This is a genomic window from Holdemania massiliensis AP2 (assembly GCF_000327285.1).
Lineage (GTDB): Bacteria > Bacillota_I > Bacilli_A > Erysipelotrichales > Erysipelotrichaceae > Holdemania > Holdemania massiliensis.
The window spans coordinates 1572856-1630526 of the sequence record NZ_HE998567.1; the positions used below are offsets into that span (position 1 = coordinate 1572856).

Annotated in this window: 58 protein-coding genes and 1 tRNA gene (1 of these 59 running past the window's edge); 18 read left to right on the plus strand and 41 right to left on the minus strand. The window is 47.8% G+C overall.

All coding sequences use genetic code 11. The features are described from left to right. Positions 1–92: 92 nt before the first annotated feature. Genes pflA through pflB form a run of 4 tightly spaced genes read right to left on the minus strand, consistent with a single transcriptional unit; the run spans position 93 to position 3436 of the window. Positions 93–872: a pyruvate formate-lyase-activating protein gene (pflA, locus tag BN162_RS07385; protein ID WP_020224436.1), complete on the minus strand. Its 780-nt coding sequence runs from the start codon at positions 870–872 to the stop codon at positions 93–95. A 6-nt stretch (positions 873–878) separates the two neighbouring features. Next, positions 879–1121 (minus strand): autonomous glycyl radical cofactor GrcA3, encoded by a 243-nt coding sequence (grcA3, locus tag BN162_RS07390; protein WP_020224437.1) that lies wholly within the window; start codon positions 1119–1121, stop codon positions 879–881. A gap of 14 nt (positions 1122–1135) precedes the next feature. Further along, a complete protein-coding gene (locus tag BN162_RS07395) occupies positions 1136–1375 on the minus strand; it encodes a hypothetical protein (protein ID WP_020224438.1) in 240 nt (79 codons plus the stop codon). Positions 1376–1378: 3 nt separating this feature from the next. Next, positions 1379–3436: a formate C-acetyltransferase gene (gene pflB, locus BN162_RS07400; RefSeq protein WP_020224439.1), complete on the minus strand. Its 2058-nt coding sequence runs from the start codon at positions 3434–3436 to the stop codon at positions 1379–1381. A 392-nt stretch (positions 3437–3828) separates the two neighbouring features. Between pflB and BN162_RS07410 the strand changes: the two genes are divergently transcribed. The 5 genes from BN162_RS07410 to BN162_RS07435 all read left to right on the plus strand — a co-directional run bounded on the left by BN162_RS07410 (position 3829) and on the right by BN162_RS07435 (position 10611). Further along, positions 3829–4812: a LacI family DNA-binding transcriptional regulator gene (locus BN162_RS07410; protein ID WP_040451648.1), complete on the plus strand. Its 984-nt coding sequence runs from the start codon at positions 3829–3831 to the stop codon at positions 4810–4812. 265 nt (positions 4813–5077) lie between these two features. Then, positions 5078–6967: a sucrose-specific PTS transporter subunit IIBC gene (locus BN162_RS07420; RefSeq protein WP_020224443.1), complete on the plus strand. Its 1890-nt coding sequence runs from the start codon at positions 5078–5080 to the stop codon at positions 6965–6967. Then, complete coding sequence (locus BN162_RS07425) at positions 6964–8274, plus strand: glycoside hydrolase family 32 protein (protein ID WP_020224444.1); 1311 nt, start codon at positions 6964–6966, stop codon at positions 8272–8274. Before BN162_RS07420 ends, BN162_RS07425 begins: the two co-directional genes overlap by 4 nt. Continuing rightward, positions 8271–9215 (plus strand): carbohydrate kinase family protein, encoded by a 945-nt coding sequence (locus BN162_RS07430; RefSeq protein ID WP_020224445.1) that lies wholly within the window; start codon positions 8271–8273, stop codon positions 9213–9215. Before BN162_RS07425 ends, BN162_RS07430 begins: the two co-directional genes overlap by 4 nt. Before the next feature lie 223 nt (positions 9216–9438). Continuing rightward, the gene (locus BN162_RS07435; protein ID WP_020224446.1) at positions 9439–10611 is read left to right on the plus strand and encodes an FMN-binding protein; all 1173 of its coding nucleotides are present in this window, start codon (positions 9439–9441) and stop codon (positions 10609–10611) included. 128 nt (positions 10612–10739) lie between these two features. Here the strand turns inward: BN162_RS07435 and BN162_RS07440 are convergent, their stop codons facing one another. From BN162_RS07440 to BN162_RS07465, 6 genes are all read right to left on the minus strand, one after another. Then, on the minus strand, positions 10740–11654 hold the full coding sequence (locus BN162_RS07440) for a sensor histidine kinase (protein ID WP_020224447.1): 915 nt from the start codon (positions 11652–11654) through the stop codon (positions 10740–10742). Between the two features lie 58 nt (positions 11655–11712). Further along, on the minus strand, positions 11713–12555 hold the full coding sequence (locus BN162_RS07445) for an ABC transporter permease (RefSeq protein ID WP_020224448.1): 843 nt from the start codon (positions 12553–12555) through the stop codon (positions 11713–11715). After that, the gene (locus tag BN162_RS07450) at positions 12548–13462 is read right to left on the minus strand and encodes an ABC transporter ATP-binding protein (RefSeq protein ID WP_020224449.1); all 915 of its coding nucleotides are present in this window, start codon (positions 13460–13462) and stop codon (positions 12548–12550) included. Before BN162_RS07450 ends, BN162_RS07445 begins: the two co-directional genes overlap by 8 nt. Before the next feature lie 78 nt (positions 13463–13540). Beyond that, on the minus strand, positions 13541–14206 hold the full coding sequence (locus tag BN162_RS07455) for a response regulator transcription factor (RefSeq protein WP_020224450.1): 666 nt from the start codon (positions 14204–14206) through the stop codon (positions 13541–13543). Between the two features lie 34 nt (positions 14207–14240). Beyond that, on the minus strand, positions 14241–15026 hold the full coding sequence (locus tag BN162_RS07460; RefSeq protein WP_020224451.1) for an alpha/beta fold hydrolase: 786 nt from the start codon (positions 15024–15026) through the stop codon (positions 14241–14243). Between the two features lie 82 nt (positions 15027–15108). Further along, positions 15109–15540, minus strand: coding sequence for a GNAT family N-acetyltransferase (locus BN162_RS07465; RefSeq protein ID WP_020224452.1), 432 nt, complete (start codon positions 15538–15540; stop codon positions 15109–15111). Positions 15541–15675: 135 nt separating this feature from the next. Here BN162_RS07465 and BN162_RS17820 point away from each other — a divergent pair, with 135 nt between their 5' ends. Then, complete coding sequence (locus tag BN162_RS17820; protein ID WP_020224453.1) at positions 15676–16434, plus strand: HAD family hydrolase; 759 nt, start codon at positions 15676–15678, stop codon at positions 16432–16434. Between the two features lie 142 nt (positions 16435–16576). On the opposite strand, the gene BN162_RS07475 is transcribed toward BN162_RS17820, so the two are convergent. Next, positions 16577–17260 carry a hypothetical protein gene (locus BN162_RS07475; protein ID WP_020224454.1) on the minus strand — a complete coding sequence of 228 codons (684 nt, stop codon included), beginning with the start codon at positions 17258–17260 and terminating at the stop codon, positions 16577–16579. Between the two features lie 362 nt (positions 17261–17622). Continuing rightward, a complete protein-coding gene (locus BN162_RS17825) occupies positions 17623–18342 on the minus strand; it encodes a bactofilin family protein (protein WP_020224455.1) in 720 nt (239 codons plus the stop codon). 305 nt (positions 18343–18647) lie between these two features. Between BN162_RS17825 and BN162_RS07485 the strand changes: the two genes are divergently transcribed. Then, entirely contained in the window at positions 18648–19346 is a 699-nt protein-coding gene (locus tag BN162_RS07485) for a LytR/AlgR family response regulator transcription factor (protein ID WP_020224456.1), read from the plus strand. A 12-nt stretch (positions 19347–19358) separates the two neighbouring features. After that, the gene (locus BN162_RS07490) at positions 19359–20675 is read left to right on the plus strand and encodes a sensor histidine kinase (RefSeq protein WP_020224457.1); all 1317 of its coding nucleotides are present in this window, start codon (positions 19359–19361) and stop codon (positions 20673–20675) included. A gap of 96 nt (positions 20676–20771) precedes the next feature. Here the strand turns inward: BN162_RS07490 and BN162_RS07495 are convergent, their stop codons facing one another. Then, positions 20772–21440 carry a hypothetical protein gene (locus BN162_RS07495; RefSeq protein ID WP_020224458.1) on the minus strand — a complete coding sequence of 223 codons (669 nt, stop codon included), beginning with the start codon at positions 21438–21440 and terminating at the stop codon, positions 20772–20774. 178 nt (positions 21441–21618) lie between these two features. Here BN162_RS07495 and BN162_RS17830 point away from each other — a divergent pair, with 178 nt between their 5' ends. After that, positions 21619–22170: a TetR/AcrR family transcriptional regulator gene (locus BN162_RS17830; protein WP_020224459.1), complete on the plus strand. Its 552-nt coding sequence runs from the start codon at positions 21619–21621 to the stop codon at positions 22168–22170. A gap of 29 nt (positions 22171–22199) precedes the next feature. Beyond that, positions 22200–22595, plus strand: a complete 396-nt coding sequence (locus BN162_RS07505; protein WP_020224460.1) for a DUF2871 domain-containing protein — start codon at positions 22200–22202, stop codon at positions 22593–22595. A 136-nt stretch (positions 22596–22731) separates the two neighbouring features. Here BN162_RS07505 and BN162_RS07510 read toward each other — a convergent pair whose 3' ends face one another. Next, entirely contained in the window at positions 22732–23103 is a 372-nt protein-coding gene (locus tag BN162_RS07510; protein WP_020224461.1) for a helix-turn-helix domain-containing protein, read from the minus strand. A gap of 138 nt (positions 23104–23241) precedes the next feature. Between BN162_RS07510 and BN162_RS07515 the strand changes: the two genes are divergently transcribed. Then, positions 23242–23550: a hypothetical protein gene (locus BN162_RS07515; protein WP_020224462.1), complete on the plus strand. Its 309-nt coding sequence runs from the start codon at positions 23242–23244 to the stop codon at positions 23548–23550. Between the two features lie 160 nt (positions 23551–23710). Here BN162_RS07515 and BN162_RS07520 read toward each other — a convergent pair whose 3' ends face one another. The 3 genes from BN162_RS07520 to BN162_RS07530 all read right to left on the minus strand — a co-directional run bounded on the left by BN162_RS07520 (position 23711) and on the right by BN162_RS07530 (position 26870). Further along, on the minus strand, positions 23711–24928 hold the full coding sequence (locus tag BN162_RS07520; RefSeq protein ID WP_020224463.1) for a helix-turn-helix transcriptional regulator: 1218 nt from the start codon (positions 24926–24928) through the stop codon (positions 23711–23713). Between the two features lie 143 nt (positions 24929–25071). Continuing rightward, positions 25072–26499 (minus strand): FAD-dependent oxidoreductase, encoded by a 1428-nt coding sequence (locus BN162_RS07525; protein ID WP_020224464.1) that lies wholly within the window; start codon positions 26497–26499, stop codon positions 25072–25074. Between the two features lie 295 nt (positions 26500–26794). Then, positions 26795–26870, minus strand: a tRNA-Val gene (locus BN162_RS07530). Between the two features lie 212 nt (positions 26871–27082). On the opposite strand from BN162_RS07530, the gene BN162_RS07535 reads away from it, so the two are divergent. The 3 genes from BN162_RS07535 to BN162_RS07545 are packed head-to-tail and all read left to right on the plus strand — an operon-like array spanning position 27083 to position 30305. Next, complete coding sequence (locus tag BN162_RS07535; RefSeq protein WP_020224465.1) at positions 27083–28318, plus strand: peptidoglycan bridge formation glycyltransferase FemA/FemB family protein; 1236 nt, start codon at positions 27083–27085, stop codon at positions 28316–28318. Beyond that, on the plus strand, positions 28318–29547 hold the full coding sequence (locus BN162_RS07540; protein ID WP_020224466.1) for a lipid II:glycine glycyltransferase FemX: 1230 nt from the start codon (positions 28318–28320) through the stop codon (positions 29545–29547). Before BN162_RS07535 ends, BN162_RS07540 begins: the two co-directional genes overlap by 1 nt. Continuing rightward, complete coding sequence (locus tag BN162_RS07545) at positions 29544–30305, plus strand: sugar phosphate isomerase/epimerase family protein (RefSeq protein ID WP_020224467.1); 762 nt, start codon at positions 29544–29546, stop codon at positions 30303–30305. The genes BN162_RS07540 and BN162_RS07545 overlap by 4 nt, the downstream gene beginning before the upstream one ends. A 77-nt stretch (positions 30306–30382) precedes the next feature. On the opposite strand, the gene BN162_RS07550 is transcribed toward BN162_RS07545, so the two are convergent. The 10 genes from BN162_RS07550 to BN162_RS07590 form a co-directional block, all read right to left on the minus strand. Next, positions 30383–30913, minus strand: coding sequence for a LemA family protein (locus tag BN162_RS07550; RefSeq protein WP_020224468.1), 531 nt, complete (start codon positions 30911–30913; stop codon positions 30383–30385). A 54-nt stretch (positions 30914–30967) separates the two neighbouring features. Continuing rightward, positions 30968–31822, minus strand: coding sequence for a DUF3137 domain-containing protein (locus tag BN162_RS07555; RefSeq protein WP_167540003.1), 855 nt, complete (start codon positions 31820–31822; stop codon positions 30968–30970). 174 nt (positions 31823–31996) lie between these two features. Then, entirely contained in the window at positions 31997–33214 is a 1218-nt protein-coding gene (locus BN162_RS07560; RefSeq protein WP_020224470.1) for an ABC transporter permease, read from the minus strand. Positions 33215–33226: 12 nt separating this feature from the next. Continuing rightward, positions 33227–34936 carry an efflux RND transporter periplasmic adaptor subunit gene (locus tag BN162_RS07565; RefSeq protein ID WP_020224471.1) on the minus strand — a complete coding sequence of 570 codons (1710 nt, stop codon included), beginning with the start codon at positions 34934–34936 and terminating at the stop codon, positions 33227–33229. Between the two features lie 2 nt (positions 34937–34938). Then, positions 34939–35637: an ABC transporter ATP-binding protein gene (locus BN162_RS07570; RefSeq protein WP_020224472.1), complete on the minus strand. Its 699-nt coding sequence runs from the start codon at positions 35635–35637 to the stop codon at positions 34939–34941. 403 nt (positions 35638–36040) lie between these two features. Beyond that, entirely contained in the window at positions 36041–36172 is a 132-nt protein-coding gene (locus BN162_RS19155) for a hypothetical protein (protein WP_020224473.1), read from the minus strand. A gap of 302 nt (positions 36173–36474) precedes the next feature. Then, entirely contained in the window at positions 36475–37872 is a 1398-nt protein-coding gene (locus BN162_RS07575; RefSeq protein WP_020224474.1) for an FAD-binding oxidoreductase, read from the minus strand. Further along, positions 37857–39056 (minus strand): FAD-binding protein, encoded by a 1200-nt coding sequence (locus tag BN162_RS07580; protein WP_020224475.1) that lies wholly within the window; start codon positions 39054–39056, stop codon positions 37857–37859. The genes BN162_RS07575 and BN162_RS07580 overlap by 16 nt, the downstream gene beginning before the upstream one ends. Next, entirely contained in the window at positions 39053–39856 is an 804-nt protein-coding gene (locus tag BN162_RS07585) for an electron transfer flavoprotein subunit beta/FixA family protein (protein WP_020224476.1), read from the minus strand. Before BN162_RS07585 ends, BN162_RS07580 begins: the two co-directional genes overlap by 4 nt. Then, entirely contained in the window at positions 39853–40530 is a 678-nt protein-coding gene (locus BN162_RS07590; RefSeq protein ID WP_020224477.1) for a FadR/GntR family transcriptional regulator, read from the minus strand. The genes BN162_RS07585 and BN162_RS07590 overlap by 4 nt, the downstream gene beginning before the upstream one ends. 351 nt (positions 40531–40881) lie before the next feature. Here BN162_RS07590 and BN162_RS07595 point away from each other — a divergent pair, with 351 nt between their 5' ends. Then, the gene (locus tag BN162_RS07595) at positions 40882–41688 is read left to right on the plus strand and encodes a Cof-type HAD-IIB family hydrolase (RefSeq protein WP_020224478.1); all 807 of its coding nucleotides are present in this window, start codon (positions 40882–40884) and stop codon (positions 41686–41688) included. A 361-nt stretch (positions 41689–42049) separates the two neighbouring features. Here the strand turns inward: BN162_RS07595 and BN162_RS07600 are convergent, their stop codons facing one another. The 5 genes from BN162_RS07600 to BN162_RS07615 form a co-directional block, all read right to left on the minus strand. After that, complete coding sequence (locus BN162_RS07600) at positions 42050–42565, minus strand: hypothetical protein (protein ID WP_208854741.1); 516 nt, start codon at positions 42563–42565, stop codon at positions 42050–42052. After that, positions 42562–42828, minus strand: coding sequence for a hypothetical protein (locus BN162_RS18880; RefSeq protein ID WP_208854742.1), 267 nt, complete (start codon positions 42826–42828; stop codon positions 42562–42564). The genes BN162_RS07600 and BN162_RS18880 overlap by 4 nt, the downstream gene beginning before the upstream one ends. Before the next feature lie 210 nt (positions 42829–43038). Then, complete coding sequence (locus BN162_RS07605; protein ID WP_020224479.1) at positions 43039–43278, minus strand: hypothetical protein; 240 nt, start codon at positions 43276–43278, stop codon at positions 43039–43041. 63 nt (positions 43279–43341) lie between these two features. Further along, entirely contained in the window at positions 43342–43551 is a 210-nt protein-coding gene (locus tag BN162_RS07610; RefSeq protein WP_020224480.1) for a hypothetical protein, read from the minus strand. Continuing rightward, positions 43551–43901 (minus strand): hypothetical protein, encoded by a 351-nt coding sequence (locus tag BN162_RS07615; RefSeq protein WP_020224481.1) that lies wholly within the window; start codon positions 43899–43901, stop codon positions 43551–43553. The genes BN162_RS07610 and BN162_RS07615 overlap by 1 nt, the downstream gene beginning before the upstream one ends. A gap of 584 nt (positions 43902–44485) precedes the next feature. Here BN162_RS07615 and BN162_RS07620 point away from each other — a divergent pair. Beyond that, positions 44486–45496: an SPFH domain-containing protein gene (locus BN162_RS07620; protein WP_020224482.1), complete on the plus strand. Its 1011-nt coding sequence runs from the start codon at positions 44486–44488 to the stop codon at positions 45494–45496. Further along, positions 45496–45696: a type II toxin-antitoxin system antitoxin gene (locus tag BN162_RS07625; RefSeq protein WP_020224483.1), complete on the plus strand. Its 201-nt coding sequence runs from the start codon at positions 45496–45498 to the stop codon at positions 45694–45696. Before BN162_RS07620 ends, BN162_RS07625 begins: the two co-directional genes overlap by 1 nt. A 77-nt stretch (positions 45697–45773) precedes the next feature. On the opposite strand, the gene BN162_RS07630 is transcribed toward BN162_RS07625, so the two are convergent. From BN162_RS07630 to BN162_RS07660, 7 genes are all read right to left on the minus strand, one after another. Continuing rightward, on the minus strand, positions 45774–47513 hold the full coding sequence (locus BN162_RS07630) for a recombinase family protein (RefSeq protein ID WP_020224484.1): 1740 nt from the start codon (positions 47511–47513) through the stop codon (positions 45774–45776). 125 nt (positions 47514–47638) lie between these two features. After that, complete coding sequence (locus BN162_RS07635; RefSeq protein ID WP_020224485.1) at positions 47639–47902, minus strand: hypothetical protein; 264 nt, start codon at positions 47900–47902, stop codon at positions 47639–47641. A gap of 20 nt (positions 47903–47922) precedes the next feature. Beyond that, positions 47923–49047 (minus strand): hypothetical protein, encoded by a 1125-nt coding sequence (locus tag BN162_RS07640; protein WP_020224486.1) that lies wholly within the window; start codon positions 49045–49047, stop codon positions 47923–47925. Between the two features lie 333 nt (positions 49048–49380). Continuing rightward, positions 49381–49737: a plasmid mobilization protein gene (locus BN162_RS07645; protein ID WP_020224487.1), complete on the minus strand. Its 357-nt coding sequence runs from the start codon at positions 49735–49737 to the stop codon at positions 49381–49383. Continuing rightward, positions 49727–51919, minus strand: a complete 2193-nt coding sequence (locus tag BN162_RS17835; protein WP_020224488.1) for a hypothetical protein — start codon at positions 51917–51919, stop codon at positions 49727–49729. Before BN162_RS17835 ends, BN162_RS07645 begins: the two co-directional genes overlap by 11 nt. Before the next feature lie 196 nt (positions 51920–52115). Next, positions 52116–52361 (minus strand): DUF6061 family protein, encoded by a 246-nt coding sequence (locus tag BN162_RS07655; protein ID WP_020224489.1) that lies wholly within the window; start codon positions 52359–52361, stop codon positions 52116–52118. Positions 52362–52570: 209 nt separating this feature from the next. Continuing rightward, entirely contained in the window at positions 52571–54556 is a 1986-nt protein-coding gene (locus BN162_RS07660) for an FAD-binding protein (RefSeq protein WP_020224490.1), read from the minus strand. Between the two features lie 120 nt (positions 54557–54676). On the opposite strand from BN162_RS07660, the gene BN162_RS07665 reads away from it, so the two are divergent. Next, positions 54677–55552: a LysR family transcriptional regulator gene (locus BN162_RS07665; RefSeq protein ID WP_020224491.1), complete on the plus strand. Its 876-nt coding sequence runs from the start codon at positions 54677–54679 to the stop codon at positions 55550–55552. A gap of 224 nt (positions 55553–55776) precedes the next feature. Here BN162_RS07665 and BN162_RS07670 read toward each other — a convergent pair whose 3' ends face one another. Beyond that, on the minus strand, positions 55777–56955 hold the full coding sequence (locus BN162_RS07670; protein ID WP_020224492.1) for a metal-dependent hydrolase family protein: 1179 nt from the start codon (positions 56953–56955) through the stop codon (positions 55777–55779). Between the two features lie 364 nt (positions 56956–57319). Next, positions 57320–57671, minus strand: the final stretch of a protein-coding gene (locus BN162_RS07675; protein ID WP_020224493.1) for an ABC transporter ATP-binding protein. 740 nt of this gene lie beyond the right edge of the window; the window shows 352 of its 1092 coding nt (coding positions 741–1092); its start codon lies beyond the right edge, outside the window; its stop codon occupies positions 57320–57322.

The following is a 57671-nucleotide window of genomic DNA, read 5'->3' on the forward strand; positions in this document are numbered from 1 at the left end:
ATAAAAAAGAGGAAGAACCGGGTTCAGCTTGACGCTGTATCCCCTGTCCTTCCTCTTTATTGAATCAACATCAAATACCGCGATGGGAATTTTCAGCATCCCTCGCTGGATTTCGTGGAATTTGTTGCTTTCTCTTTGCGGCGGACTTCGCGCATCCCTTTCAGAATTTCACTTCTTGCCTGACGGGCCTGCTCCATCGTGGCTTGAGGAATCCCGGCCAAAGGATAAGCCAGCCCCAGCTGTTCATATTTACTTATGCCCATTGTATGGTAGGCCAGAACATCAACTGCTTTTACGTTATGCAGCGAACCGAGGAATTCTCCCAGCGCAAACAGCTGCGCCGGCGGATTGATTTCCTCATTGATATAAACATGCCGAATCCAGACCGGAATTTGCTTAACATCCAAATAGCGGGCAAAAGCAAGAATGCGGGCATTGTCCTGTCCTGTCAGCCAGCGATGACACTCGGGATCGATCTGCTTGAGATCCAGAAGGACAAGATCCGTGACAGACAAGAGAGCATCCACCCCTTCCGGATGCTCAGGATCAAACAAAATTCCTGATGTATCCAGACACGTATGAATGCCGGCCTGCTTGGCCGCCGCAAACAATTCCCTGACAAACGCAGTCTGCCCTAACGGTTCGCCGCCGGTCACGGTAATGCCGCCGCCGCGGTAAAACGCTTCGTTGCGCTTGTACGTCTGAAGAATTTCTTCCGGGCTCATCCATTGGCCGCCCTCAGCCCGCCAGGTATCCGGATTATGGCAATACCGGCAGCGCATCGGACAGCCCTGAACAAACACAACCAGCCGAACGCCCGGTCCATCAACGGTGCCGAAGCTTTCCAGCGAATGAATCCGTCCTTCGCTCATAGACCGTTAAATCTGTTGATGGAAGGTTCGCGAAATGACTTCATCCTGCTGCGCCTTCGTCAGCTTATTGAAGTTAACCGCATAACCGCTGACCCGCACCGTCAGCTGCGGATATTTTTCCGGATGCGCTTGGGCATCCAGCAGCGTTTCCCGGTTGAAAACGTTCACGTTTAAATGATGGCCGCCTTTTTCTGTATATCCGTCCAAAAGCGCTACCAGGTTGTCAATCTGTTGATCCATCGTGCTCATATTCGTTTCCTCCTTTATTCCTCGTCCCGATCCAGCCCTGACATCAGGGTCGGCGTTTTACAGGCGAGATTTTGTTTTTCACAATCCAGACAGCCCAGCGTTTCCACTTCTTTCACCAGGCCCTCATCACTTTTATCAATCTTCTCCAGCCGGACGTTCTGATCATCAACGCTGACGTTGACATGGCCGACTCCTGCGGCAAAAGAACGATCCAGCTGAGCGATCAAATCATCGATCAGCTGTTCCTGTTTCATGACTTATTCGTTGCTTTCGATTTCATCCAGTTCCAGCTCCACTTCCAAATCGCCGGTCGTGATGATTTCTTTGCCTAACGCATTCGGAATGATCGAGAAGGTATTGGAAATTCCGTCCTGGGCATCCGCAAACGGCAGTTTGGAAACCGAAGCCAGTGAAGCGACGGCGCCATGACTGTCGCGCTTGTGCATTGGATTGGCGCCCGGGGCAAACGGTTCGCCCTTCTTGCGGCCATCCGGAGTGGAACCGGTGTTTTTGCCATAGACGACATTGGAAGTAATCGTTAAGATCGATGTGGTCGGAATGCCGCCGCGATAGGTATGATTGCCCTTGATATAAGTCATGAAAGTGTGGACAATTTCGCTGGCAATCGCATCGACGCGGTCATCATCATTGCCGTATTTCGGGAAATCGCCCTCCACTTCATAATCGACGACAATTCCCTGTTCATTGCGGATTGCCTTGACTTTGGCGTATTTGATCGCAGAAAGGGAATCCGCGACCACAGACAAACCGGCGATGCCCGTCGCGAACCAGCGCTTGACGTCCTTATCATGCAAAGCCATCTGCAGCTTTTCGTAGCAATATTTATCATGCATATAATGAATGATGTTCAGCGCGTTGACATAAACCTGCGCCAGCCATTTCATCATCTGCTTGTATTTGTGCATCACCTCATCGTAATCAAGATACTCGGAAGTAATCGGACGGTATTCCGGACCAACCTGCTTGCCGGAAATCTCATCGACGCCGCCGTTGATCGCATAAAGCAGACACTTGGCCAAGTTGGCGCGGGCGCCGAAGAACTGCATCTCCTTGCCGATGCGCATCGACGAAACGCAGCAGGCAATTGTATAGTCGTCGCCATGGGTCACGCGCATCAGATCGTCGTTCTCATATTGAATCGACGAGGACTCAATCGAGGTCTTAGCGCAGAATCGCTTGAAGTTCTGCGGCAGACGAGTTGACCACAGCACCGTCAGATTCGGTTCCGGCGCCGTGCCCAGATTCTTTAATGTATGGAGGTAACGGAAGGAAGACTTGGTGACCAGATGGCGGCCGTCGATGCCGACCCCGCCGATCGATTCAGTAACCCAGGTTGGATCCCCGGAGAACAGTTCGTTGTATTCCGGAGTCCGGGCAAATTTTACCAGCCGCAGCTTCATGATGAAATGGTCGATGAATTCCTGAATTTCTGCTTCGGTGTACACACCGTTGTCCAAATCCCGCTGGGCATAGATATCAATGAACGTCGAAGTCCGGCCCAGTGACATCGCCGCTCCGTTTTGTTCCTTGACAGCTGCCAGATAGCCGAAATACAGCCACTGAATCGCTTCCTTTGTATCCTTAGCCGGACGGGAAATATCATAGCCATAGATTTCGCCAAGCTTTTTCAGCTCTTGCAAAGCGCGGATCTGTTCTGAGAGTTCTTCGCGTTCACGGATGACGTTGGAATACATGATGACCCGCGTGGAATCCTTCTGATGCTGCTTATCCTGAATCAGACGGTCAACCCCATACAGGGCAATCCGGCGGTAGTCGCCGACAATCCGTCCGCGGCCGTAAGCATCCGGCAGACCGGTGATGACATGGCTGGAACGGCAGGCCCGCATTTCCGGTGTATAAGCGTCGAATACTCCGGCATTATGTGTTTTGCGGTGCACGGTGAAGAAATCCACAACTTCCGGATCGACTTCATACCCGTTGTCTTTGCAGGCTTTCTCGGCCATTCGGATGCCGCCGTAAGGCTGCAGGGAACGTTTAAACGGTTTGTCAGTCTGAAAACCGACGATCTTTTCAAGATCGGAATTCAGATAACCGGGACCATGTGAGGTGATCGTCGAGATGATCTTGGTGTCCATATCAAGCACGCCGCCGGCTTCACGTTCTTGACGGCTCAGCTCCATCACCTGATCCCACAGTTTCAGCGTCGCCTCACTCGGCCCTGCCAAAAATGAATCATCGCCGTCGTATGGGGTGTAGTTCTTCTGAATGAAGTCTCGGACATTGATCTCGCGGGACCAGACGCCCTCGACAAATCCCTTGTAGCACTCTTCCATAGTTTCCTCCTATAACTTTTAGTGGGTAAGCTTTCCTGTCAAGACTGACAGGACCGTTTTATTTTACCTTGTTTGAGAATAAAAAAATAGAGGTCAGAAACATCATTTTCCATTGTAATCGGTTACAAGTTTGAAAATGTTGTTAGATCATTCTAACACTAATAGATTATCGAAATAGATCATCCCTGTCAAGCCAGACACTTCCGAATTCAAACATCATTTTCAGCTTTTTCCCGGCGTTTGGCTGGCAGAGCAAAACCTCAGAAAAGCAACGCTTCAATTCTGCCGTATCCATCTTTTTCCCTTGCTGAAACCGCAGATTGCCGAAGCGGCCTGCCTTGAATCTCAAGCAGCAGTTATGCTATGATGAAACGCAGAAGGAAGACGACAGTATGACGAAAATAACGATGAAGGAAATCGCTGAATTTGCCGGAGTGGGAAAAAGCACGGTATCCCGCTACTTTAACGGCGGTTATGTTAAAGAAGAAACACGCTTGCGGATCGAGGCTATCTGCCGTGAATATCACTATCAGCCCAATTCCGTAGCCAAGACACTGAAAGCCCGCCATTCCTATCAGATCGGAGTCATCACCCCCTCGATTGATTCCCGCACCAGCGCGCGGGTGCTGACAGCGCTGGATGAACAGCTGCGATTGTCCGGCTATACCCCGCTTCTGATCAATACCAATCATAATCAAATCCGGGAGCTGACCAGTCTGGAAAGCTTCAGCCGGATGAATGTCGAAGGCATTATTCTTTTAGCCACGCAGATCACCCCGGAGCATGAGCGGATCATTCATAAGCTGCGGCTGCCGGTCATCGTACTGGCTCAGGAAATGGCCGGAGCGGTGACCATCACGCTCGATGACTATACGGCAGGCTATGACATCGGCCGGAAGATCGGAACAGCACGGCATCGTGCCGTCTGTCTGCTGGGCGTCAGTGAAAACGATAAAGCGGTCGGAAGGACGCGGAAACAGGGAATCCTTGACGGTCTGAAGGAAACCGGCATCACCCAGGTTGATTTTCTGGAAACGGATTTCAGCTTTGCAGCTTCCCGCCAGGTTGTGCGGGCCTATCTTAAGGATCATCGTCCGGATTGTATGATCTGTGCAACCGATAATCTAGCTATGGCGGCCTTTAAAGAACTGCACACGGCTGGTTATCGTATACCGCAGGATGTGTCGCTGACCGGCTTTGGCGGTTATGATGTATGTGAAGTGCTGACGCCTTCGTTAACCACCATCCGGTTTGATTACGAACGAGAAGGCCGAACGGCGGCCGAGCTGATTCTGGAGATGATCGCCGGCAATCCGGTTGAATCCGTAAAAATCGGCTATACTTTTATTGATGGGGAAAGCGTTATCGAACGATGATATCGCTTTTTTATTTCTCTTTCTTTAGTTGCAGATAAGGGCAGCAAACGCTGACGGCTTCTTCAGCTTGCCCTGCGCTGTTGTTCTGACAAGGAGCTCCAGCTCTTCTGACTTTTTAAGCTTTATGCAGATATTATTTTTCAAAAAAGAAGCGGCAATGCAGAAAAAATCAAAAAATATGGAATCGATCCCACATTTTGTGTTGACATTTTCCAGAATGAAGCTTATATTAAATGTGGGAACGGTACCACAAGGAGGAAGAACCATGAATTATCCATCTATTGCCGCTCAGATTGTCGCCGCTGTCGGCGGACGGGAAAACCTGAGCCACGTCATGCATTGTGCAACACGCCTGCGTCTGACCTGTCTGGACGAATCCAAAATCAACGCCGATGCGATCGCGGACATCGAAGGTGTCAAAGGCGTTTTCAGCGCCAAGGGACAGTTTCAGATCATCTTCGGTTCCGGCACCGTCAATCAGGTCTGCGACGAAGTGCTGAAGCTGACCGGAAATCAGCCGGTTGTGCAGCCGCCGAAAGAAGCACAGGGCAACGTCGTCAATTGCTTCATCAAGATGCTCAGCGACATCTTCGTACCAATCATTCCGGCGATTGTGGCCGGCGGCTTATTGATGGGAATCAATAATATCTTTACGGCGGAGGGGTTGTTTGTCAGCGGCAAAACGCTGATTGACCTCTATCCGCAGTTTGCTGACTTAGCCGGCATGATCAATCTGTTTTCCAATGCTGCCTTCACTTTCCTGCCGGTCTTAATCGGTTTCAGTGCAACCAAGAAGTTTGGCGGCAATCCTTATCTGGGCGCGGTTTTAGGGATGATCATGGTTCATCCGGATCTGATGAACGCGTACAGCTATGGTACCGGCGCGGTTGTTCCAACGTGGAACTTATTCGGACTGTCCATCGAAGCCGTCGGCTATCAGGGAACGGTGCTGCCGGTACTGGTCATGTCGTTTTTCCTGGCCAAACTGGAAACCCAGCTGCATAAAATCACACCGAGCTGGCTGGACAATCTGACGACGCCGTTAATTTCGATTCTGGTCTGCGGCTTCATCACCTTCCTGGCCGTAGGGCCGATGCTGCGCACAGCCGGCAATCTGTTGGCCTTCGGCATCTCCTGGCTGTATCATTCACTCGGCTTCATCGGCGGCGGTTTATTCGGTCTATTCTATGCCCCGATCGTTTTGACCGGCATGCATCACAGCTTCATTGCGATTGAAACACAGCTGTTAGCGGAAGCGGCGGTTACCGGCGGAAGCTTTATCTTCGTCACCGCTTCGATGAACAACGTTGCCCAGGGCGCCGCCGTACTCGCAGTTTTGGCAACGACCAAGGACACTAAGTTAAAAAGCTTATGCTCCGCCTCTGGAATCAGCGCCCTGCTTGGAATTACGGAACCGGCGATGTTCGGCGTCAACCTGAAATTGAAGACTCCGTTCTATGCGGCGATCATCGGTTCAGCTGTAGGCTCAGCCTATGTTGCCTTCCATCATGTCTTAGCCGTTGCTTTGGGAGCTGCCGGATTACCGGGCTTCATCTCCATCCGTCCAGCAGATTGGCCGCACTTTGCGATTGGTTTGGCTTTAAGCATGATCACCGCCTTTGTTTTAACCTGGATCCTGGCTAAGAAGCCGCAGTCTTCACAAGCTGGAAAGATCAAGGCCAAGGCTGAACTGAACAACATCGATGACCAAACCTGCGTGGCTCCGGCTGAAGGGACAGTCAAACCCATCGAAGAATCCACCGACAGGACATTCCGTGAAAAATTAATGGGCGATGGCTTTGTCCTGTTCCCAGAGAACGGACAAGTCTGTTCACCGATCAACGCTGTTGTCAAGTTCATCTTTCCGACCCGGCATGCGATCGGCCTTGTGCGTGAGGACGGCGTTGAGATGCTGATCCACATGGGGATCAATACGGTTTCTCTAAACGGCGCTCCGTTTGAAATCTTTGTAGAGGAAGGCCAGAACGTCCAGGCTGGTCAGCCGTTAGCCAGAATGGATCTTCAACAGATCCGCCAGGCCGGCTGTTCAGAGGAAATCTGCTGCCTGTTTACTTCCCCGACAGCCTTCAGCTGGACTGTTCAGGGTGCCGTCGCTCAGGCCCAGCCAATCCTTACGTTAGGAGAAAAACAATGAACGATTATCGCTTAACCTCGCACTTGGCGCCAAAACGCGGTTGGCTGAACGATCCCAACGGTCTATGCGTTCATCAGGGAGTCATTCATATCTTCTATCAAGCTGATCCGGACAGCTTAACCGGAAAGCGCAAAGCCTGGGGACATTTTACAACGACGGACTTTGTGCATTACACCGACTGCGGATTAGCCATCGAACCGACTGAAGCTTTTGAACAGCACGGCGCTTATTCCGGCAGCGCGCTCTCCGTGGGGGATCAGCTGCATCTGTTTTACACCGGCAATGTCAAAGAACCGGGAGATCATGATTTCATCCGCTCCGGCCGCCAGCACAATACGATCCATGCGCTCAGCGACGGAAAAACGGTTGATCATAAGCACGTTGTTTTAAGCAATGCGGACTACCCGGATTTCTGTTCCTGTCATGTCCGTGATCCCAAGGTCAACAAAATCGCGGAGGGCTACGAAATGGTCTTAGGCGCCCGAACCTTGGATGATGAGGGCTGTGTCCTGCGTTATACCAGTATGGATCTTGAACATTGGCAGTTAAACGCGGTACTGCGTTCGCAAAACAAGATGGGATATATGTGGGAATGTCCTGATCTGCTTCATTTTGATGACGTTGATGTTTTGCTTTGCTGCCCGCAGGGATTGACCCGGCAGGGATATCACTATGAAAATGTCTATGACAACGGATATTTCCTGATCCAACAGGATCAGGCTAAGACTTACCGCACGCTGGATTATGGATTTGACTTCTATGCCCCGCAAACCTTTGAAGACAGCCGGGGACGGAGGATTCTGATCGGCTGGATGGGACTGCCGGATACCGACTATACGATCCCAACAAAGACCTGGATGCATGCGCTGACCTTGCCGCGGCAGCTGCGTTATGAAGAAGGCCAGCTGAAACAGCGGGTGATCGACGAGCTGCAGCCCACCCATCTATTGACGGCAAAGACTACACAGGCACAGGCTCCGCAGGCCTGCGTGCTGAAAATGCAGCCGCAGAAGTCGCTGACCCTGGCCATCGATACGCTGAAAATTCAGTATGCGGATGGATTGTTTACCCTAGATTGTTCAGCCTGCGGCGAAGGCCGCACCCAACGGCATGTCGAGCTGCCGAACCTGGATACTTTAGAGCTGTACCTGGATGTTTCCAGTGTGGAGATTTTCTTGAACGACGGCCAGTTCAGTCTTACTTCACGCTGCTTCTTTGACACAGCCATCCGTACGATCCAGGCTGATTGTGAATTTGATCTGTATGATGCAGTGGCGATTGAAATAGAAAGCAGGGATATTCAATGAAAAAATTAATTGCGATCGGGGAAGCCTTAATCGACTTCATCCCTTCCCAATCCGGCCGAATTCAGGATATTCCGGCTTTTGAACCGCATGTCGGCGGCGCTCCCTGCAATGTCTGCGGTGCGTTTGCCCGTTTAGGCGGAAGCAGCGCGATGATCACGCAGCTAGGCCAGGATCCCTTCGGCGATAAGATTGTCGATGAACTGCAGGCGGTCGGAGTGGATACGTCGCTGATTGCCCGAACGGCACAAGCCAACACCTCGCTGGCCTTTGTCGCCCTCCAGCCGGACGGCAACCGTCAGTTCTGCTTTTTCCGCAATCCGGGCGCCGATATGCTGATGCAGCCGGAACAGCTTCAGTCCGACTGGTTTGAGGATTGCGGCTTCCTGCATTTCTGCAGCGTCAGCCTCGGCGATTTTCCCATGCGCCAAGCTCACCGTCAGGCGATTGCCCTGGCCCGCAGTCACGGGGCATTGATCAGCTTTGATCCGAATATCCGCCTGCCGCTGTGGTCCAATCCCCAAGCCTGCCAAGATGCCGTCCGGGACTTCCTGCCGTTAGCGGATATTGTAAAAATTTCGGATGAGGAACTGGAATTCATTACCGGAACATCGGATCTGCATCAGGCCAAAGACATCCTGTTCCGAAATCCGCAAACGCAGTTAGTGCTTTATACCTGCGGCAGCCAAGGAGCTCATGTTCTGACCCGGGACATCGAAATCTACGAACCTTCCTTCACTGTTGAAGCTCTGGATACCACCGGAGCCGGTGATGGCTTCATCGGCTCTTTCCTCTATCAATGTGCCCATGATCATATAAAGGATTTTAGTGCCTGTTCCGCTGTTCAGCTGCGTCGTTATCTCAAAGCCAGCACAGCTTTCTGCGCCGCCAGCATCCAGCAAAAAGGCGCAATCTCTTCCTACCCTGATACACTGACCGAATAGCCTCCCGCTTCTCCCTTTCCAACAGGATTCTGACGATCTGTTCAGAGTCCTTTTATCTGGCTTTTCAAAATCAGAATCGTTTCTCATACTGAAAATGTTCTTTTCTTTTAAGCTTTTAAACCAGAAATTTATGATTACATTTCAAAACGCTATGTTCATTCCCTAACAAGTTGTTTTTATTATTCAAATATGATAAAAGTTAAACAAAGGGAGGAATTAAGAAATGAAAAAACTGCTCACCGTCCTGGCCGCTTGTGCCATGGCCATGGGTTTGACGGCCTGTTCTTCAACCCCAAAAGAAAACACGACTACGCCGACGCCGGAGGGATCTACCGCCCCTGTGGTTGAAAGCTTCGCAGCTGAATATGAAATGGTCGGTACGACCTCAGCAGGTCTGCCGAAAAATGATACTTTCGTTTTTGAAGGCGAAACAACCGACGGCATCATCACGAAATTGAATTTTGATATTATCCGCAACAAGGGTCTGGAAGGCGAATATTCCAAAAAGGATATCATGGGCTACCAGATGAATGTATCTGATGCCGCCGTTACCAAAATCGGCGATGGTTTTGAACTGACCAATCTGGGCATCAATGGTTACGAAACCAAGTTCGGACAGTATATGATTACAGCTCAGTGCAAGGAATTAACGGATACCACGACATTTAAAGATCTGACGATCGTGAACTATACCGGCGAACAGCTGAATATGGAAGATTCGTTAATGATTTATCAGTATCTGGCCAATGAAGCCAAGATTCAGCTGACCGAAGAAACTCCGGTTAAAGATCTGCTTGCGATCTTTGATCTGTATAAAGACGGAGCTTTTGTTGAAGGCACAAAACGTGTTTCCTTTGCCGGCTTCAACGGCGGACGCAGCTATGGCGAACAGATTGACGCCATTGCGGATTACATTCTGGCCAACAACATGACGCTGGAACAGGTTTATGAAATGTTCAAGACCGTAAACCAGCAGAGCGAACCAATTGAAGACCGCGATACGGTTACCGGTGCGACAATCGCCTTTGTCGGTGACTTCCAGCGGATGGTCTATGTTGCGATTCATGGTGAATTGTTCGAAGGTGTAACGACGCACAGCACGGCTGAGGGCGTAACCAAAGTGGAAGTCGTAACTCAGGGCTATGCCGGAGAAATCGAAACGCATGTCAGCTTTGACGACAGCACGAAGAAAATCACAGCGATCTCGGTCCGTGATGATCAGGAAACGGATACCGTCGGCGGCCTGCTGACAGCGGAAGGTTCCGAATTCATTCAGAAGCTGATCGACAACCAGGATGCACTGGACAGCGTTGACGTCGTTGCCGGAGCGACAAAAACTTCCAACGGCATGATCAAAGCCGTTCAGTTCGCCGTCGAATACTACAACGGTTTGTAAAAAGAACGGTTGAGAAAGTACGTTCGAAACGTGCTTGATCAACAGCTTAAAAGCTCCCTTGCCGGGAGCTTTTTTATGTTCTGTTTTTTTGTCAGCGTCATCCAGGCTCTTGTGCTGCCTGTTCCAGATCAGTCGTGAAGGTCTTCTTCAGCGGGAAAAGACAGGGTCAGAATCAATCGGCCGTCCTGTAGTTTTCCCTGCAGACTGCCGCCCTGCTGCTCGCTTAGACGACGGGCGATGGCCAGGCCCAGCCCGGTCGCCTGCCTGCCTGTATTGACCGTATAGTACCGGTCAAACATTTTTTCCACTTCGGTCCAGCTCAGCGATCCTGCGGAATTGACAAACACGATTTCACCATTCGTTTTTAAAGTTACAGACAAATCCCGACCGCCGTACTTTGCGGCGTTGTCCAATAAATTCTGCAGAATCCGATCCAAAGCTTTACTTTCCAGGGTCCGGATGACCGGCGTTTCCGGCATTGTTACTTCCGGCTCAATTCCCTGTTTTTCAAACAGAACATACACGGCCGCCAGATTTTTTTCCAGCACACGCCGCAGGTCCACGGCCTGCTTGGTCAACGGAGGTGGATCCAACGCGGCCACGGAATAGCTGAATAGCTGCTCGCTCAGCTGCCTGAGTGTCTGCGCACGTTCTTTTAAAACCGCAAGAATCGATTTCAGCCGCGGACTGGCGGGTTCTTCTTCCGCCAGCTGCAGATAGCCTACAATCGCCGTTAACGGGGTGCGCAGATCATGTGAAAGCTGGGTTAATGACTGCTTGAGCTGCTGATCCCCCTGCTGAAACTGCCGGCGCTGAGCACGCAGCTCACGCAGCTGATCATTGAGGGCTTCGCGTAAAGCGACGAGATCCCGATCCCGGCTGGCCGTATCGATCAAAGTATTGGTTTCCACCTTCAGCCGATCTTCCAGCCCCTGCCGGATTTCCCGCAGACTTTTTTTTATCAAAATCAATTTGACCGAAAGAAAGACGACTGCCCCGATCAAACATCCTGTCAGGATGAAAATTCCACCCGTCATCGTCATTCTCTTTCCTCCCTGCCCGCGCTGCACCAAAAGTCTTTTTTATCATCCAAGCAGCATTCTAACGAATCTCCTTACGCTGAAACAACAACAGCCCTATCCCCTGCACTAGGACGATCCCGATCAAAGAGATCGGCGGCAGGACCGCCCAATGGCCGCAGTTTAACCCGCTGAGCTGCAGGCTCTGGCCGCTGGGCAGACTGTCAATCACGCCCTGCACAAATCTTCTCTGACTAGGATTGAGATAGCTTGGATTGGCCAAAGTATAAACTTGAGAGCTGCCGTCCCGCATTTCCAGCGCCTCAATCCACTCCGGCTCCTGCAGTTTCGTATTCAAAAAGAAGCACAGAAACATCGTAAGCATTACGCCGCACAGACACCCGATCGAGGAAACCGTCCGGGAGCTAGAGAGCAGGCCAACGGCATTGAACAGCGCGCAGTAAGCTGCCAGCGCGAGCACGCCGATCAAGGTTCCCAGCCCGATCAGCGCACCGCTCAGATGAAATCCGCCGAAGACCGGCCAGCCCACGAGAACAACGATCAGGGCATAGACACCTTGATAGATCAAAGCGACGATCAGACTGACCGCATAATGACTCAGATAGATTTCCGTTCGCGTGCGTCCGATGATTAAAGCATTGCGCAGTGTTTGACTGCTGTATTCCGTTCCGACAAAGAAACTGATCACCGCCGCCAGCACCAGTCCCGCCACCGGAATAAAACTGTCCAGTCCATAACCGTAAAAATAGAGCTGATCCAAAGCGATGCTGCGGCCATTGTTTATCATGGCATAAGCAGAAAAAGCCAAAACCGCCAGGGCATAAAGAATCGTGACGGCCAAGCCGCCCCAAAAACCTTTTTCGTGAATCAGCCGATAGCTTTGGGCCGCGATCATTCTACGCATGATCTTCACCTCCGATCAGCGACAGATAATAGCTTTCCAGACTTTCATCGTGTTCTTTCATCGAGGTGACTGTGCAGCCCTTCTGTGCCAGCTTCAAAATCAGCTCACTGAGCGCGGTTTCGCCATAGATTTCAACCGTTCCGCCAGCTTTAATTCGATAATCTGCCCCATACGCTTCCAGCGTTTCAATCAGAATCTCATTCCCTTCGACTGTCAGTTCCACACATTTCCGACATGCGTTTTCCAATTCCTCAGCAGATATTTCCTTCACCCTCTGTCCATGATCAATAAAACCGTAGACCGTTGCCAGCCGGGCCAATTCATCCAGATTGTGACTGGAAATCAGAATCGTCACCTGATTCTGCCGGTTCAGTTTTAAAATCAGTTCACGGACTTCTATCATTCCCTGCGGATCCAAGCCGTTGACCGGCTCATCCAGCACCAGAAAATCCGGACTGCCTGCCAAAGCCAGGGCAATCCCCAGCCGCTGGCGCATACCCAGGGAAAAGTCCTTGACTTTTTTCCGTCCGGTATGGCTCAACCCGACCTCCTTGAGCAGTTCATCGATTTCCCGAGTGTCCTGCAGTCCAAGCGTGCGCATCTGCACCTTAAGATTTTCCTGCGCGCTCAGCTGACCATACAGCGACGGGGTTTCAATCATCGCTCCCATTCTGCGTCGGGACTTGACAATCTGCGGATCGCTGTGTTTGTATCCCATCAACGTATACTCGCCATAAGAGGGCTGCTGCAAACCACAGATCGTGCGAATCAGCGTTGTTTTTCCTGCACCGTTACGCCCGACAAAACCATAAATTGCGCCTTTTTCAACGTTCATTGAAAAATGGTCCAGCGCCTTAAAGCTGCCGTATCGCTTGGTCAAATCCCGGACCGTTAACATCATTTCCATTTTTTCTGCCTCCTGTCTGTGCTTTAAGGATAGCGGAAAACAGTTAAGAAATCCGATAAGGAAAACGATAAGATTTCGTTAAGATTGCGGGTGAATCCGAAACCCGATTCCCCACACGGATTCGATCATTTCCTGTTCGCTGATTGTGCGCAGCTTGGAACGCAGATGACTGATATGTACCTTGAGTGAATTCTCCATTCCATCCGGCGTATCCTCACTGATCTGATCCAGCATCTGAGATTTGGGAATCACCTGTCCCGGATTGAGCATCAACAGCTTCAAAATCGCCGTTTCCGTGCGGGTCAGCTTAACGCTTTGCTTCCCGACAAAAGCCTGGCGCAAAAGCGGCTTTAAAGTCAGCATTCCGCAGGTCAGGACATCCTCCTGCCGCATCCGCGAAGGCCGCAGCTGCACTTCAATCCGTGCCAGCAGTTCGCGGGGTTCAAAGGGTTTGGTGATGTAATCCACTGCGCCGCTGCGCAGCAGCTGAACTTTATCATCGAGATCGCAGCGGGCACTGACCACAATGACTGGAATCTGTTCCGCCAGCGCTAAAACCGCTTCGCCCTGTATTCCAGGAAGCATCAGATCCAGCAGAATCAGATCCGGCTGGCGATGTTGAAGCACCCATTGAGCTTCGGTTCCAGAATAAGCCTGAGTGATCTGATACCCCTGCGAAATTAAAAGCTCGGCGATCAGATTGCTGATCGCCGGATCATCTTCGACGATCAAGATCGTTTTCATAAGCTGCGCTCCTTTCATTACCTGGCCGCTGAATTCACTGCGGCCGTTGAATCTTGGTTATAAAATCAGCCAGAGCCTGCGCCAGCTGATCAGGATCTTCGTAGGCCATATTATGTCCAACTTCATGTAGAATCTGAACTTCAATCCTCTGACGAGACAGTTCTTCCGTATCGGGATCCGGCAATGATTTTTCACCAAACAAAAATCGCTTTGGACATTTCAGCGCATAAAGACGCTGCCGCCATGACGGTTTGCCACCCAATACAGCATCTGCGGAAAGCCGATGCATCGCCTGCGGCAGCCATGTTGCAAGCGAAATTGCCCAAGTCATTCCGGCTTTAGCTGCGGCATCCAGGATCCGCTGATAACCCCACTCACAAAATTCCGCCTCGCTCAGCTGAGCTGTTTTATAACTGGGCTGATCCTGCGAACTGGGGTCCAGATTCGCCTCGCTGAGAAGGATGCCGATCACCGATTCGGGATTTTTTTCAGCCACGCTTAGAGCAATCGGGCCGCCTAAACTATGACCATAAACGACCACTGGGCCACTGCTTCGCTGCTGGATCAGCTCTGTCAGAACTTGAGCATGGGCATCGACTGTGTATGGGAAATCGCGAGGTTTCTCACTCTGTCCCGCGCCAAGCAAGTCAATCAGCCAAAGATGCCGATCTTTCAGTGCCAAGGTCTGTGCCACCTGAGAATAATCCAAAAGTCCGGTGCATCCCAGCCCATGAATCAGGATCAATAAGGGGCCTTCCCCATTATTTTCCTGATAGTGCAGCACGGCCTGAGCTGATTCAGTGAAAAATGCTTTAAGCATGGATACTCCTTCCTTTCTTATAAACTGAATTAACAATTTTCCTTTAATTATCGCTGCCAGCTTAAATGACGTGATCTAACCGCTATTTCAGCGGCAGCGTAAATTTATAGTGCCGGCACGCCATGCCCTGCCGCTTATAAAACTCATGGCTGGCAGTGCGGCGTTGGTTGCAGGCACATTCCAACTGCGGACATCCAGCCTGCGCCGCGATCTTCTTTGCCTGATCAAATAAACATTTCCCCACACCCTGACCGCGGTAACGCACATCAACAACCAGTTCTTCAATCTCCGCAATTGCGGAAGTGTGATGCAGCAGATTTTGTATATGAACACTCAAAAATCCTGCCAGAACCCCATTGATCCACGCGGTTCGATAATCAATTTGGGGATTGGACAAATTCGCCCGATAAACAGCTTCAAAGCGTGCTTTATCAATCGGCATTTCCTCCAGCTGTTCAATCAGCGCGGCTACTTGTCCGCAGTCTTCCCATCGTGCAGCCTTGATTTCAATCATCCGTCACTGCCTCCTGTTTCACTAGTAATTTTCGTTTTATTCATTATATCATGTTTGTCTGCCGGCGCATCCGGCAACCGTTGTTCCCTGACCATTTGAATGTTATACTCTTAACAATAAAGGGGGATTGTTTTCATGAAATACAAATGTGTTGTCGTCGATCTGGATCAAACACTGCTGCACAAGGATAAATCGTTATCGGATCTGACTGCCGCAGCCTTCGCTCAGCTCGAAACGGAGATTGTCGTTGCGACTGGACGGGCTATCGTGCGTACGCAGCGCTATGCCGAGCTGATCCATGCCCGTTCCATGATCTGCACCAATGGTTCGATTGTCTATCATCAAGGTCAGGTCATTTACCGTCAGGAACTCGACAGTCAGAAGCTTACAGACTTGATTGAAGTGCTGCGGAAAATTGAACCCGTTCACATCACACTGTTTTATCCAACAGAAGTGTATACGACGAACGAGTATTTCGTTAAAAAAGGCGAATCGCTGCGGCTGGATCTCGATCATTTTAATCCGCATGAAATTCAGAAAATTTTTGTCGTCACAAGCAATCATGCGGCAATTCAGTCCATCAACTTTTCCGCTTATGGAATGAAAGCTGTCCCGTTGAGTGAAGACGGCGATATCTTCGTTATTACAGCTCAGCATGTCAATAAAGGAAATGCTTTAAAAGCACTGTGCGATCATCTTTCGCTGAATCTGAAAGAAGTCGTTGCATTTGGTGATGACTACAACGACTTGGAAATGATTCAGGAAGCTGGCTGCGGTGTTGCCATGGCGAATGCAGTGCCGGAAATTTTGGCCGCAGCGGATCAGCAGACGCTAAGCAACGACGAAGACGGCGTGGCAGTCTGGCTGCAGAAGCATCGTTCGGATTTTGCGTAAAGCTGATCTTTCTATCATTAATAAAAACAGAAAATTATATCCCGGATCCTGTGAAATTTTCTGACTATGCAAAAGAACCACGAGTCCATACAGTCTGTGGTTCTTTTTAATCTTTGCAGCGAATCACTGCTTAGTTTTTTTCTTAATCGTGAGCCGTTAAAACGGAAATCATCTGATCGGTTTGCTTTTTCTGATTAACGGTAGCCATCTGCCGCTGTAAATCCTCCGGTGTCTGGATCTTATCTAACTGCAAAATAAAATCTTCAAGAGCTTCCGACTCTAAACTGTCAATCTGTTTCGCATCAGCCTCGCTGAGTTTCATCCGCTGACCTAACACTAATTGAATCAAGGCTCGCTGACCTTCCAACTTTCCTTCTAGTTTTCCTTTCACAATTCCTTTCTCGTAGACTCTTTGTTCATCCAGTTCGTCAAACTTTGCCCGCATTCTGGCGATCGCTAAACTCGTGTCCCTTAAATAATCCCTTTTCTTCTCTTCCATCATCGCTACGATTTCCTCCTTTTCAATTAATTTCTGAATGATTTTTTGCTTCTTTTCCGCTTGGCTGAACCGGATCACATAGTGGATTTTCTCTGATATCCGCCATTCTTCTATCGGCTTCTTTTCCAAATTCTCCAGTTTATCCATCTCCACCCATAGAATCCTGCCTTGTTCTTTTAACATCCATTCCCCACTGATTTCGTGAAAAAATCGGTGAGGATGAAGATAACCCTCGTAGCCCTTTTTTGCCTGCGAAATGTGATTGGTAATCATGATCTGAACTACCGGATCAAAATCATACTGATCACCAATCGTCAGCTGATCCACAATGATTCTGGCCAGTGAGGATAGTCGGATATTTCTGCCATATTGAAATCCTCCTATGATTAATATTGCGGAAAATCAGAAAAAGCCCCACAAAAAATGGAAAAATTGAAATAACTTTCTTGAGTACCTTCTTACAAGTTTATATTAACTCATTTGAGAACGTTATTCAATCCCTTCTCTCTCTATCCACAAAATAAAAAGCAGTCATTCACTGCCTTTTATTTGCTATATTCTTACTCACGATTAAAAAGAATTAGGTAAGATTATAAGGAAAGCTGACCTTAATCTTCCTGCTCCTTCTTTACTGCTTCCTATTTAGTTTGGAACTGAAAATGGACTATCGCCCCTGTACAACAAGGCCCTTATTTCTTTTCCATGCTTAGCTTGCCTTCAACCAATGCGCCTTCATAAACGGAGATACTCTCTGTTGTAATATTGCCTTCCACGACACTGTGATCCAATAATGTCAGCATTTGACCGCAATAAAGATCACCGCGGATATGCCCATTGACCGTTACAATCTCAGCCTGAAGGTTGCCGACAATTTCAGAACCAGGCAGAATTTCTATCGTTTTCTCGCACAGAATATCCCCATGAACAACACCGCCGTTTATACGCAGCGCTAATGCCTGGATTGAACCATCAATCTTTCCATCCATGTTCACATAGCCTTCCGTGATAATATTGCCGGTAATTTTACCATGAAACTCCAAATCCGAGCAGCCTTCAAGATCTCCAATTATCTTCATATCCGCTGTAATTGTCGTCTTTTTATCTTCGCCAACCGCCGCCTTGCGCGCTTCTTCCGGTTCAGCTTCCGCAAGCTGGATCTCCGGTGCAATATCCATCTTTTCAGCCTCGTTCTTTTCTGCCATAATGTCGGTAAGTTCCGTTATTTCCTGATTATCCGGCAGCCTTTCTTCCAGTTTTGCTTCAGCTTCCTCCACTTTGGGCACCTCCTGTTCTAAAGGACGATCGACAATTTTAACCTGTTCTTCATCCTTCCCTTTAGTCAACTGTTCCCTTGTGTTTAAAATTGATTTCCATGATTTTTGATTTGCTTTGCCATACTTTTTTGTCATTTTTGCAGCACTCCTTCTCTCTCTGACTAAGGATATAAAAAACATCTCATCGCTTGGCTTTTTTATCCCTGTTTCCCCCTTGCCCCATTCAGGGATTCGATTTGAAATAAGCTTATTTTAACGCTGGCAAAATCATTCGCTATCAGAATGATTGAGTGACGTTATTGGTCGGTTATTATTTTACCACACAGCAAACTTCAATTCCTTCCGCTGGCAAAAACAGCGCATGAAACGACAAAAATTGCGTTGTTTGGAATTTCCTTCTTTCGTATAATTAAATTAACGAATTCAAGGAGGAAGAAGCAATGCAGATTGCGCTCTGTGATGATCAAGCCGAAGATCTAAAACAGCTGACCTATCTGATCGGTACGCAGCATTTTACGACTGCTTTTTCCAGCGGCGAAGCCTTGCTTGTTTCCATGGAAGAATTTCATGAACGTTATGATCTCTATCTTCTGGATATCTTTATGGAAGGGATCAGCGGTTTAGAATTAGCGCGGCAGATCCGCCGTCTTGATCCGGACGCATTGCTTTGCTTTGTATCAACCAGCGATGATTTTTATCGGGAAGCCTATAATTTATACATCTTTCAATATTTAGTCAAGCCGATCAGTCAGACGCAGATCCACGAGCTGCTGCAGCGTGCTCAGATGCAGATTCAGCTGCAGCGCCAGCAGCAGATCGTTCTTGAAACGCGGGGAAAATCCGTTGTTGTGCCGTATCATAAGCTGATCTTTGTGACCAGCCGCGGACACACATTGTTGTTTCAATGTCAGAACAAAGTGATGTATTCGATTCGTGAAAAACTGAGTGTGATCGCAGAACGGCTGGATCCGCAGATTTTCTTCCGCTGTCATCAAAGCTATCTTGTCAACCTGTATTTAGTCGACAGTCTGGATCAGGATGAATTTCTCTGCGGGGAATATCATATTCCCATTTCCCGCAGTTATTTAAGTCAGGCACGCAAATTGTATCACGAAGTTATTTTTAGGAATCTGAAATAAGGAGGCGATCTTGTGGAAAACCTGCGTGATTTTTCAGTGATCTGGTCATTGGTGCACATTCTCCTTATATTTATGCTGCTAAGCCGTTCACGGTATTCGCTGCGGGTCACCGTTTCGCTGACCTTATGCTTTATGGGCTGCCTGATCCTGGCCAACGCCTTCCTGTTGAAAGCCATCAAGATTGACAGTATGGGACGGATATTTGTCCTCACCTGCACAGTGCCGACGCTGTTGTTTTATTATTGGATTTCATACGACCGCGGCTGGAAATTTTGTTTTACCTTCTGTCTGGCAGACACCTGCGCCCTGTGGCTGTGCATTACCACCAATCTGCTCGATCTTCTGCTTCATGGCCAGTTTTACATTTTATTTATTACGCGGATGATCGCTTTCCCTCTCGCTGAATATGTGGCGTTCCGGTATTTGCGCAGACCTTATCAGAATTTGCAAAAGACAGTTTCACGGGGATGGGCAATTTTTACGTTAATGGCCATATTGTACTATGCGTTATTGTGCATTATGCCTAACTGGCCCAATCCGATCATCAACCGGCCGGCCGATATTCCCGCGCTGATCTTGGTTCTGGCTGCGATGCCGGCAACTTATTTAACAATCTTTTCAACGCTGCACAGCCAGCTGCTGCTTTTCGAACGCAGTCAAAAGGCACGGCAGCTGCAAATGCAGAAAGAAGCTGCCGAGCAGCAGTTGGAAAACCAACAGGCCCTTCGCCAGCTTCAGCATGATATGAAAGCTCATCTGATTGTCTTAAACGGACTGCTGAGCGAAGCCCGGGTTGAAGAAGCGCAGGCTTATCTTCAGGAAATCAATGCTTATGCGATGGATGAGCGCAAGAAAGAATTTTGTGCTGATCCATATCTGAATGCAGTTCTGCAGCAGTATTCCGACCGTTTTCTGAAGTTGGGCGCACAATGGGAATATGTCTTAAAGTATCAATCATTCCCTTTAACGCACGCCGAAACTTGTTTGATTTTCTCCAATGCGTTGGAAAATTGCTGCGACGCACTTCAAGCGCTGCCGCCGGCCCTGCGGGAGGTTTCCGTTCAAACAGATATTCAGCAGAATTACGCGCTGATCCGAATTAAGAACCGATGTGGTCAAAAACTCCAGCTGACTCCGCATGAGCTTCCGCCCAGCTGCAAAAAAGACAGCGGGCACGGCTTGGGCTTGACTACCATTCAGGACATTGCCCAGCGGCAGGGCGGCAATATTCACTGCTCGGTGGAAAATGGCTGGTTTATTCTTGACGTGATGTTGAAGCTGGAACCCGTCTGTGATCCTCAAGCGTCAGCCGATACCACCCTAGCATAAACAAATACCGCAGATTCAGGATCCGCGGTATTTTTTCAGATTGAGCTGAAGCTTCCAAACGCTGTTTTCTTGTTTGCTTTCCAATGCAGTTCAGACTTATTTTTGCAGATCATGGCGCATCGCAGCGTAGCCGATCCAGACTGTCCAAACATAGGCGCAGGTCTTCGGAATCATCAGCATTCCGATCAGCGGTACCGTATCCGCCCACAAAACAACTGGAATGTAGAAGCCGAAACTGAGAATGATGGTCAGGCTCATCCAGCGAAAAGCCTGGTCCTGATGCTGTTTAACACTTTGATAAAACAGTACAATAATCAGCAAACCCATCAAAGCAAACGGAATATTGCGGTATATTCCCCAAGCCAGCGGCGCCTCAGCACTGGTCCAGCCATTCTGCGGAAACAGACACAATCCAATTCGTACCAAGGCCAACAGATAGACCGTCCACGTCAGACCTTTTTTTCCTGTAACCTGATAACGCTGGCGCCAGACGTAATATAATAAAACATAGAAAATCGTCATCGTGATCGAAGTGATGAATTTGCCGACGCCTAAAGCTACAGTATAATTCTCCAAGCCGGTCGTACACAACGCGATCGCCCGCGGCACTAAGTGGAAGGCATCTCCCGCCCCCAATGTCACCGCCATAATCCCGAACAGAAAATACTGACGAGATTGACGGCCCTGACGAATCATGAGAATTCCCAGCGTCGTGACCGTACAAAGATAAACAAGATCAAAAACCGTTTCAACAATAGCCTGCATGGTTATTTCCTCCTTTTATGAACATTGTTCATTATAGAGAGAAAAGCTTATTCTGTCAACACCTTTTCCAGTTTTATATTTTCTGTCCGCAGCCTTTTCCCGAGCGAGCATCAGCGTTGACTTCTTGATCGAACTCTCCTATAATGAACGCAGTTCATATCATGAAAGGAGTGAGATCTTGCCTAAACTTCTGCCCAATTTACGTCAGACTTTGATTGAAAAAGCGATTGAGCTGTCGCGGACTGGCGGCTTGAGCGGCTTAAAACTGAGAGATTTAGCCCGGGAATGCGATATCGCCTTAGGCACTTTGTATAACTACTACCCCACCAAGGACAGTCTGGTGCTCGATGTTGTTCAGCAATTCTGGCAAAATTGTTTTCATCAGAAAACATTTCCGGAAGGCAATGTTTTAGTCAAGCTGGATTGGCTTTATGCCATGATGAAACAAAGCATCGATGAGTTCTCCGCTGAATTTCTGCATGCGGCTTCAGGTTTATCCCCGGCTGCTCTGGAGGAGGCAAAGACCCGCGAACTGCGCGCGCAGACTCACCTGACACGTCAGCTGGCGCTGGCCCTTCAAACCAGCTTTCCTGATGAAACGGAAGAACAGCTCAATGAACGGGCAGCTTTTCTGTTCACCAGCTTGTTGGGCTGTCTGGAAAATCGTGGTTATCAATACAGCTCACTGCGCCGCTGGCTGGAAGCGTCACTGTCCCATCCTTCAAAATAAAAAGGTTAAAAAGAAAGGTATTGAACACAATGAAAAAATTCATCAACATAGCTTTTATCTACGCGCTGTCTGCCATGGCTGCCGGCGTCTTCTTTCGGGAAGCAACCCGAATGCTGAATTATACGGACCGGACTTATTTATCTTTGGCCCATGGTCATCTGTTTATGCTTGGCACCTTGTTTTTCCTGGTCGTCGCTTTGTTAAGCAAATTCATCGATTTTGCTGAAACTTCCTCTTTTCGCAAAGCTTTCGTTGTCTATAATATCGGCTTAGTCTGGACTGTCGTCCTGTTTTTGGTTCACGGCTGGATGCAGCTGCAGGGCATGGAAGTCGGCGCGATGATCGCAGGAATTGCCGGGTTAGGACATATTCTGTGGGGCATCGGCTTAGTCTGGATTTTAAATCTGATCCGCTCCCGAGCCTAAGTCCCAGCCGATTTTGCTTCTTCAGGATTGAAAGCGAACTTAAAGAAAGAACTTGATCTGCATGCAGGCCAAGTTCTTTTTCTTATGATCCCTACACTTATTTTTTTGTTGGTTCTGAACTATCGGGCTGAGGTGATCATTGATCTTGTTCATGCGACGAATACCGGCGCAGCAGCATCTTCATATTGGAAAGCATGTCCGTTAAAATCTTATACTCTGCCGGTGTACAGTCTTTCAGATCTTCGCGAAGATCTTGCATATACATCGAAGCCAGTTTCGGTACGCTGTCCAGGATCAGCTCATCCGGCGTAACATTCAGTGCATTGGCAATACTGACAAACAGCTCCAAACTGACTTTATTCGTCCCTGTTTCTATATGGCTGATCGTGGGTATTGACACCCCTACTTTTTCAGCAAGCTTGGCTTGGGTCAGTTTTGCTTTTTTCCGTGCTCTGCGAACTCGCTGACCTAAAAGGGAATAATCCACATAATCTTTCTTCTCGCTCATATCCACCTCACAAAAATTCTTCTAAATGATTTAACCTTATTGTAACTGGATAAGAAAGCGATTATAATAAATCTGAAAGCAATATTTGCTTCACACTTAATTTTATTGAATTTCAGGCTTTAAATAAAGGAGAAAAAAATGTTAGTAACCGCGGCAACCAATGCAGAAGAAGCGTATACACTCTTAAATGAAATTGTCGGGATCGGTGATTTTTCCAGTGCTGATCTTGCGGACTTTCTGATCCTGATCTGCAAACAGGTAGGAAAAAAGGAACGCTCCATTGAAAATCTGACTAACGATTTAAAATATGGAAGCTATGATGAGGAAGACCAGCTGGAATTGATCGAGCTGTTATTTCGTGAGCAGACAATCCTTAAGAATCTGACCGAAGTGATCACAACCACCAAAGAAAAACTGGCGATTTATGAAGCCTTTGAAAACAAATAAGCATGATCATGGCTCCCGATTCCCATCAGCTTTAACCAAAACGCAACGACACAACAGAACCGCAGTGCTTGGCCCGGCTGCGGCTTTGTTCATTTCATCAAGTCAAAGCCAGCAGTGGAATGGGTCAAGAACTTGATCTGTTTTGCTTCCTGATTCAGTGCTACTGACGATAAAAATCGCGGTATTCCTGCGGCCGCATGCCGGTATTTTTTTTAAACAGGACGCTGAAATAATCGCGGTTGACAATTCCCACATTGTCTGCGATTTCCGCAATTTTCATATTGGTTTCCATTAGCAGCAGTTTTGCCCGTTCGATACGCAGACGCGTGATATAGGCGCTCAGTGAAACTTTCAAATCCCGGCTGAAGGTTCGGCTGACATAAGCGGGCGCCAGTCCCAGATGATCCGCCGCTTCCTGCAGACCGATTTCGCGCATATAGTTTTGTTTGATCCAGGCCAGGACCTGTTGGGTAATCGGGCTCATCCGCTGATAATCGGCTGCGGCTTCCTGATGAATACGGCGCAGCAGCTGCAGCACGTTTTTTTCAGTTTCTTCGACACTGAAATAACGCTCCAGCCGAAACAGCAGCTGAGCGGAGGGGAGTTCTAAGTTCAGCTGATCTTTCAGCTTCATCGTCAGCCGGTTCAGATCATTAATCACTGCGTAAGCCAGATCAAAATTATAGCTTAGCTTCACCGCTTTGCTGAAAAGCTCATGCACAGCCAGCTCCAGCTTTCGCACGTTCTTATCGAAGATCAACAATTCAATTTGTTCAAAAAGCTCCCGAATTCGCTTCCAATCCCCTTTTCCTTCAGGAATATCCTGCTGCTGGACAACAATCGGGCGCATATCGAAATACGCCATTCGGCTCAGTTTCCGTACTGTTTCAAACGTGGCAGCCAGCGCTGAATAATCGCAAATCCATGGAGAAAGCACGGTAAAATTAGCCAACGAGGAACGTTGATAGCGTTCATCCTTCTGATACTCAGCTTCTAGGATTTCCATAATCCATCCGGCAAAAGCCAGAATCTCCGCTTCGCTTTTACTGCCCTTTTTAATCAGAAAAGCAATCTGCTTGGAACCGTCATAATTGATGACAGCATGCATCATTTCAATCTCATCCTGCCTGGCCTGATTATGAATTTGGCGAATAAACGCTTCAAAAATCCGTACGAAATCCTTACGGTTCATGTTCAGCTCAGCCGTATAATATTTCTTGGGCAACCCTGTCAAACAAAGATAAAAGTCATGGAAATCAAAGTTCAGTTCGGTTTCCACTTCATTCATCATCATCCGCAGCTGTTTTTCAGTCTGACCAAACAAGGCTTCATTGACGATCATCGTCCGGCAGAAAATTTCTTTGTTGTAGACTTCCATCCAGCATCCCTCCTGCTTCATCATAGCATATCTTCAGTCAGAATGAATCGTTTTGTAAAGCACGAAAGAAGCCTGCGCCTGCCGACTTCTTCGTTGTCTTTTTATGGTCCTAAATTTATCGTCCTCCAACACACCATCAAACCTTACTGATTGATTAAATGCTGAGCAAGCAGACGTCCAAAGGTGATGTCAATGTTGGTCGGTGCCCCGCCGAACAGACCATCATCGGCACATTCGCCAAGCGCATATAAGCCTTCGATCGGCTGGCCTTCGGTATTCATGACCTGCAGCGCATCATTCACCTGGATACCGCCCAGAGTGACCTGGATGCCCGGCTTTACTTTTACAGCATAGTACGGCGCCTGATCAATGCGTGTGTTCATGTTGTTAGTACGGCCGAATTCTTCATCTTTCCCCTGATCGAAATAACCACGGTATTTTTCTACGGTTGCCGTCAGATTCTCTGCCGGTACGCCCATCTGATCCGCTAACTCTTCCAGTGTTTGGCCTTCCAGGAAGAAACCGCGGTCCTTGAAATCAGCCAGTCGGGATGAAGTATCAACAGACTTCTGATCAAAAACGATATAGGTATAATCGCCTTCCTGTTCGATCATCCAACGGGACAGCTGCGTGTAATCCGGATAATAATCATTGCAGAAGCGTTCTCCCTTCAGATTGACAAGAATTCCGCCTTCTGCCCGAGCAACGCTCAGACTGTAGCTGCTTCCGTTCTCATCAGTATAGACTGCTGGATTCATCCGCACCACATCCATATTTGTCAGATTGGCGCCGGCTGCCTTTGCCAGCTGATGACCGTCGCCGGTACTGCCGACAGCGGTGGTAAACGGAGTTCCCGCCCATTGAGAAGCATATTCCTTCACCAGATCCTGATTTGCGGCATAGCCTCCGGTAGCAAGGACAACGTGATCTGCATGAATGATCATTTCACCTTCCGGTCCCTTAGCCTTGACGCCCACGGCTTTGCCCTGATCCATTAAAATTTCCGTAACCTGTGTTTCTGTCCGAAGATCAACACCGGCTTTTTCACATTCAGCGTTCAAAATCTTGACCAGCATGACGCCCAGCGAGCTGCCGTCTTCGATGCCGATCTGATAATTAGACATCGGGCGCGTCAGATTGGCGCCACGCTCATTCAGCCAGTCGATGCTGTCCTGACTGTTTTCCAGCAGGCGCTGTAATTGGTCGGCATTGAAATCCGGATTGGAAGCAACCTGTTTGGCAACATAATCTTCGATGCTCAGCCCCATTCCAGCTTCCTTCTGCATTTCTGTATCCACTGCGACGAAGTACGTGGCGGCCAGCAGCGTCGCTCCTCCCGGCATTGCTTGCTTCTCCAGCAAAATGACTTCCTGACCGTTATTTTGCAGTTCAATGGCCGTCATCATGCCGGCGCCCCCGGCCCCGACGACCACAGTCGTTGTCGTTTCTTCCTTTGTTTCTGCTTCCGGCTGTTGGGATGAGGCTGGTGATTGTGTCTGCGGATTCCCTGCACAGGCGGTTAAACCAAAGCCTAAAAGTAGGGATAATCCAAGGCTGTAAAGTTTTTTCATTTCATTTCCTCCCTGATACCTGCATTGTAGCATTGATAAACTTTACACAAGTTTTGAATTTTTGACTTTTCCCGTGAATTTTTGACTTTCTTTGTCTAATTTTTAACCTGAAATGAGCGGCTGCAGTTTCATAAAGGACAACGGGATTTCTTTTGCAGACTGATGTCAGCCGTACAGGAGAGATATCCGAAGCCACAGCTGCTTTAAGACTTCATTCTGCGTTCACTGTGTTTTTGAATTAGATCAAAATAAACACAAAAAAAACTGCCTTATCAGCAGTTTATCTTTATCATCATGGTGGACGCTAAGGGACTCGAACCCCTGACCCCTTCCACGTCAAGGAAGTGCTCTCCCAACTGAGCTAAGCGTCCGGTGCTTTAATATATTACCATTGATCCCTGAAAACTGCAACCCTTTTTTAGCTAAAAATATCCAAAATCGAACATCCCGCAGCGGCCAATTTCCGGATGTTTTCTGGTTTCTAACCAACAAAATTTCATTCAAATTCCCGCTGGAATTCCAAAACGGGTAAAGAAAGTTAAGGTCGGGTATGCTATAATGAAATATCGGAGGCGAACGCATCATGAATCTGCAGTTTTGTGAGTCAATCACGGGAAAGCAGCTGGACGAATTCACCCGTTCCAGCAGCTGTAATAATATATATCAGACCGAAGGCTGGGCCCAGGTAAAAAAGGAGTGGTCTGCCAAGTATGTCGGCATGCGCCAGGATGGTGAACTATGCGGTGCGGCGATGATTCTGTTCCGCAGTCTGCCGATGGGCATGAAATTAGCTTATATTCCCCGCGGCCCGATCATGGATTACACCAATTTTGAACAGATGGAATTTTTCTTATCGTCCATTCGGAAGTTTTGTGCAAAACAAGGAGCCGTGGAATGTAAATTTGATCCGTATCTAATCATTGGCAGCTATGAGCTGGATCAGAAAGAAGCCGCCTGGAACGCCCGCAGTCCGATTCCTCAGCAGCTGGCGAAAGCCAGAGCTCATTTTGCGGGCTATACAAAGCTGCTGAGTGAAACCGTACAGCCGCGCTTTCAGCTCTGTTTTCCCTACCAGGAAAATTGGGAGGCTGCCTTTCCGAAAAAGACCCGCGAAAAAATCCACAACAGTTTTGCCAAGGGCATCCAGATTGAAGTCTGGGGCATAGAACATGTCCATGAATTAGCGGAAATGATCGAATACACGGAACGGCGCAAGAATATTCATCTGCGCAATGAAGACTATTTCCGTACGATCATGGAAAACTTTGGCGATCAGGCCTGTATTCTCGCGGCTCATCTTCACTGTGATCACGCGCTGGCTCTGGTGGATCAAAAGCAGCAGGGGCTCCGGGATCATCTTCAAGAGCTGGATGAAAAGGCAAACAAAAAACGCAAGCAGCTGGAAAAACAGATTTCGGATCTGGATGAGGAAAAAGCCAAGCTGCGCCAACAGGCAGAAGAAGACGGTTCCGACATTCTGGTCAGCGCCCTGCTTTTAGTGCATGACGGCACAACCTGTGAGCTGTTATATTCCGGTTTAAATGAAAAATACCGCCGTTATCTGGCCGCCTACGCGCTGCGCTTCCGCGGCATTCAATGGGCCTTTGAACAAGGCTGTACACGATTTAATTTCGGCGGCGTGGAAGGAACACTGGACGATGGTTTATTTACCTTTAAATCATCCTTTGTTCCCAAGATCGACGTCTATCTTGGTGAATTCAGTCTGGCCTGCAAGCCGCTTCTGTATCCGATCTGGACCAAGTTATTGCCAAAGGTCAAGGAGTGGCGCCGGCAATGGTTAAGGAGGGAATCCCGTTGATGATCTGTAAATCCATCCCAGCTTCACAGCTGGACAGCTTTGTCCGTATTCATCCTTATGGACATTACATGAAGACCTCGATGTGGGCCAAGCTGCAGAAACAGGATCAGCCGCATTTTTATGGTTTTTATGATCAGGATGAACTGAAGGGAACAGCGATGATCCTGGAGCGGAAGCAGCTGGGGATTCATTACTTTTATGTTCCTTGGGGACCGTGTCTGGATTACAGCGATTCTGATCTGAGTGAACAGTGTCTGCGGGGCTTGATCCAGCTGGCGGAAAATGCCAAAGTGGATTTCCTGCGGATCGATCCAAATGTACTCAGAATGGAACGGGATATCAAAGGCAATCCGATTGAAGGCGGAGAAAATCATGAGGATGTCACGGCCTTGCTGAAATCACTGGGCTTTGTGCATAAAGGCTACGGTTACGCCTATAACGGCAGCTGGGTCAACCGCTATACGTTGATCATCGACCTTTCCCCTTCGCTTGAGGAAATCGTCAAACACTTCTCAAAAGCCCGGCAGAACAGTCTGCGCCGGCATGCGGTGATCGGTGTTTCAACTCGGCTTGGAACGGTCGAAGATATTCCGCAGTTATGTGAATTTGAACGGCAGCTTTCTCAAATTCAGGGCTTTAAGCCGCATACTGAAACTTTCTTTCAAGATCTTCTGGAGGCTTTCGGCGAACATGCCGTTTTGTATGTCACCGAAATTGATCTGGATCAGATGATCAACGGCATCCAGCAGGAAATTGACAGCGGCAAATATCATAAAGATCCCGAAGCGCTGCAGTCCAAGCTCAAAGAAAAAGAAAAAGCCGCGGACTTAAAAGCCCGGTACGGCACAAAACCGGCGATTGCGGCGGGCTTGTTCCTGCGATTGGGCGAACAGTCGTGGGATCTCTATACCTACAATCATAAAGATTTCAATTTTATCAAGGCGGTGGATAACCTGCATCGCTTCGCAGTGGAAGATATGAAAAATCACGGCGTGCTGCACTACGATATGTGCGGTTTCTCCGGGGTCACCGAGAAGTCCGATCCGCATTTCGGCCTTTACGATTACAAGCGTTCCTTCGGTTCGATTTATACCGAACGGATCGGAGAGTTCGATTATCTCCGTCATCCGCAGCGCACCGCCCGCTGGAAAAAAGCGGATCGTTTCCGCCGCCGGGTAAAGCGCAAACTCATCGCTCTGCATTATGGCAAACAGGAGAAGCAAGCATGAGGCCGATTGGACTGACCTCCGTGACCTTTCGCGAATTGACAGCCGCTAAGATCATCGCGCTGGCGGCACAAACGGGATGTGCGGGCATCGAATGGGGCAGCGATGTGCATGTTCCGGCAGGCCAGCTGGATTGTGCAGAATGGATCAAAGATCAGTGCCGCCAACATCAGCTTGAGATTTTCTCCTATGGCAGCTATTACAAGCTGAATCAAGGCTTGAAGCCGGAAGTCGATTTCCAGGCTTATCTGGACAGTGCCGTCAAATTGGGAGCTCCGCTGATCCGGATCTGGGCCGGAAGAACAGCCTCGGCTCAGGCGGACGCCGATTTCTTTGAGCGCGCCGTTGCCGAGACTCAGCAGTGCTGTGATTTGGCGGCGCAGGCCGGGATTGAGGTCGGATTTGAATATCACCGCAAATCGCTGACGGACAACAATGTTTCCGCCGTTCGTCTGCTTAACGCCGTGAATCGAAAAAATTGCCGAACCTACTGGCAGCCTAATCCAGAAAAGAGCGCCGAAGAAAATCTTCAGGAGCTCACCGACATTCTGCCCTGGCTGGCAAGGGTTCATGTGTTCAGCTGGAACAGCGATAACTCACGCCTGCCGTTAGCGGATCAGGAAAAGGCATGGAAGCGCTGGCTGAAAATCATTCCTGAATCGGTTCCGCTGATCCTCGAATTTGTCAAAGACGATCAGCCGGCGCAGTTTCAGCGTGATGTCCAGGCTTTGCGCAGCTGGTGTAATACAACTCAGAAATAAGAAAAGTCGAAACTCTCGGCTTTTTTATTATGCCAATCGTTTCGGCTTCTTTAACAGAACAAGTTAAAATGATGGAATCACAAAGTAATCTTCGGAGTTTCCTGCTGCTTTAGCTCAGCCTGGAAAAAGGCTTTTGCTTCCGCATGGATCAAACCTGCGATCAAACTGGACGGAAACATCTGAAGCTTTTCATTATACCGTGCCACGTTCGCATTGTAAGCGCGGCGGGCGGCCTGCAGATGTTCCTCGACGTCCGCGATCGTTTCCTGAAGCTGCAGAAAATTGGCGGAGGCCTGTAACTGCGGATAGCCTTCCGCTACCATCAATAACTGTTTTTGCACCTGGGTATACTGATCCGCCAGCGCTTCTTTTTCGTTCAGCGTCATTGAAGTGCGCAGCTTCGTCAATTCAGTCAGTACCGCCTGCTCGTGCTTGGTATATCCGCGGACGGCTTCCTGAATGTTCGTCAGCGAGTCATAGCGCTTTGCCAGCGCAACATCAATCCCCGACAGCGCTTCCTCACATTTAATCCGGCTGCGGATCAGTTGGTTATAGAGTCCAATTCCCGTGCCGATTACAACGATGAGAACACCTAATAAAATAATCATAATTTATTCCCCTTTCTCTGTCTGCCCTCCCTGCGGTGAAATTCCTGTTCCTATTCAAGTCAGCTGAAGCAAGTCGATCAATTCACAGATCAGTCGGGCTTCCTTGCGGATTTCGTTCAGCTGCGGCAAGGTGATCGCCGAAAATACCGGCGGCTCAAAGCTGTTCTGCCGATTGTCCACCGCGACATGGAACTGCCGGTCGAAAAAGCCATAATACATCCGGCCGGCGATTTCCCGTTCCGCCTGTTCCAGCTTTTCCATAAAATGCGGCGTCAACAAATAAAAGGCTTCCTGTTCATCCTCGGCATAGATCTCAAACTTCTCATTGAACGCCTCATTTTCCATTTCAATCCGTTCCGTTTTTAATCCGCTGAACCATCCGCCCGGCTTTCCGTTGGCAAGAAACTCTTTTTCCCGCACCAACAAATAATGGCCAAAATTCTTGGAAAAATCGAACACCATCCACGGACCTTCAAACAGCGTTGTCACCGTCGTCGTCTTCCCGGTATGCGTCACCTGCTGAGTTAAAACATCACTGCGGCGAAACGGACAGCCATGATAACTGCCAGAGAGCTGATCATCGCTGAAAAAACGGTTGCCGGTAGGGATAAAATGAGCTTCCTCCACCCACTCCTGGTTAAAGCCGGCATCCGCGTTCAGCTTGACATCCTCAAACATTTCCCGCAGAACCGCCAGCACGATTTGATTTTTATACGCTCGGACATATTTCGGCTTCTCCGTGATGTTGATCCACAAGATCAGAACCAACCCCAAGACCCCTGTCAATACGCCGAAGGAAAAGCTGGAAAATAACAGAAGTACTCCCACACCTATCAGAACGCCTCCCAATACGGTTATGACCATAATTCGTTCCCGCTGATGATTCAGCTGCACTAAAATTTCATCCAATCTGATCCCCCCATCCTGATTTTCATTATAGCATGCGGCTGACGCACAATTCATGTTCGTAAGAAAATTGTCAAACTCTTTGGGCCGTACAGTCCGGATTGACCATCAGAAAACCGAAGCTCTGGATCAATGATCACTTTGGCTTCGGTTTTTTTCATTCTTGACAAAAACAGATTAATCCCGGCGCAGCGCTTCAATCGGCGAAAGATTGGCAGCCTTGCGGGCTGGGACAATCCCGAAGAAAATGCCGACAGCGGAAGAAAACAGGGTTGCGATCAGAATTGTGGACAGGCTGATCCGCGGGGTCAGCGGCATGACTAGGCAGATCAATTCCGCTCCGCCGATCCCCAGAATAATTCCGATAATACCGCCGATTGCGGTAATGATCGCCGATTCAGCGAGAAACTGCCACAAAATCGAACTGGTCCGCGCGCCCAGGCCTTTGCGGATACCAATTTCCCGGGTTCTTTCCGTTACGGATACAAGCATAATATTCATAACACCGATGCCGCCGACCAGCAGACTGATCGCAGCGACAAATGAGATGAAGGTCGTGATCATGTTCAGCACTTCATTGATCTGTCCCATCTGTTCGTTGAATTCCTGCATCAGGAAGGCGCCCTTGCCCTGGGTTTGATGACGGCTGTCAAGCAGGCTCAGCGCCGATTGAGCTACCGAAGCGGAATACTCATTGCCTTCAGAGATAATATAGATGCTGCTGAAATCATCCGTTCCCATATCAAAGGACTGCAGTGCCGTATACGGCATTTCCATCGAGATTGGCGCGCCTTCATACGTTGATGAAACAAACGTACCTTCAACATCCTTGCGCACCCCGATAATCCGAATGTCCTTGGTAATATTCATAATCGAAGCTTCAATCGACATGCCGACAATGTCGGCTGTACCAAACAATTTCTTGGCATCGGATTCGCCGATCACGCCGACTAAGCGACCGCCTTCAAAATCAGATTCATCAAAATAGCGCCCATGCAGCATCGGCTGCACCGACATCGCATGCATATCTGGATTGCCGCCGCTGATCGACAGATCAAAATTGCCTTTTTGGGTCAAGGCACTGCCCCATGCGCCCAGCGTCGGCGTCACCCCTTTAACGTGGTCGATTTTCGTGCGGATCGTATCGATGTCCTTTTCCGTAATAAACGCCGGTTCCCCTGCTGTATAATTCTGACTGGCATAAATGTAGATCTGACCGCCGGCAATGCTGTTGAGTTCATCGCTGATCGTTCCTTTAGCGCCGTTGCCGATCGCCATAATCATGATAACGGAAGAGATGCCGATAATAATTCCCAGCATCGTCAGAATCGACCGGCCTTTATTCGCCCGGATATTCTTGACCGCCATCTTTACATATTCAAATAGCTGCGTCATCTGCGGCCTCCTTTACTGCTGGACAGGCGTGACCTGCAACCCCTCCTGCAGTCCGGCCGCGGCACTCAGCACGATCAGATCGCCTTCGCTTAGTCCGGAGCGAATTTCCGCCTCGTCATCGGAAGTCACGCCGATCTCAACTGACTTGCGGATTAACAGACCGTTTTCAACAGCATAGACAAAGCTTCCCTCACGATCGGTATTGATCGCTTCCACCGGAACTAACAGCACGTTGTCAGCTTTGGCCGTATTGACGGAAACCTTCGCTTCTACGCCTAAGAAAATGTTGTCATCCGGATTGTCGAACCGTACCTGAGCATGGATTACCGGTGTTCCCTGAGCATTGACCTCAGCGACCTTGCTGATCTTTTCCACCGTACCGGTATACTGTGAACCGGCCAGCGTAATCTGGGCTTTCTGTCCGACTGCGATCTTTTCCAAATCGTACTTCGTGATTGAAATCTCAGTCATGACCTCGCGGTTGGAAGCGATCGTGATCAGTTCCATGCCTTCGGATGTCGCGGCGCCTTCCTTGGTGTTGACCTTGGTGACAATGCCGGAGAATTCGGCCTTGATCCCAGCTCGTGCCAGCTGCAGCAGTTCTTGGGTGCTCATCGCAGCCAGCTCGCTTAAATTGGTATTGGCCTGCAGCTGAGTCTTCATTTCGTTGGAAAGAATCGCAGCCTGGGCTGAATCGCGAACGCCTTCCCGCTTAGCCAGCTCGGATTCCTTCTGACTTAATTCGGTCGTGGCTTTTTCCAGATCAGCCTGCAGCTGGACAACCTTTGCCGCCGCATCACCAGAGGCCCCCTGCAGCTGCTTGATCTGGTCTGCAATTTCCTGCTTCCGCTGCTTATGGGAATCCATTGTCGTATTGAGCTCAGTCAGCTCGCCTTGCAGGCGATTGATCTCCTGTTTCAGCCTTTCTATTTCAGTACTTGGATCCTCTGTCGGAACCGGACTTGTGGAAGGATCAGGTGAGGATGGATTAAGCAGGGCATCCAGAGCCGCCTGATTCTGGTCGATTTCTCTCTGTTTTTCACTGATCTGCAGCTCCAGCTGTGCGATTTGACCGTCTAAATCCCCCGCTTCTTTCTGCAGTTCGGCAATTTTCTGTTGGTTGGCGGCGTTGCTGCCTTCCTGTTCAGCCTGTTCTTTTTGCGCTTGGGCCAGCTGATCTTTTAATTTACTGACACGGTCACGCAGATCGTTGGCTTCAGCATAAAGCTTTTCGGCATCATGCTTAGCCTGGCTGTATTCATTGGCTTTTTCATTGCTTTTATTCAAGCTGTCGTTATATCCGCTGCGCGCCGCGGTCAGCTCCAGATTGGCTTTCTGCACCTGTTCCTGAATCGAATCCAGATCATAACCGACGATCAGATCGCCGGCGCTGACGTTATCTCCTACTTCCAGCGGCAGCTTCGCAATGTTCGCGCTGACCGGTGAAAAGTAGGTCTTCTCAGATAAGGAAGAAACCAATCCGCTGGTATCCAGCGTCTGCTCTACATTACCGCGGGTAACCGAGGTCACCGCCACCGTTGGCAGCATAGGCTTGCGTGTTAAGTTGGAAACGACGACATAGAGAACGAGCAGTCCAACGGCGCCCAGAATCAAGGTTTTCTTCTTCGGCAGGGTCAGCCTGCGTTTTTTCTTCTCTTTTCCCGGTTTCTTTTCCGGTGCTGTCGGTTCAATTTCAATGACTTCTACTTGCTTCTCTTCCATCTTTACTTTCCTCCCTCATTGTTTATATCGGAATCGATCTGGCCGTCGCGAATATGAATAATCCGTTTCGCCTGGGCGGCAATCTCGTTGTCATGCGTAATCAAAATGACGGTTCGACCGCTGGCATGCAGCTGCTTCAGAATTCCCAGAATCTCTTTGCTTGAAGCTGAATCCAGGTTGCCTGTTGGCTCATCCGCTAAAATTAACGGCGGAGCGGCGGCAATCGCGCGGGCAATCGCCACACGCTGCTGCTGACCACCGGACATCTGGGAAGGCTTATGATCAAGCCGGTGACCCAGCCCGACTTTTTCTAATGAAGCAATCGCCAGCTGACGCCGTTCCCGTTTGCCAATACCGCGATAAATCAGGGGAACCTCAACATTTTCCACGGCCGTCAGATTGGGGATCAAGTTAAATCCCTGAAAAATAAAACCGATTTCACGGTTGCGGATATCCGACAGTTCATTGTCGCTCAGCTTGGCCACATTCTGACCGCTCAGATAATAATCACCTGAAGTCGGTACATCAAGACAGCCCAGCTGATTCATCAATGTTGATTTTCCTGAACCGGACTGCCCGATGATCGCCACCAATTCACCGCGGTTAATCGTCAGATTGACATGATCCAATGCTCGGACTTCCACTTCTCCCGGATTGTATATTTTACATAGATCCCTGATTTCAATTAAAGCTTCAGCCATGAACTTCCCTCCCTGTCATGCTTAAATCGATCTCCATTATAAAGTCCAAGGCTTAAACCCATCGAAAGGAATCCTAAAGAACTTTATAAGATTTTTGTATTAAGACAGTAACACATTAATACATCATTGAACTATTGTCAATCCTTTTTTTACAAATTTCTGATCTTTTTTCTCATATATCTTTTTCTTTTTTTTCTTATTTATCTTTCTTGAAGCTTATTATATTCTGATTTTTGTAAAAAGCAAGCCCCCTTTTTCCAGATTCTGCCTGATAACAACATTATTGTACGCGCGGATGTTTCGCTTCACCATGGATTTAACTTGCAAATAACGAACAATCCTGTCACATTTCCTAAATAAAAAAACGCGGGAACTGCCGATGAAGTTGGCGTTGGTCCCGCGTTTAAATCACGCTTAAAAATTGTCCGATCTGTACCAGCAGCCGCCGAAATCGGGTTGACGAGTGAATCTCAAACACGATCAGCTGAGCTGCAGCTAGCACTATCAGCCGCTGTATTTGTTCCTGCAGCATCATCGCCAGAAAAAAACCACCCAGGTGAGATCCCTGCACAGGCGGTCAAACGAAACCTGAGTTTTGGCAATCTGCTGCTCCATCGCAATGATCTTCTACCCCAGAGGACAGGTCAATTCTTTTTCTGCAAAATGAACTCACTCTGACGGCCATTCACAGTCATTCCGCTCCGTAGCTTCGATTACGCAATCTGAAAATGCCGCCTGATGACGCCTGGTGAAAAGAAAAGACCCCAATCTTTCCAGGGTCTTCCTTGATTTATCTTTTCTAATGATAGGCTTCACTGATAAACTCTGCAGGCAAGCTCATTCGACGACTTTGCCCGGATTGAGAATGCCGTTGGGATCAAAGGCAGCTTTGATCCGCCGCATCAGCTCGATCTGAGCCGGCTGCAGCGATTGTCTGAGATATTCCCGTTTGGCATGGCCGATTCCATGTTCGCCGGACACTTGGCCCTTCATCGCTGCGGCTTTTTCATATAACGCATCCATGCATCGCGTGACCTTTTCCTGCCATACCGCTTCTTCGAGTGCATCCTTCAGCACGTAGATATGCAGATTGCCGTCCCCCGCATGGCCAAAGCTGCGGATCCGTATATCCTCCTGCAGCGACAGATCACGGGCGAACTGACAGAACTCAGCCACCTTGTCGATGTCCACAACAACATCACATTCATCCATCTGCGTCGTTGAGTTTTTAATCGCCTCCAAAAAAGCTCCGCGGGCATCCCAGATGCTGCTCTGGCGCTCCTCCGTATCGGAGATAAAGACATCTTCCGCGCCCTCTTGCAAAGCCAGCTCAGCGCAGTCGTGGATCATCGCCTGCATTTCTTCCGGGGTATTGGCACTGTATGAAACGATCAGATAGGCATTGAACTCCTTATTGGGGAAATCCTTACCGAGATAATCCTGAGCATCCTGGATGACTTCTTTTTCCATGAATTCAATCGTCGTCGCCACTGCCGGCAGCCGCATGATCTTCGGTACCAAGGTCAATGCCTGGCCTAGCGTATTAAACGGAATTAACAGCGACGTCATCGCACGCGGTTTCGGAAGCAGCTTCATGATAATTTTGGTGACTACGGCCAGCGTTCCTTCTGAACCGACGATCAGATCCTTTAACGAATAGCCGGAGCTGTTCTTCGAGGTCTTGCCGCCCAGCATCAAGACGCTGCCATCCGCCAGCACGACTTCCAAACCGCGGACATAATCCCGGGTGACGCCGTATTTCACAGCCCGCATTCCGCCGGCATTGGTCATCACATTCCCGCCGACCGAAGCACTTTTTTCTCCCGGATCGGGGGCATACAGCAGATTGTGATCGGCCGCTTCCTCTATGATTTCCATCAACAGCACCCCCGGCTGGATGACGGCGTTCATCGTTTCTTCATCGATTTCCAGAATCTGATTCATCCGCATCATCGACATCACAATCCCGCCTTGCGTCGCCACGCAGCCGCCGCATAAGCCCGTTCCGGCTCCGCGGGTTGTGACCGGCAGGTTTTCCTGATTGGCATAAGCCAGAATCTGGGATACTTCCTCAGTACAACCCGGCTGAATGACCAGTTCCGGGTCAAAACAGCCGTAGTGGGTCATTTCATCGTGCGTATAATCAGGGTGAATTTCATCGCTGACGCTGACATATTGCCGTCCGACAATCGCGCTCAGCGCCTCGATATCTTTCGTTTCTAGTTTGCGGAACATACGGCTTCGCCCTCCATTTCTTTCAGCATATTTTCGGCAATGAGTCCGGCATCACCAACGACGGCCACATGCGCCAGATCAAAGATCGGAGCCTGCGGATCGGTGTTGACCGCAATGATCTTCTCTGCGCCCTTCATGCCGGCGGCAAACTGAATCGCCCCGCTGATGCCGAAGGTCAGAATCAGTTTCGGTTTGACTGTCCGGCCCGACAAGCCGATCTGCTTTTTGACGTCATACCGGCCGCTTTCCACAAAAGGCCGGCTGCAGGCCATCTGGGCATGCAGACGCTGCGCCAGGGTTTCGATCAATGCCAAGGTTTTTTCATCCTTCACACCGCGTCCCACGGCGACGAGAATTTCGGCGTCAGAAATGCTGACCTCCTGCTCCTTCTTTTCAATTTTCAGCCATTCGATTTTGGAATCCAGCTTGGCCGAATCAATGGAACAGGATACAACCTGGCCAATTCGGGCTTGCTTCTGAGCGGCGTCCATCACCTTGTACCGCACCGTCGCAAACTGCGGCCGATGATTGGTATTCAGGATCTGAGCCATAATGTTGCCGCCAAAGGCCGGACGAATCTGCACCAGATCCGTATTTTCACGCATCTCTAAAACCGTACAGTCTGCCGTTAAGCCGGTTCTGAAACGGGCGGCTGTGCGCGGCGCCAGCGAACGGCCGCTGACCGTAGCCCCGACCAGCACGACTGTCGGATGGCTGCGCTGGATACAGTCTTCAAACACTTCGGTATAATTATCCGCACGGAAATATTTTAAGCGTGGATCCTCATAGAGGTACACGTTAGCTACCCCATAATCCAACAGCGCATCCGCCGCCGCTTCAATCTGATCGCCGATCATCAGGCAGTTGACCTGTTGACCGATGACCTGTGCCAACGCCTGCGCCTTACCGATCAGCTCCAGCGTCACCGGATGAATCCGGCCGTCACTGTGTTCAACGTAGACGAGGATATCATGCCACTGGGACTTATCAATCTGAGGCTGAGGGGCATCAGTCTGTTCGCTGATCGCCTGACTTGGACAATTACGCAGACACATCCGGCACATTTTACAGGCGGCATTGATCTGCACCTGGCCTTCAACCATCGCCATCGCGTTAAACGGACATTGCTGAATGCATAAACCGCAGCGCGTACATTTTTTCGGATCAATCACTAAGCCGCTCATGCGTTCTCCTCCTCCCACATTTTATCTTCTTTCAAAATTTCTACCAACCGTGCGGCACTTTCTGCTTCCGCCCCTTCCAATCGCAGGGTTTTCACATCGTGGGTCGGCGTAAAAATTCGCTCGACCTGCGTCGGTGAACCGGACAGACCGATCCGGGCAGGATCCAGAGTCCTGCATTGAGCTGCGCTCAAGGTGTGAATCGGATTCTTCTCCGCTGCTTTGGCTCGCTTATACGACGGCAGATTGGGCTGGAAAATACCTTTTTCCACTGTGATCAGACACGGGTAAGGAATCCGTGCAACCGCCTCAACTTCCGTTAAATCCTGTTTGACGACTAAGGCTTTCTCATCCACGTCAATCAGTTCCGTAACCCAGCTGATATGCGGTATCCCCAAGACCTCCGCCATTTCCGGGCCAACCTGAGCGGTATCGCCGTCGGTAGTCTGCTTGCCGCACAGAATCAAATCGACATGCTCGATCTGACGAATTCCGGAAGCAATCGCATAGGAAGTCGCCAGTACGTCGGCTCCAGCAAACTTGCGGTCCGTCAATAGCCAGCCTTCATCCGCACCTAAAGCAAACGCCTCCTGAAGCACCGCCTTCGCAGCCGGCGGTCCCATCGTGATCACATGGATTTTCGCTCCCGTTTTCTTCTGAATCTGCAGCGCGGTTTCCATCGCATAAAGATCATACGGGTTCATTTTGGTTTCGATGCCATCCCGTTTCAGCACGCCGGTTACCGGATCAACTTCGACCTTCTGCGTAGCCGGAACTTGTTTTACACACACAACAATGTTCACTTTTCTGTTTCCTCCCTATTTTCTTCCAGCTGCAGATGCCGCTTCATCAGCTCCGCCGCCGTTTCCGTTTGTCTGGCCGCAATCGCCCGGGTCAGCTGTTCGTGCTGGTCGATCAAAATCGCCAGTGAGCTATGAGTTGAAATCTGCCGGCGGTTGTGCGCGACGGAATATTCCATCAGACTGCCGACACTGTCCAGCGCGATTTTTAACAGCGCGTTGTGGCTGTTGTGCACCAGCGCCTTGTGAAACTGCAGATCCAGTTTGGCAGCCTGCGCTTCATCCTCGCATTGACGCATCGCACTCACCAATTCCATCAAGCCCGCATCCTCACCCTTTTCCGCAGCCAGCTCCGCCGCTTTGATTTCCACAGCCAGACGGAACTGCGCGATGTCCTGTTCACAGCCCTGCTGGGCAAACAGCAGCGGCGAAATCCGCTGAATAAACGGTTCGATCTGAAAGGCTGTGACGCGGGTCTTTTCTTTGGGCCGAATCCGCACAATGCCTAACAACGCCAGCACCTGCATGGCTTCCCGCACACAGCTGCGACTGACGTGATAGAGCTGCGCCATCTCCCGCTCAGACGGCAGCGCTTCTGAAATTTTCAGCCGGCCGCTGCCGATCTGGCTGATCACATCATCGACAATCATCTGCGAGTTCTTTTCCTGATTTTCCATAGTTCACCCCCAACTGGTCAGACCAAGTTAATTCCATTATAGAAGAACTGCTCGGAAAATGAAAGCCCTTACAGTTAATTAATTCTTTCACGAATCATTTTTATTGAATTCAGCCCGATGTTCTGTCCCGCGCTTTTCAGTCCCCAGCTTAATCGTTTATTTTCGCTCGCCAAAGACCAGAAATATGAATCAATAAATTCCAAAGATCCGGCGGTTTACGCCAACAGAAGCATTCTATGAAACAATATTTCAGTGAAACGTTATATTTCGCGAATAAAATCTTCAAAAGCTCTTTTCACCGGATCGAAATCACGGTATGATAATTCACAGAGGAGAGTTCAGAAAACAAATATGGAAAATGTTAAAATGTTGATTTTGGATATCGACGGCACCTTGATCGCCCGCGGCACGGAAACCATCCGTCCGGCAGTGGTCGAGGCGCTGCATCAGGCGCAGGCGCAGGGAATCAAACTGCTGATCGCCACCGGCCGGGCTTACTACTTCATCCAGCAGGATGTTCACGACACGCTCAAGCCGGATTATTATGTAACCATCAACGGTCAATGCCTGATTGAAACCGGCAAAGGCATCATCGAAAAGCATGAGATCCAGGAGTCCACCATGCTGAAACTGAACAAGCTGTGCGATGAGCTGGAACTGGGCGTCGGCTATAAGTTCGATGAATCCGTCGTCTGTCAATCGCACTTTCACAAGTTTCACTGGGGGTATCTGAAAGGCAAGGACGTCGGCAGTCTTTTAATCGACGACACGGCCGAACAAGATTATCAGAAGACGCATGGTTTGCCAATGGGATTGTTTATCATCGGGGATGAGGAAAAAGTTGAATCGATCGCCGATCAGTTCCCGGAGCTGACCTTTACCTGGAGCTATCCGCAGGGCTATGACATTTACAGCACCGGCAACGATAAGACAACAACAATTGAATCAGTATTAAAACGCCTGGGTATTTCCTGGGCGGAAACAATGGCTTTCGGCGATGGTGAGAATGACATTCCAATGCTGCAGAAAGCCGGCGTCGGTGTCGCTGTGGCTAATGCCAAAGAGAATGTCAAGGCGGCAGCGGATTATATTGCGCCATCCGTGGATGAAGACGGTGTAGCGGAAGCCTTAAAGCATTTCGGTATCCTTAAAGCATGATCAAACAATAAAAAGAAGGCCGGCAAATAAAGCAGAATGCTGCGATTGTTTTGTCGGTCTTTTTCATTTCGTTTAGTCCTTCCGCTAATAAGAGAAAGGATTATTAATATTATCCTGCCTTTTTCTAAATCGAAAGAGTGAAAATTGCTCGATGGCCAAGAATATCTTTGCACACCAAGCCAAGTTTCCATGTTAGTTAGAAGATATAACAGGAATCATATTGCTCCTATTTCTGATTTAGAAGGGAACTAGTACCCCTTTCTTTTTTGCCTTGGCAATTTTAAAGAAAACTTCTACTTCCTTCTCGCCTTAAAAGAAAAATGTTTGTAGATAAAAGCCATAGTAACTCTCCTTTCTCTGCTTATGCTTTGTTGCAGGTTAAGACCGCAATGCACTTGCTCTGCAGCACTTTCGCACCATAAGTATGCAGACCCTTAACGGCATCCGAAAAGCGCTTTTCTGGGCGGTAGGCTTCCGTGTTCAGGATCTGTGCCGCATAAGAGTCGGCTTCTGTAGTACCCGCAATAACCTTGTACTTCGCTCCTTCAGTGTTCGGAACGTTATTCGATACATAAACCGTGAATCCAGCAGACTTACCAACCTCGCCACCTTCCAGGATCGCCTGATTATAATCCGTGCCATTGCCGACAAAGCGGTCATCCTTCAGCAGCAGACCATGGTAAAAGGCTGGAATAACAACCCAGCGTCCCATCTTGACAACGTTGGCTTCCGTCAGCTTTGTGTTCAGATCGACCAGGTAATCGTAGGCATCAGCCTTGGTTGGAACGATTGGCACATCGTTGGTTCCGATCGCGTTATCGGCATGCACATTGATTGCCAGCAAGTTTGCCGCAAAGGCGTCAACAACATCGTTCATCGAAAATACTTCGCCTGGTCAATCTTCAACTCCGGCTGTTCGCCGGTGATGTCTTCCGGTGCATCGATATCCGTGCCCTTGGTGTAGTCTTTAATCGACACATTACCAACCTGGTTAATCTTGACTGTATCACCAAAGTTTTTGATTTCACTTCGTAATCCCGGTTGAGCAGATTTAAATAAACATGGCTTTTGTCCAAGTGGTTCAGCAAACGGGCACTCAAAATGGTAGGGATAAAATTCTAAATAGACATAATTGTTCACTCCTCCTATTTTTTCATGGACGCAACAACGGCGTCCCCCCATCTGCAAACAGCTGAATGTTGAGTGGTAGTCGTTTCAATAAATTCATGGTTTATCGTCCTTCCCGGCCCGCCGAGTCTGTGCCAAGGCAGTCCTATTTATTGCATTACCCCGCCCAGTTCATGCCCGAGCAGTGTGTAGCCATAATAAAAAAACCACTAAGGTGCTTAATTAGTTATCATATCTTCTTATCAGGTCTTTTATATTTATGCGCTTCGCTTCTTCCTTCGTAAGAAAAACCGGAGGTATATCAGGATTGTAGTTATCGCTTTTTTTATAAACATCTAAGCAGTAGGCCTTAATGTCTTCATTTCTTTGATCATCCTCATCTGTCAACAAAACATATACGGGTCTTCGCGTGGGAATTTCAGCAACCAATCCAAGATAAGGTGGATTTAGATCATATCTCATTGCGTATTGCCCTCCTTCGCCGTAGATCGAGCGACTATGCTGGCAACCTCTCTCGCCTCAGCGTTATGTGTCTAACAAATACTCCTCGCCTAAAATATCCCAAATGGGGATTTTATACTTAATCGCAACCTCAATCAGCTCAACATACAGGTCATAATCTAAAAAATTGGGATCGAACTGGAAATTACCATCCGGTAAAAAGCCGAAGAGTTCAAAATGCTTATCCGATATTTTATCAAGATATTTTGTCCTTTTTCCGTTCCATTCACCCATTAAGTGTTCAACCCTTTCAGTATTTTATAGGCGTCTTGCGTAAATCTTGGAAAGATATCATTTAACATGCCAATTACTTCCTGATCATTCATAAATCCTATGCTTCCAAAGTCAGCCCATGCTTCCGAACTTAATCTATTTTTGCTTGAGTCCCAATATTCTATCGGATAGCCATACCCTAGTTTCACTTTACCTTGTGTTACTCCAGATATTATATCCGAAATGCCACCATACTTCGCTATTATTTTTCCATTCGCTTCAAACGCATAAGGATGTCTAACAACTAAAAATTCTTTAATACTGATTTTATATTTGCTAGCTTGTAGCTTTAACTCTTTATAATCCTCCATTAGTAACGATCTGAAATTAAATGTTTGGGTAACGCCTCTATCATTATCGATTAAATGAAACAATTCATGCGCTAGAGTTGCAGGTTTTACATTATCGCTTAATTCAATTACATTTAATACGCGGATTCTCCGGCTTCTATTTAATCCTAATCGATAATCAGTCTTTGTACAATACTCTTTAAGGATTTTTCTTACTTCGGGATTTGCTTTTTTTAATTGTTCTGTGAACGGAATGCGTATTGAATCTGGTAAGCTTTCGTACGGAATAACTTCTTTATTAAAACAAAAAGTCGCTTGAAAAGTTTGTCATGTCCTCAAGATAAGCAATTATTATGTCGAAAACAACGGCGCGATTTTTCCATTACCGCTTTATAGTGCATTTCTGCTTAGAAATTTATGCGTATTTTACCCACATCTTACATTTTACGAACTGGTCATTTTGGTGATTCTCAGGATCCGGATGGCTCTCATCAATGTAAGAATTTTACGCGTTGAAGAGTTATCAATCCTTTATCCTATCGAAAACACTTGACAAGAAATTGAAATGATATCAAAATGATATCATCAAGAGGAGGAATACCAAGATGGAAGAAAAAATTTTAAAAGCAAAGAAAGGTCTGATGCCCCTGATCCTGCTGCTTGCAGCCTATGTGCTGGCGATCGTTGCCTTGATCGGCGGCATTTCAATTGTGGATAACCATGCTTTCGGCAATGTTTTGATTGCCATCGGATTAGTGTGGATAATCCTGGGCTGGATTCCATTTATGGGCGTCAAAGTTCTAAAGCCTCAGGAAGCGCTGGTGCTGACATTGTTTGGCAAATATATCGGCACACTGAAAGAGGAAGGCATTTATTATGTCAATCCGTTTGTATCCGCGGTTAATCCTGCCAGCCGGACAACATTACGGCAAAGCGGCGACGTCAATTCCTCAGAACGGGCGATCGTTACTTCCAACGGCGCTCAGAATCAAGTGACGCCGACCAAGAAGATCTCGCTGAAAGTCATGACGCTGAACAACAACAAGCAGAAGATCAACGACTGCCTGGGCAATCCGATCGAAATCGGCATTGCCGTTATCTGGCGTGTTCATGACACGGCTAAGGCAGCCTTCGCCGTCGATAACTACAAGGAATTCCTGTCGCTGCAGTGCGACGCGGCGCTGCGGGATATCGTCCGGGTCTATCCGTATGATGTTGCGCAGAATGTCGATACGACCGGCGATGGCGAACCGGATGAAGGTTCATTGCGCGGTTCCAGTGAAATCGTGGCGGCACGGATTCGCGATGAAATTCAATCCCGCGTACAGGAAGCCGGACTAGATATTATCGAAGCCCGGATCACCTACCTGGCCTATGCTCCGGAAATTGCCGCCGTTATGCTTCAGCGGCAGCAGGCATCCGCGATTATTGATGCCCGCAAGATGATCGTCGACGGTGCTGTGGGTATGGTCGAAATGGCACTGAACAAACTGAACGAAGGGGGCATGGTTGAGCTGGATGAAGAACGAAAGGCCGCCATGGTATCCAATCTGCTCGTCGTCTTATGCGGAAATAAAGATGCTCAGCCCATTGTGAATTCAGGAAGCTTATATTAGTGGCCGATCAGGAAAAGAAACAAGTGCCGCTGCGTATTTCCAGCAAGCTTTACGCTGAGATTGCATCCTGGGCAGAAGATGATTTCCGATCCTTGAACGGACAGATTGAATACCTGTTGACCGAATGTGTCAAACAGCGTAAGAAAAACGGCTCCCCCCGGCCGGAAAAATTAGATGAAGGGATTAAACTGGATCTATGAGAAAAAAGCCGCATGCATAATGCTCGGTGGTCGTAAAACAGTAATATGTGAATTTCTTGGAACAGGCATGATTTCGGTCATGCCTGTTCCGCTTTTATCAGTTCATCCACGAGAATATAGCCAACAAGGTCATATTCGATATGGACCCTCTGTTTGCGTTTACCGCTGGACTTGTCCGGTGCCTCCACATAAACCGCCTTTACAAGCTCTCTGAGAGCATATGGCGTAAGTTCTGTGAGGTCGGTGTATCTGCGTGCCCGCTGAATAAACTGTTCAAGGTCTTCTATCTGTCGTTCCTGTACTTCAATCTCTTTTTGCAGATTTACGATTTCAACTTTGAGCTGCGCCTGCTCATCCTCGTAGGTCTTGCTCATCATGGCAAAGCGATCATCGTTCAGCTTGCCCTTGGCGTTGTCCTCGTAGATTTTGATAAACAGGCAGTCAAGTTCCCCTATACGCTTTTCTGCCTGTGCCAGACGCTTTTTATATACCCTTATAGTTTCCTCGCTTTGCAGACGGAGTTTTTGCTCCATTTCCACCCTGAAATGTGCTTCATATCGGGTCACATACGAGATAACCTCTTTCATGTGATTCCAGACCAAATCCTCCAAAACTACGGCACGAATGTAGTGTCCACTGCACTTGTCCTTGTTGACACGGTGAGTGGAACAGATAAAAAAGTCCTGTCGCTTTTCAAAGTATTTGGTGGTGGAATAGTAGAGCTTCTGCTTGCAATCAGCACAGAACACCAATCCCGAAAACGGACTGCTCTTGCCTGTTGCCGTTCGCCTGTGTCGCTGCTGACGAATCTCCTGCACCTTGTCAAAGACTTCCTGCTCGATAATGGCAGGATGGGTGTTGTAGAAAATCACTCGATTTTCTTCGGGATTTTCCCGCTGCTTTTTGTCCCAAATGGAATTGGTGTAGGTCTTGAAATTGACCGTTGCGCCAATGTACTCTTTTCGTTCAAGAATATTGACAATGGTGCTTTCGTGCCAGCGGTAAGGGTTCTCCGGCTCGGTGTGCGGTGTTTTCACGCCTTGCTTGTTTTTGTATGCGGTAGGTGTGAGTATCTTGTCCTTTTCAAGCTGGTCTGCAATTTGGCTCGGTCCACGCCCATTCATGCAGAGCGTGAAAATCTTCTTGACCACCTGTGCAGCTTCCTCGTCAATAATCCATTCCTTTGGATTTTCGGGATTTTTCATGTAGCCATACGGCACATGGACAGTCAATCTTTCACCACGCTCACCCTTTGCTTTTTGCACCGCACGAATTTTTCGGCTTGTATCTTTGGCGAAAAATTCGTTGAACCAGTTTTTAATACCGGCAATGTCACTGTCGGTGCTGTTGGGGTTGATGCTGTCAAAGTGGTCGTTGATGGCGATGTAGCGGACATCGTTCTGAGGGAAAGTATAGTTGATATACAGTCCCGTCAAAGCGGAGTTTCGCCCAAGCCTTGATAGGTCTTTCGTAATGACTGCACCCACATGACCGGCTTCAATTTCATCAAGCATTTTCTGAAATCCCGGACGATCATAGGTCACACCGCTGTAGCCGTCATCGATGAAAAATGTCGGGTGGGGGAAGCGGTGCTCTCGTGCGTATTGAAGCAACATGGCCTTTTGATTTTGGATGGAATTTGACAAATCCTCTTTGCCGTTTTTCTTCTCATCCTTGGTGTCCTCTACGGACAATCTGCAATAAAGTGCTGTGATTTTGTCGGTTGCCCTTAACATTTTGTTATCCTCCTTTGGTTGGGCAACTGTCTGTACAGGATTGGAATGGTTGTTTATATCAAGAGAGGTGTCGCTATTCATTCGCCATCCTCCGTGATATCAGATTCATCATCGGCAGCGTTCTGCTCCATAATGCGTCCCAGCTTTTTATCAAGAGTTTCCGTGCCCTCATAGCTGCCTGTAACGGTATATTCTGCGCCGCCGATTTAATCCACGATTGTCAATTCGGGCAGCCAAAAGGCAGACAGATTTCTTACAACAATGTTACCGTTCTCATCAAACTTGATGTCTCGCTTTGGTGCATCATCGGGGCGAGACTCGACCTTGGCATACGGGTCGGGATTGGAGAAGTAGTATTCGGAAACTTCCTCGTCATACTCTCCACTCGTAATCTGTTCCTCAAGAATCATATCGTCTATTTCTTCAGGAGTAAGTTCACGAGTTTCTTCCTCTTTTCGTTTCTCATCCATCCGGTCGAACCTCCCTTGTTTCAACTTCCGATAAAATCAAAATCTCCCTTTTTTCTAAGACACTGTTCACATTCATAGAGATGTTCAAACTCGTGAACATATACTGGACTGCTTAAGTAAAACGACTTTGCCAAAACCGAACAATACGGCAAATCGGGAGATTTTTGTTTTCCGCTTGTTGGAAAAACATAATTGAATCCCATTTCAGATGCTTTTTGTGATGCACAAGAAAAATAGCGTATACCAATCAGTTGGTTATACTCATCTTCTATGCCTGGTTGAGAACCAATTTCACATCTAACCCATTGCATTAATAGTTGAGGGATAATATATTCTGCTGCAAAAGGATCTTTCTTACTAACTCTTATATATGAGCAAGCTGCAATTAAGGGGTACCAAAGCAAGTATGCTGCACGAACACTTGAATTTTCTAACAATGAATTATTGATTCTTCTCTCATGTCTTTCGTTGTAACGTTCGATGTTTAAAAAATCTTGTGGTTTAACGCCCAACTCAATAACTTGAATGTTTGTATTAGAATATTCTACTGTCCGTTCAAGTTTGAAGATAGATGCCAGAGCAAAATCTTGATGAGGGTTAAGGTGTATTTCTTCACAGCATAAGTCGAGAGAAGTTCCTAAATACAGACTTGGATATCCAGCAATACTATACCTGCATGTAGAAACTTTAGAGCGAAGATTATACGGCGTATGAAACACACGTTCTCTTCCATAAGGTCTATTGTCACTGACAGAAGTAACACGAAACAGTTTTAAGCTATCATCGTTGTTTCGATAATTCCCCCTATCCTCAAATTGTTCAGTAACACTTTTTTGATATATTCTTAGGGGCCTGTCCATAAATATGTTCATGGATCTTTCAAAAGAACTGTATGCTTTGGACGGAAATCCGTTTAAGTAATGACTAACAGCTTTAGATAAAAGACCACAAGCTCTTTTCACTACTTTGGTATCAACACGGATATCATGTCCATCATCGGGCAAGAGGTCTAATTTCTTAATGTAGTAATCAAACAAGCCATTTAAGGTATGCAGAAAATCATAACCATCCCAGCGAATTGGTAAAAACAATTTTTTATCTTCAAAAAGATTTTTAAATTCAGAATTTGATATGTCCAGGATCATAAAATCGCTCCTTATTTATTTGGCAAAAATATAAACTCATAGTTGAAAAATAGCACTTGCCATCTTGGAAAACTCTCAAATAGAGAACCGCAGCAGGTGTAGCTGCACACTGCGATGTTTTACAAAATATAGCGTTGCCGATTTAGTGGAAAATGAAAATCTTCAATTTGCTTACAAAAGGTCAAAACAAACTTTGCAAGCAGTGCACGTGTGTACACACATCGTTCGTTTTGCAAATTTCAGCGAAGCTGATTTTTGCAAAAGCTTGTTGGGAAGCATCCCAAACCCTTTGACGATTTTTTCAAAATCGGCTACGCTCCTGCGGAGCTGACATCATTTCAGATGGGAAAGAGAAAGCAGAATTTTTTTAATACCTTCGTAAATTTCTTCCTGATTCTTTTTGATTTCTTCAATGTCCGCTTCGTAGATGTTACCCGTTGTGTTAAGTTGTTTGGCAATCTGGTTTTCGCTGTTGGATATTCGTTTCATTTTGGAAGTCAACTGACGGAGTTCGGGCATATCCAAATTTACAACATACCCGTCGATTGCCATTTTGCGGAGATAGGCACTCATGTTCTCTGTTCCCATCTGTGCCATTTTCTGTTTTATCAGGTCAAGCTCTTTTTCGTCTACAAAAAACTTGACCTGTATTGGGCGTTGACGGATTGGTGGTTTTCGCTTATCTGCCATCGGTCGGCACCTCAATATCTTCTTCTACAAGTTCAGCCATCGCCTCAATAACACAATCGGGTGACGGTAGCATAAACTGTGTCCGTTGAGTGATAACTGCCTCAAAGTGTGGATTCAAAAAATCTCTCACAACACATTCTTGTTCATTTGCTTTTTCAAGGTTTTCAAACAAGAGCTTAAACTCTTTTTGCTTAATCTCATTGAGACGAGAAATTAAACAATCGATTTCTGCTTCATCCAGTAAGTACTCGCCAATCAAACAGGATACATAGGCGTTAAACAGTCTACCAAGTGTTTCTACATCATCTTCGTATAAAATGTCCCCAGTAGTCTTTACTACTTTTGCCCCAACTGCGCCACCGACAAAACCACCAGCAATGCCAACCACTGTGCCGACACCAGGAGCAACAGCAGTGCCTGCAGCGCCTGCAACTTTTGCCGCAACAACACCGGCAGCAATGGCACCTCCGGCACCAGCAGCAATAGATCCGGCAAGTACGCTCATGTTCTTTGCATATTGAGCACCGGATATTTTTCGAGCGGCAACATTATATGTTTCGGGAATTGAAAACACCGCAAAAGAAAGAACAGAGGTCAATACATTGCTTCTCAATATTTTCGCAATATGTTTTGAGGCAGCAGCTCCGTATATTGCGCTTTTTCCTGAAAGTGCACGAATACCATTTACAATCGTAGCGGATGCTTGATACCCTAATTTGCCGACAATATACTGGCTCGGTGCTAACAAAGAATTGGCTAATCCTGTTCTCGCTATCTGGGAAACAAGCATGTGTTGGACAAAAGATATTCCGAACACTTGCAATCCGGCAGAAGCACCCGCTTGAATTGCTTGCTTAATATCGCCGGTCTTTCTCCAAGTCAAAAAGACGGTGACAACAAAAGTAATCCCCAATGCACAGGAACAAGTTACTGCTCCTGTAAAAGCATCATACGATAGTGATTCTATTGTGCCGGGTTTTGTTAGATTGACCGCCTGCTGGTAAGTCAGTCTACCTTTGCGAACAATATTCGCCGCTTCGTTTGGGTCTGTGACCCCAGGGACTTTTCCTTTTTCGATTTTTCTGCGGAAGCCATCAAGAACCTTTTGATATTGGTCTTTCGGTACTTCGAGCTGCATCGGTTTTCCGTCTTTTATATACCGATACTGCCCAGTTTCAGGACTAAAGCAAGCCTCCAAAGAGCCTCTGGCTGAATTATAGTATTTTGTCTGTATGAAAATATCGCCAACCTGTCGATCTGCGCCATCCTTAGCATTGTCACGACCTATTACTTTTGCATCGAAGCCATGTAGCCTATCCAACATATTGATGGCTTCTTCTGCCATCTCACCATGTCCTGCGGGCGTATTGATACTGGCTTTATGTTCTGCGAAAATAGCAATCTGCGAAGATTCAACTGCCGCACCAGCCGCAATACTGGTTTTGATGACCTGTTCATCAAGATTGACTGGCAGTTCATCTATATCAATGGACATTCTGTTTTCAGCTGTAATTTGTGCGGAAAAAGTTCTGCATAGCTCAACGAATCGATGGGAACACTGCGGCTCTACTAATAAAGCCTTATTCTCAATTTCAGATTTGCCGGCAAACCAGCTTGCGTCAAAATCGCTCCAGCTATAAAACAGCAAAACAGCTTTTCCACTATGATATTGAGATTTATGCTGTAAATACGCCTGCCGTTCTTCTTCGCTCTCAAAACTGTCAAGCTCAAAATTGCTGGTACCAATTTTCCCATCAAGCATACTGACATTTGTCCTGATGAAAAGCCCTTTGTCGGTAGCAACAATTCCACTCGGTCTGAGGTCAAATTCCGCATCTGCCCATAAAATGTTTTGCTCACGAGGAATAGGAAATACGTTCTTTATCTGCTTGGTTTTGTTATCTGTAAGTTTTAAGGGTGAATCACCAAGAGCACGAATAAAGACCTCTGCTTCAGTTCCCTCCAGTGGAAGAATTGCCGTATCGAACTTATCCCTCCGATCCTTTTCGGAAGCCGCTTTCTTTTCTTCTATCGCCGCATTGACCTTATCAACGGTGGAAGTAGCCATATCACGAGTGTTCTCTACAATATCGGAAGCCATATCAATTACTGCTGTTGTAGCATTTTGAGATATGGATTTTACTTTTTCAAAAAATTCGTTTTTGGTTTTATCCTGCTTCATACTATAATTCTCGCATCTCAGTCAGTATAGCTTCTGCTTTGTGTGTACACACATTATTATATAGGATAAGGTTCTCTTTTTCAACGCTTATTCCCGAATTTATCGCACTAAAGCACAACTTATTTATGAACACATCCATGTCAAAACAAGAGCTGCCCCGCTGAATGGCAGGGCAGCTCTTGTTCGTCATCAAAAATCAATCAAGGTTTTGGTATTCCGTAACTGTCTTGAGGTAGACAGCAGGATCGCCGTTAAGGATTAAATCAGCATATGCAGCAGGGTCATTATAGATCAGATAGTCGAGTTCCGACTGTTGATACATATTATTCACTACCTCACTTTCCACAGCGATAGTGTCGATAGAAACCATGCTGCCGTCTGAAAAGCAAAGCTCTACACAAGCAGTATCAAGGTTAAATTCACAAGATAACAGGTGTTTCATGGTAAATACCTCCGTAATTCTAATATTTTGTTGCAAAATAGAACGATGCCGGTCATGCGACTCGACATCGTTCTTTTCGTTGTTGTTTCCAACCCTGTCAGACAGATGCCGTAAAATAGTAATTTTTTAGAATTACTGTCTTACGAGCACCCATCTAACCACGCTGCTTTTTTCTATCCTTCTTATAATCGAATAATGGATTTTATGAATCAGAGATCCTCGCCTAAAATTGTTTTAACAGCGACGCGGCCCTGGGTCATCGTCCGACCAACCGCAACTCCGACAAAGTATTCCGGATAGTTGCCCGCAAAGAAGCTGCCGGAACAATCGCCGATTGAATAAAGACCCTCAATCACTTGATGATGCGTATCATAGACCTGACATTTCGGATTAATCCGCAGACCGTCGCAGGTTGTCAGCAGGCTGCCGCCTAAGAAACAGCCATAATACGGCGCTGTATTGACCGGCCGCATCCGATAAGCTTCTTTTCCGAAATCCTCATCGACGCCTTTGGCGCACAGCTCATTGTAGCGCTCTACGGTTGCCGTCAGATTTTCAGCAGGAATACCCAGTTTTTCTGCCAATTCTTCAATCGTATCGGCTTTAAAGATCAAGCCCTGTTCAACATAGCTTTCCAGCATCGGGATGATGCCGTTGCCCTGTGCGATATTGACCGAGATCTGTGCACAGCCATATTGATCATAAGCCAGAATCGCCTCTGTGACGTTCGCATCCATGATCGCCGCATAAACACCATCCGTCTGCAGGGAAGCCGCATGGTTCAGGAAATCATACGGACAGGATTCGTTGGCAAAACGGAAGCCCTCTTTATTCACTTTCAGATGCGGCTGGGTACCTGGATTAAACTGATAAACCGTACCTGGGAAAGCAAGATTTCCCTGACCATCATCGACATAGCCCGCTTTAACGCCCGGAGCGACCAGACCGCGGTCAAAAATCATCGGCGCATCTGTCGTATCCATCTTAGCACCGGCCCAAATGCCGGCACGAATTCCCATTCCGGTATCCGGACCATAGTAGCTGTTCGCTGTAACGCACTCATTAACAATCGGCGCCAACGCTTTGATCATCTTCGGATTGCCCGGATAACCGCCGGTTGCCAAAATTACATTCTTCGCATTGATTTTTACATAAGCTCCGCTGGCATCCGTGAAGATCGCGCCGGATACTTTTCCGTCAGCATCCTGTACCAGCCGAACCAAGGTCATGGAATAATTGACTTCATAGCCTAAATCCTGAATATGCTTTTCCAGAAAGCCATTGCGTTCGCAGCCCATCGAAGCTGCAAATTCACTGCCCTCCGGAGCGTTGACTGTATGCCAGATCGAAGGAACGTAATATTCCATATTGTTGCCGCCGACATGGTTGTCATGTGCAATATTAACCGACGCTGTCAAACCCAGACTTTCCAGGTAGCTGATCATTTCAGCGCTGTTGTTCATCCACATTTTAATGACTTCCATGTCGCATTTGTAGGAAGCATAACGGGCAATCTCATTCAGAAGGCGATCCTTCTGGACGGTGACGCCGGCTTTTTTCATAGCTTCAGTATCCAGCGCCCCGATCCAGTGACGTGTATCCCCCAGCGTTTCATTTTGTTCGCAAATCATGAAATTCATTTTGGCATCCGCAGCGGTTGCAGCAGCCATCATCCCGCCATTGCCGGCGCCGATAATCAACAGATCGGTATCGTGGGTCGAAGCAATCTGCGAATCCGCAATCTGTGGAGCTTCGCCTAACCAGTCCTCAGAGTCTGCACCACTGCTTTCAATTAAAGCCTCAGCCAATCCCTGAGCCTGGGCAATACAGTTGTTGACTGCTTTCTTCAACGCTGGAATGGTAATGTCGGCTGTCGCTGCGGTTTCCACATCGGCTGACTGCTTCTCAACAATCAGCTTGGCTAATTCGTCTGCGGCCGCCTTGCCGATTGATTCAGTTTCTCCTGAAGCTGCGATCGCACAATCGGTAATCTTATCCGCACTGAATGTCAGCTCTACTGTCATATAGCTGGAATAGCCTTTGACGACTGCGGAATAGGTTCCTGGCGTATAGATTCCTTTGGCCGCTGAGGGTGCATCGTTGGCACAGCCGGTCAGACTAACGGCCGCTAAGCCTAAGGCACCGGCTGCTGCACCTTTCAGGAAATCCCGGCGGGTAATGCTTTTTGAACTCATCTTTCTTTCCTCCCTTGTTTCAATATGCTCATTATTTCACATAAGCTCTTGCAAAAGAAGTCTGAATTTCTTATCATTGTTATAAGGCATTCCTTATAACAATAAGAATGGAGGAACTCCATGCTGAACCCTCAATTAAATACGTTTATTCAGGTTGCGGAAAACGGCAGTTTTTCCAAAGCCGCGGAGAAGCTGTATATTACGCCCAGCGCTGTAATTCAGCAAATCAACAATCTGGAAAAAGAGCTGCAGGTCAGCTTATTCATTCGTACACGCCATGGAACTCAGCTGACCCCGGCGGGTGAATATCTGTTTCAGCAGGCCGGCTCCCTGCTTCAGACCTGCCGTGAAATTGAAGAAAATTTGATAACGCTTCATCGCCGCGGGCAGCGGAAAATCACGGTCGGTACCAGCTTATTGATGAAATGCCGGGTCTTTTATCCGTTGTGGGCACGTTTTCAAAAAGCGGTTAACGATCAGATTGACGTTGAGATTCTTGATCTTTCGCTTAATAAAGAGGCGTATAAGGCTGATCTCTTGGAAGGGATTTATGATGGTGAAGCCTGGCAGCTGGACCGCCAGTTTCTTCCTTTATTTCAGGTTCCCATTGCCTGTGCCGTTGCGCGGAATCACCCATTGGCCAATAAATCCTGTTTGACCTTTGAGGACATGCGGCCTTACACGCTGGTAACGATCCGTTCAAAAATGTCAGAGGAGCTGGATCGCCTGCAGCAGGAAGCCAAGACCCAGGGAATTCGGGTCGTTGAGGTAAAACGGTATGATTTATCCGTCTTCAGCCGGTGTATCGTTCATCAGGACTTACTTCAGACACCGCTGTGCTGGAAAGACATCCATCCTGACTTAATCACCCTTCCCTGCGCCTGGAATTACTCGTTGGCTTATGGCTTTCATTATGAACAAGAACCCAACAGCGCTGTTCGGGAATTCATGGACTTTGTTCGCCGAATTAAGGAAACGGAAACGCTTCATCTTTGATTAAGCCAAAAATCGGTATTCCAATAATCATTCGTTCTATTCGCTATAATGTCATTTTTTACGAGTAATCAAAATTGCTTTTTCCTGCATGCTTGGCATATTTCCTATTTTTTCCGATATTTTAGTTTTAGCCAATCTTGATGATCTGAAATGTACTTAAATATAGAAAAACCGCGTGGCTTACGCGGCTTTCTTCTATTCATTATTCAATAGGACTAAATGGCTTAGCCTTTCAGCTTTTCACCAGACTTAAAGACTACACAGACCTTACGGACACAGGAAATATCAGCTAACGGATCGCCCTCAATCGCAATGATATCCGCTACTTTTCCGGCTTCAATCGTTCCGTAATCCTTCAGCACCCCGATGCAGTCAGCACCGTTGCGGGTGGAAGCTACGATGGCATCCATCGGCTTCATACCGTTAGCGACCATCAGTTCCAGCTCAAATGCGGAATTATTATGGAAGTTGTACGGCGTACCGGCATCCGTACCCATCGCAATCTTTACCCCTTTGGCATAAGCTTTTTTGAAGCTTTCGATATGCGCATCCACGACCATGTTTGCTTTGCGCAGCACATAATCCTTCATCCCTTTTTCAACACCGGCATCCAGAATGCAGCGCGGCGCGGCCAGCGTCGGAACCAGATACGTACCATGCTCAACCATCCAGTCAATGCATTCGTCATCCAGGAAAATGCCATGTTCAATGGAATCAATCCCGGCATGCAACGCGTTTTTAATTCCCTGGGTTCCCTGCGCATGCGTCGCTGTTTTGCGGTCGGCTTTATGCGCTTCATCAATTGCAGCTTTCATTTCTTCCATCGTCAGCTGAGCGCTGCCCGGTTCCACGCCTTTGGTCATAACCCCGCCGGTTGCCATGATCTTGATTAGATCGACACCCTGCTTCAGCAGTTCACGGGCATGCTTGCGGCATTCATCCACACCGTCTGATTCCAGACCGCTCTTCCAGCCATGACCGCCGGTCATCGTAATCACTCTGCCGGCACAGTACATGTGCGGTCCAACGATCTTCCCTTCTTCGATACATTTCTTAATTTCTAAATCATAATACTTTTCAGATCCCAGTGAACGGACAAACGTTACACCACTGTCAATATAATCACGGGCATTCTTCATTCCCCACCAGGCCTTTTCCATGGTTGTCAGCGACTCTTCTTCCTCATCGCTGATCCCCACGGCAGACAAACTGTGCACATGACAGTTAATCATACCCGGCATGACCGTTTTATCACTCAGGTCTACCCATTCCTCATCGTTTTTGCCATGGAAGTCTTCGATCTTGACGACGCGTCCATCTTCGATGCAGACTGCCTGGTTCTTTTTCGGCTCTGCTCCAGTACCATCAATGAATGTTCCTGCATGAATCCAAAATTTTTTCATTTTCTACTCCACCTCATTCTTTTTCTTAACTTTCATTATAACGCATTTTCTCTTTCAGACAACTTGAAAGTTTTTTCATTGATTTATAGTCTGAGTGCAATTAGAATGACATTGCCTTAACAATAGCATATTGTAAACCAATAAAACTGATTAACGCTTGAACGCATAACAGAAGACTTTTATTATTAAAATTGCACACAGATATTTAATTGCTGTGTATGAATTTAATAACAACATGTCATAAAAATCCATATAGACTAAAACAATCGTATAAGTTTTCGAATACCTGAACGCTAAACTATTGCTGAACTATTCTACATTTTAATTCACCTTGAGGTGAAAAAAGAGGCTGTTAGGCCTCTGTTTAAAAAATCGCTTTTTCCGTTGCCTGATCAAAGAGATGGATTTTGGAAAGGTCCATCGCCATGGAAAGATGGGAATGAGGATCTGCCTCCGTCCGGGCAGAAACTTTGGCCACAAGCGGACAGCCTTCCAAAGCCCCGTGCAGAATCAATTCATGGCCCAACAGCTCGCAGACATCCACCTCAAAATCAAAACTGGAGGATGGATAAGTTTCCGCGACAATTCCTTCACAATGCAGATCTTCCGGACGGATGCCGAACACCACGTCCCGTCCCTCTGCTTCCTGCAAAGCCTTTGCATACATCATCGGCAGCTGAACACGATAATTTCCCGTACAGAAAGCGCCTTTTTCA

Coding starts and splice junctions, on each gene's coding strand:
- pflA (WP_020224436.1), bottom strand. CDS start 872: ATGAGCGAAGGACGGATTCATTCGCTGGAAAGCTTCGGCACCGTTGAT.
- grcA3 (WP_020224437.1), bottom strand. CDS start 1,121: ATGAGCACGATGGATCAACAGATTGACAACCTGGTAGCGCTTTTGGAC.
- BN162_RS07395 (WP_020224438.1), bottom strand. CDS start 1,375: ATGAAACAGGAACAGCTGATCGATGATTTGATCGCTCAGCTGGATCGT.
- pflB (WP_020224439.1), bottom strand. CDS start 3,436: ATGGAAGAGTGCTACAAGGGATTTGTCGAGGGCGTCTGGTCCCGCGAG.
- BN162_RS07410 (WP_040451648.1), top strand. CDS start 3,829: ATGACGAAAATAACGATGAAGGAAATCGCTGAATTTGCCGGAGTGGGA.
- BN162_RS07420 (WP_020224443.1), top strand. CDS start 5,078: ATGAATTATCCATCTATTGCCGCTCAGATTGTCGCCGCTGTCGGCGGA.
- BN162_RS07425 (WP_020224444.1), top strand. CDS start 6,964: ATGAACGATTATCGCTTAACCTCGCACTTGGCGCCAAAACGCGGTTGG.
- BN162_RS07430 (WP_020224445.1), top strand. CDS start 8,271: ATGAAAAAATTAATTGCGATCGGGGAAGCCTTAATCGACTTCATCCCT.
- BN162_RS07435 (WP_020224446.1), top strand. CDS start 9,439: ATGAAAAAACTGCTCACCGTCCTGGCCGCTTGTGCCATGGCCATGGGT.
- BN162_RS07440 (WP_020224447.1), bottom strand. CDS start 11,654: ATGACGATGACGGGTGGAATTTTCATCCTGACAGGATGTTTGATCGGG.
- BN162_RS07445 (WP_020224448.1), bottom strand. CDS start 12,555: ATGCGTAGAATGATCGCGGCCCAAAGCTATCGGCTGATTCACGAAAAA.
- BN162_RS07450 (WP_020224449.1), bottom strand. CDS start 13,462: ATGGAAATGATGTTAACGGTCCGGGATTTGACCAAGCGATACGGCAGC.
- BN162_RS07455 (WP_020224450.1), bottom strand. CDS start 14,206: ATGAAAACGATCTTGATCGTCGAAGATGATCCGGCGATCAGCAATCTG.
- BN162_RS07460 (WP_020224451.1), bottom strand. CDS start 15,026: ATGCTTAAAGCATTTTTCACTGAATCAGCTCAGGCCGTGCTGCACTAT.
- BN162_RS07465 (WP_020224452.1), bottom strand. CDS start 15,540: ATGATTGAAATCAAGGCTGCACGATGGGAAGACTGCGGACAAGTAGCC.
- BN162_RS17820 (WP_020224453.1), top strand. CDS start 15,676: ATGAAATACAAATGTGTTGTCGTCGATCTGGATCAAACACTGCTGCAC.
- BN162_RS17825 (WP_020224455.1), bottom strand. CDS start 18,342: ATGACAAAAAAGTATGGCAAAGCAAATCAAAAATCATGGAAATCAATT.
- BN162_RS07485 (WP_020224456.1), top strand. CDS start 18,648: ATGCAGATTGCGCTCTGTGATGATCAAGCCGAAGATCTAAAACAGCTG.
- BN162_RS07495 (WP_020224458.1), bottom strand. CDS start 21,440: ATGCAGGCTATTGTTGAAACGGTTTTTGATCTTGTTTATCTTTGTACG.
- BN162_RS07505 (WP_020224460.1), top strand. CDS start 22,200: ATGAAAAAATTCATCAACATAGCTTTTATCTACGCGCTGTCTGCCATG.
- BN162_RS07510 (WP_020224461.1), bottom strand. CDS start 23,103: ATGAGCGAGAAGAAAGATTATGTGGATTATTCCCTTTTAGGTCAGCGA.
- BN162_RS07515 (WP_020224462.1), top strand. CDS start 23,242: ATGTTAGTAACCGCGGCAACCAATGCAGAAGAAGCGTATACACTCTTA.
- BN162_RS07520 (WP_020224463.1), bottom strand. CDS start 24,928: ATGGAAGTCTACAACAAAGAAATTTTCTGCCGGACGATGATCGTCAAT.
- BN162_RS07525 (WP_020224464.1), bottom strand. CDS start 26,499: ATGAAAAAACTTTACAGCCTTGGATTATCCCTACTTTTAGGCTTTGGT.
- BN162_RS07535 (WP_020224465.1), top strand. CDS start 27,083: ATGAATCTGCAGTTTTGTGAGTCAATCACGGGAAAGCAGCTGGACGAA.
- BN162_RS07540 (WP_020224466.1), top strand. CDS start 28,318: ATGATCTGTAAATCCATCCCAGCTTCACAGCTGGACAGCTTTGTCCGT.
- BN162_RS07545 (WP_020224467.1), top strand. CDS start 29,544: ATGAGGCCGATTGGACTGACCTCCGTGACCTTTCGCGAATTGACAGCC.
- BN162_RS07550 (WP_020224468.1), bottom strand. CDS start 30,913: ATGATTATTTTATTAGGTGTTCTCATCGTTGTAATCGGCACGGGAATT.
- BN162_RS07560 (WP_020224470.1), bottom strand. CDS start 33,214: ATGACGCAGCTATTTGAATATGTAAAGATGGCGGTCAAGAATATCCGG.
- BN162_RS07565 (WP_020224471.1), bottom strand. CDS start 34,936: ATGGAAGAGAAGCAAGTAGAAGTCATTGAAATTGAACCGACAGCACCG.
- BN162_RS07570 (WP_020224472.1), bottom strand. CDS start 35,637: ATGGCTGAAGCTTTAATTGAAATCAGGGATCTATGTAAAATATACAAT.
- BN162_RS19155 (WP_020224473.1), bottom strand. CDS start 36,172: ATGATGCTGCAGGAACAAATACAGCGGCTGATAGTGCTAGCTGCAGCT.
- BN162_RS07575 (WP_020224474.1), bottom strand. CDS start 37,872: ATGTTCCGCAAACTAGAAACGAAAGATATCGAGGCGCTGAGCGCGATT.
- BN162_RS07580 (WP_020224475.1), bottom strand. CDS start 39,056: ATGAGCGGCTTAGTGATTGATCCGAAAAAATGTACGCGCTGCGGTTTA.
- BN162_RS07590 (WP_020224477.1), bottom strand. CDS start 40,530: ATGGAAAATCAGGAAAAGAACTCGCAGATGATTGTCGATGATGTGATC.
- BN162_RS07595 (WP_020224478.1), top strand. CDS start 40,882: ATGGAAAATGTTAAAATGTTGATTTTGGATATCGACGGCACCTTGATC.
- BN162_RS07600 (WP_208854741.1), bottom strand. CDS start 42,565: ATGAACGATGTTGTTGACGCCTTTGCGGCAAACTTGCTGGCAATCAAT.
- BN162_RS07605 (WP_020224479.1), bottom strand. CDS start 43,278: ATGAGATATGATCTAAATCCACCTTATCTTGGATTGGTTGCTGAAATT.
- BN162_RS07610 (WP_020224480.1), bottom strand. CDS start 43,551: ATGGGTGAATGGAACGGAAAAAGGACAAAATATCTTGATAAAATATCG.
- BN162_RS07615 (WP_020224481.1), bottom strand. CDS start 43,901: ATGGAGGATTATAAAGAGTTAAAGCTACAAGCTAGCAAATATAAAATC.
- BN162_RS07620 (WP_020224482.1), top strand. CDS start 44,486: ATGGAAGAAAAAATTTTAAAAGCAAAGAAAGGTCTGATGCCCCTGATC.
- BN162_RS07630 (WP_020224484.1), bottom strand. CDS start 47,513: ATGAATAGCGACACCTCTCTTGATATAAACAACCATTCCAATCCTGTA.
- BN162_RS07635 (WP_020224485.1), bottom strand. CDS start 47,902: ATGGATGAGAAACGAAAAGAGGAAGAAACTCGTGAACTTACTCCTGAA.
- BN162_RS07640 (WP_020224486.1), bottom strand. CDS start 49,047: ATGATCCTGGACATATCAAATTCTGAATTTAAAAATCTTTTTGAAGAT.
- BN162_RS07645 (WP_020224487.1), bottom strand. CDS start 49,737: ATGGCAGATAAGCGAAAACCACCAATCCGTCAACGCCCAATACAGGTC.
- BN162_RS17835 (WP_020224488.1), bottom strand. CDS start 51,919: ATGAAGCAGGATAAAACCAAAAACGAATTTTTTGAAAAAGTAAAATCC.
- BN162_RS07655 (WP_020224489.1), bottom strand. CDS start 52,361: ATGAAACACCTGTTATCTTGTGAATTTAACCTTGATACTGCTTGTGTA.
- BN162_RS07660 (WP_020224490.1), bottom strand. CDS start 54,556: ATGAGTTCAAAAAGCATTACCCGCCGGGATTTCCTGAAAGGTGCAGCA.
- BN162_RS07665 (WP_020224491.1), top strand. CDS start 54,677: ATGCTGAACCCTCAATTAAATACGTTTATTCAGGTTGCGGAAAACGGC.
- BN162_RS07670 (WP_020224492.1), bottom strand. CDS start 56,955: ATGAAAAAATTTTGGATTCATGCAGGAACATTCATTGATGGTACTGGA.